The sequence below is a fragment of the Stenotrophomonas sp. AN71 genome (assembly GCF_050435725.1).
Taxonomy (GTDB): Bacteria; Pseudomonadota; Gammaproteobacteria; order Xanthomonadales; family Xanthomonadaceae; genus Stenotrophomonas.
This window is the reverse complement of sequence record NZ_JBNDKU010000010.1, coordinates 1-57,547: the sequence shown is the minus strand read 5'-3', so window position 1 is coordinate 57,547 and position 57,547 is coordinate 1. Positions and strand designations below refer to the sequence as shown.

Sequence of the window (57,547 nt, the reverse complement as noted above, 5' to 3'; positions counted from 1 at the left end):
GGCGGCTGGCCACGTGCCGCTCGGTACTGTGCGCGACACCGGCCTATCTGCAGGCGCGCGGCACCCCGACCGCGCCGGAACACCTGGCTGCGCACAACTGCCTGACCCATCATTACGTCGGCAAGAGCCTATGGCAGCTGCACCGCGACGGCCGTTCGCTGTCGGTGGCGGTGGGCGGCAACATCAGCGCCAATGAAGCTTCGCTGCTGCTGGAAGCGGTGCGCGCCGACGCCGGCATCGCCATGTTGCCGACCTACCAGGTGGCGCCGTTGCTGCGCAGTGGCGAGCTGATCGAGCTGCTGCCCGAGTTCAGTCTGGACGAACTCGGCATTCATGCCGTGTATGCATCGCGCCGCCAGCAGCCCGCTATCATGCGCCGATTCCTGGATTTCCTGGCCGAGTGTTTCGCCAGCCCGGCCTTCCAGGATCTGGATTGGCGCCCATCGGGCAAGGAGAACACATGAACCATGGACGGGCCTTGATCGACCACAACCGTGCTGCCTGGGACCGCCAGGCCAGCGAAGTGCGCGAATGGTCGCGCCCGGTTGAAGCTTCCACTGTCGCTGCCGCCCGCGAAGGGCGCTGGCAGGTGCATCTGACCCCGCGCGCGCTGCCGCTGGACTGGCTGGGGGATGTGCGCGGCCGCCGCATCCTGTGCCTGGCCTCGGGCGGCGGGCAGCAGGGACCGGTGCTGGCGGCGGCCGGTGCCGAAGTGACCGTGTTCGATCTGTCCGATGGGCAGCTGGAACAGGACCGCAGCGTGGCCGCGCGCGATGGCCTGCAGCTGCGCACGGTGCAGGGCGACATGCGCGACCTGCACGTGTTCGCCAACGACAGCTTCGACGTGGTGTTCCATCCGATCTCCAACCTGTACGTGCCCGACGTGCGCCCGGTGTGGACCGAATGCCGTCGCGTGCTGGCGCGCGATGGCATGCTGATGGCCAGCTTCTACAACCCGGTGTTGTTCGTCGGCGCGCGCGATCCGCAGCTGGACGCGCAGGGCCTGATCCGGCCGCAGTACGCCATTCCCTATTCGGACCTGGAAGACCTGCCGCCGGCCGAGCGCGAGGCGAAGCTGGCCCGCGGCGATGCGATGACCTTCGGCCACAGCCTGACCGAACTGATCGGCGGTCAGCTCGATGCCGGCTTCGTCATCGATCGCTTCATGGAAGACTGGCAGCCGCAGCCGCGCTTCCTGATCGATCGTTATCTGCCGACCTTCCTGGCCACCCGCGCGCGCCGGATCGGCTGAGCCGGAGCGACAGGAGGATCTACGGAAAAAGGGGCGGCGTACAATGGACGGCCCCATGTCGTACAGGTGCCGTCCCTTGCCGTATCCCTATCCGCTGGTCGTGTTCGACCTCGATGGCACGCTGGTCGACAGCGCCGCCGATATTGCCGAAGCGCTGAACCGCACGCTGCAGGACATCGGCATGGCGCGCGTGCCCGAAGCCACCGTGCTCGGCTGGATCGGTGACGGCGTGCGCCGGTTGGTGGAGCAGGCCGTGCATGCCGCTGGTCGTGAGGTCGACCTGGCCGAGGTGATGCCGGTATTCATGGTGCACTACCGTGAGTGCCTGCTGCGCAGCCCGCGCCTGTTCGATGGCGTGGCCGAGGCGCTGACGCAGCTGCGCGCGCGCGACGTGCCACTGGCGATCTGCACCAACAAGCCCGAAGCGCTAGTGCCGCCACTGCTGCAGCACCTGGGCATCGGTGATGCATTTGCGCTGGTACTGGGCGGCGATTCGTTGCCGCAGCGCAAGCCCAGCGGCGCGCCACTGCGGCACATCGCCGCGCACTTCGGGCTGCCGGTGGACGCCTGCCTGATGGTGGGCGATTCGCTGACCGACTACCGGGCCGCGGAAGACGCCGGCATGCCGATCGCGCTGGTGCGCTACGGCTATCCGCGCGGCCTGGATCTGGCCACCGCACATGCGGTGGCGGTGATCGACGATCTGCGTGAACTGCCAGGGTTGGCTGCCGGCATTCCGGTGTAGAGCCGAGCCCACGCTCGGCTCTACAGTAGATCGACGCCATGCGTCGATGGCATCAGGCGACGCCGGGCATGGCCCGGCGCCACCGTTTACACATTAACCGATCATTTTGGCTGGTAACGCACGCTCAGCTGGTATTCGCGGCCGGGCTGGTTGAACCACGCCACGGTCTCGTAGCGGCGGTCGAACACGTTGGCCGCGCGCGCCAGCAATGACCACGACGGCGTCAGCGCGTACTCGGCGCGCAGGTCGAGCGTGCCGTAACCACCGACCTGCACCCTGTTCGCGGCGTCGTCATAGCGCTTGCCCGCACCCTGTACGGTCAGGCCGGCGCGGAAGTCGCCGAAGCGGCGATCGATGTCCAGCCGCGCGGTCTGCTGTGCACGACGCGGCAGCCAGTTGTCGAACTGGCTGCTGCCGCGGGTGCGGTTGCGCGGGTCGGTGTAGCTCAGCTGTGCATTGATGTCGAAACCGGCCAACAGCAGGCCACCGGTCAGCTCGGCACCGCGGATGCGTGCCTTTTCCACCTGCTGCATCTTCATCGTGAGCGCATCGTAGGTGATCAGGTCATCGATGCGGGTTTCGTACACGTCCAGGCCCCAGTGCCAACCCTGGCCCTGCTGCGAAACGCCGAGGTTGGCGCTCTTGGACTTCTCCGGCTTCAACGTCGGCACGCCGCTCCAGGGGTCGTACAGATCGCTGAAGGTCGGCGCCTTGAACGCGGTGCCGTAGCTGGCATTGACGCGCAGGCCGTGGTCCAGTTCCATCGCCCAGCCAACGCTGCCGGTGGCATGGTTGCCGAACTGCTGGTTGTCGTCGTTGCGCGCACTGGCCTGCAGCTGGTGGCGGCCGAAGCGGCCCTGGTACTGCACGAACACACCGGTGTTGCGGCGGCTGTCGACCAGATACCCGGCACTGCTGCCATCCAGGTTGTCCTCGCTCCAGTCCACGCCGGTGCTCAGCAGCTGGCCCTCGGCCAGGCCGATGTCGCCCTGCAGCGAGGCGCTGTTGCGATGGGTCTGCGCGCTGCCGCGTGCACCGGAATCGCCGAAGTTGTCCGATTCATTGTCGCTGCGGCCGACATTGGCGGTGAAGGCCAGGTGCTCGGACGGGGTGTAGCGCACCTTGCCGGCCAGCACCTGCTGGCGGGTTTCCGAATAGTTGTAGTAGCCGTCGTAATGGTTCTTGCCGTCGGCGCGCAACGCGCTGCCTTCCACGTTCCACTGATCGTTGAAGGTGTAGCCGCCACGCAGGCTCTTGGACAGGTTGCGGTAACCGTCGCGGTCGTGTTCGTCGGCAAAGCAGCCGGTGAACAGCGTGGCCGAGCCACGGCAGGCGTCGATGCCATCGGAATGCTGGTAGGCGATGTCGGCACCGAACCAGCCGCGTTCGGTACCGCCGCCGATGCCACCGCTGGCCTCGCGCAGGCCGTTGCTGCCGCCACCGAGCTGGAAGTGCGGAGCGAAATCGCCCTGGTTGCGACGGGTGAAGATCTGGATCACGCCACCGATGGCGTCGGCGCCGTACAGGCTCGACTGCGGGCCACGCACGATTTCCACGCGTTCGATCTGCGCCAGCGGCAGGTCCTGGTACATGGCCAGGCCGAGGTCGGCACTGTTGATGCGCACGCCATCGACCAGCACCACGGTATGGCCTGAATTGGTGCCGCGCAGGAACAGCGAGCTCTGCTTGCCGAGCCCGCCGGCATTGGTCAGGTTGATGCCGGCGCGGCCGCGCAGCAGTTCCTGCAGCGAGGTGGCCTGGCTGGATTCGATCTGCGCACGGTCGATCACCTGGGCTGGCGCGATGCTGTCCTGCAGGGCGATCGGGGTGCGGGTGGCGGTGACCAGGATCTGGTCGAGCGCGGTGGTGTCATCGGCGGCCTGGGCCAGCGCGGGCAGGGCGGCCAGCACGGCCAGGGACAGCATTCGGGACTGCAGCTTCATGGGGACTCCAGGTGCCACGCACGCCCGCGTGGCGAAGGGGAGGAGCCGCGAAAGCAGGCATGCGCCGATGCCGCAGCCTGTGCCACGGTCATCCAGCGCCATGCCCACCGCATCGCGACCTGAGGCTTCCGGGCCGGTCTCCGGGCTTGCCGCCGGGTGGCGCGAGGCCACCGCCCAGGCGCCTTCCCGTGCGCGCGGCACAGTGGCGTATTGCCTGGAACTGACGTGCTTACCGTTGCGGGGGCAGCGCCGGCATGGCGTGCAATCACGCGTCACCGGCTTCCCGTTTCAACCTGCCAGCCATCGCCACAGGTCACCTGGAAGTGCGCGCAGTCTAAGTCATTGCCTGCCGCGGGCGTTAGAGTGGTGGCCTCTTCACGTTCGTGCGAGTAGCTATGGTTGCGAAGGATCGTCTGCAGTTTCTCGATGCCCTGCGTGGCCTGGCGGCAGTGTACGTGGTGCTGTACCACGTACAGTCGATGCCGGCACCGGCACTGCCGGTAGCGGTGGCCTGGCTGCCGGCCGTGCACATGGGGGCCACCGGCGTTGCGCTGTTCTTCGTAATCAGTGCGTTTTCCCTGTGTTACACCATGCCTCGACATCAGGCCAGCGGCCGGCCGCTGCTGAGCTTCTACCTGCATCGATTCCTTCGCATCGCGCCGCTCTTCTATGTGCTGTTGATGTTCTCCCTGTTCCGCGATGGTCGCGGCGACCATGCCGGCCATTCCTGGGGGGAGATCGCGGCCAACCTGTCCTTCACTTTCAACCTGTTCCCGGGATGGGAAGCAGGCATCGTGTGGGCCAGTTGGGCGGTGGGCGTGGAGATGCTGTTCTACGCCATCTTTCCCGCGCTCTACGTGCTGGTCGGCAAGGCGCGCAGCGCCTGGGCCCTGTTGATCGGGTTGCTGGCGCTGGTGGCGCTGGCCTGGACGGGCGTGCTGGGCCAGCGCCTCCAGGCCTCGCTGGATGACTACGGTTGGCTGCGCCATGCCCCCGTCTTCGCGATGGGGCTGGTGGGCTTCCATGCTTTTGCTGCACTCGCCCGGTTGCCGGCACCGCGCTCGCGGCACTGGGCACAGGGGTTGAACCTGGCGGGTGTGCTGTTGTTGCTGCTGGCCGCGTCCTCAACCACATGGGGTGCCGCCGGCCCTTGGCAGTGGCAGTTGTCGGGGCTGGGCTACCTGAGCCTGCTGCTGGGCTTCTCGCAGTGCCCGCCGCGTTGGCTCGTGAACCGGTTTTCCGCCTGGCTGGGCACGGTGAGTTATTCGCTTTATCTCGGGCATCCGATCGTCATCGCGATGCTCGGTCCGGTGTTCGCGCGGGTGCTTGCCGTCCAGGGCGGCAGTGTCGGCTACCTGTTGTGCGCGGCGATGACGCTGCTGGTGGTACTACCGCTGGCTGCACTCGGCCATCGTTTCGTCGAAGTACCGATGATCCGTCTGGGCAAACGGCTGATGTCGCCCGCCATACCGGTGCGCAGCGCCGTTGCAGGTGGGCAGCCAGAAGGCGGCGCACGCTAGAATGATGCGCCCCGTCGCGGGGCATCAGTTCTGGAAGTGTTGCCCATGATTCTGTTCCAACCGCTACCGATCCCCGCCGCTGGCCTATCCGAGGCGCCGCCGCGCTGGCAGGTACAGACCGGCCGGCAGCGATGATCCTCGACCTGGTCCGCCATGCCGGCAACGGTCGCGATGAGTTCCTCGATGGCCGCAGCGATCCGCCGCAGCTGGCTCGCTTGCCGCAGGAGCTGATCGATGCCTACGCCACGCAGCCCTGGGAGCGGGTGATCAGCTCGCCGCGGCTGCGCTCGCTGCACACGGCGATGGCGCTGGCCACGCCGCGCGGGCTGGATGTGGAAGCGGACGAGGAATGGGAAGAGCTGGACTTCGGCGATTGGGACGGGCAGTCACTGTTCGACCTGCCCGAGGATGCGTTGGCTGCCTTCCACGCAGATCCGCACGCGTGCCCTCCGCCGAACGGCGAAAGCTGGGGCCACTTTGAACGGCGCATCGCGCGCGCGCTCGATCGGCTGCTGGACGACGATGACCCGGTGCCGACGCTGGTGGTCAGCCACGGTGGCGCGCTGCGCATGGTGTTGTCGCAGGTGTGCGGCCTGCCGATGTCGTTGTGTTGGGCATTGCGCATCGACCACGGCACCCGGTTGCGGGTATGGCTGGAACGCGGTGAGGTCGGCCTGGTGGGCGAACTGCTGGAACTGCAGCAGCCCTGATCTCGCTCGCCGGGCCATGCCCGGCGCGCCTGCGGCCACTCAATCCTCGTCGGTGCTTTCGGCCACGCTGTCTTCAGCGTGGTCGTCGGCGTCGAAGCGCTGTTCGTGCACCGGGCCCGAGGCCGGACCGGCCGCCTTCAGCGGATGCGCGGCGATGCGCGCCTCGTAGTCCTGCACCAGGGCTTCCCGCTGCGCTTCACCGAGCTCCTGCCAGTGGCAGTCGAGCAGGGCGCCTTCCAGCGAGTACAACAGGTTCAGGCTGGGCTTGAAGCCGGCACGCTTGACCTTGACGAAGGCGCCGACCGCGCCAAGCGCGAGCAGGTCCTCGCGGCTGCGCAGGCCGACCTGACGCAGCCATGCTGCACTTTTCGGGCCGATGTTGCGCAGCTTCGGCGCGCTCATCCCAGGGCCTCGACGAACACGCGGGCGATCGCTTCCAGGCCGGCCTGGTCGTCGGCATCGAAGCGGCCGACCTTCGGGCTGTCGATGTCGAACACGCCGATCAGCGCGTCGCCGTGCAGCAGCGGCACCACCAGCTCCGAACGCGACGCCGAATCGCAGGCGATGTGGCCGGGGAAGGCATCGACGTCTTCCACGCGTTGGGTCACGCGCTGGCTGGCGGCGGCACCGCAGACGCCCTTGTCCAGCGGGATGCGCACGCAGGCCGGCAGGCCCTGGAACGGACCGACCACCAGTTCCTGGCCGTCATACAGGTAGAAGCCCACCCAGTTCAGGTCGGGCAGAGCGTGGTAGACCAGTGCGGAGAGGTTGGCCGCGTTGGCGATGCGGTCGGACTCGCCGTAGACCAGGCCCCGGGCCTGTTCCAGCAGCTGGGCGTATTGTTCCGGCTTGCTGCCGGTGAGCGAGGCATTGGCGAACATGCCCGCAGTCTAGCAAGCGCGCCGGGCCGGCGATAATGCACGCACTGTTGCCCCGTTGGAGTCCTTCGATGCCGTTGCCCGCCACGCTGCCACCCGCCCTGTTTGTCACCGGCACCGATACCGAGATCGGCAAGACGGCGGCCAGTACCGCGCTGCTGCATGCGCTGCGCCGGCGCGGCCTGCGCGCGGTGGGCATGAAGCCGGTGGCCAGTGGCAGCGAAGACCGTGGGCAGGGGCTGCGCAACGAGGATGCGCTGGCGCTGCAGGCGGCCAGCTGGCCGGTACCGGACTACGCAGACCTGAACCCGTATGCGCTGCGGCAACCGCTGGCGCCGGAGCTGGCCGCTGCCGAGGATGGCGTGCAGGTGGAATTGGCGCCGATCGTGGCTGCGTTCGCGCGCCTGCGCGCGCAGGCCGACATCGTGGTGGTGGAAGGCGTCGGCGGTTGGCTGGCACCGGTCTCGGCAACGCTGGACCAGCTTGATCTGGTGCGCGCACTGCAGCTGCCGGTACTGCTGGTGGTGGGCATGCGGCTGGGCTGCGTGAATCACGCGCGGCTGACGGCGCAGTCGCTGAAGGCCAGTGGTGTGGATTGCCTGGGCTGGATCGGCAACCACATCGATCCGGTGATGCAACGCCAGGACGATAACGTTGCCACGCTGCGGCAGCGCCTGCCGATGCCGTGCTGGGGCCGGTTGCCGCATCTGCCGGGTGCGGATGGCGAAGCGCTGAGCGCGCATCTGCTTGGCGATCTGGGGTAGTGCCGGCTGCTGGCCGGCAACCTCGATGTATTCACCTGCGTGCAGTTGCCGGCCAGCGGCCGGCACTACCGTGTTGCAGCTGCCAGCTCGCACGCGAGCGCGCCCAACCGCTCCACCGCGCCGATGAAGCGCGCATCCAGCGTCTGGCAGCATGAAAGCCGCAGGCAGTGCCGGTAGCGCGCGCCACGCGAATACACCTGGCCGGGCATGAACACGATGTCCTCTTCCAGGGCGCGCTCGAACAGCACGCGGGTATCCACGCCGGGCAGCTCCAGCCATAGCAGAAAGCCACCCTGTGGCTCGGTGGCGCGGGTGCCGGCCGGGAAGTGTTCAGCCACCAACTGGCGCAGCCGTCCCACCTGTTCGCGGTACAGGCGGCGCATGCGATGCAGGTGATGCTCGTAGCTGCCAGCTTCCAGGTACGCCGCAACCGCATCGCCGAGCAGCTGGGGCTCGCCGCCGGTGGACTGGAACTTCAGCAGTGCGATGCGCTCGGCGAAGCGGCCGCCGTCGAGCCAGCCGATGCGGTAGTCCGGCGCCAGCGTCTTCGAGAAACCACCGACCACCATCACCCAGCCGTCGCGATCGAAGGCCTTCAACAGCGGTGCCGGCGGTTCGCAGAACTGCAGTTCTGCATACACCGCATCTTCGATCAGTGGCAGCTGGCGTGCGTTGACCAGTTCGGCCAGGCGCTGTTTGGCCTCCATCGGCATGGTGCACCCCAATGGGTTGTGCACGGTCGGCATCACCACCAGTGCCGCCAGCGGTGTGTTATCCAGCAGCGCATCCAGTGCGTCGACGTCCAGGCCCTGCTGCGGATGGGTAGGCAGTTCGATCGCCTGCAGGCCGAGGTTGGCCAGCAGCGGGTATAGATTGAAGTAGGACGGCGCCTCGATGCCCACTGCATCGCCGGGCTGGGTGACGGCGCGCAGCGCCAGCTGCAGCGCTTCCATCGCACCGTGGGTCAGCAGCAGGCGTCCGCTGTGGGTGTGCAGGCCCATGCGCGGGCCGCGGCGCACGATCTGCGCCAGCAGCCGGGGCGAGCCGTTCGGGCGTGCGTAGGTTTCCACGGTCTGCTGGCCGTGGCGTAGTACCTGCGCGGTGTGCTTGGCCAGCTGTGCGCCAGGGTAGAACTGGCGGCCACGCGGGCCAGCGAAGGCCAGGTCGATCACGCCCGGCCGGCGCTGCGCCTCCAGTACGCGGGCCATCAGCACCTGCTGCAGCGGTGCAGTGGGCGCCGAGGGAACATCGCGCAGCGAACGCTCCGGCACCGACAGCCGTGGCGCCACCTCGAAGCCCGCCTTGGGCCGTGGAATCACCAGGCCAGCGTCTTCCAGCTGTCGATAGGCGGCGATCACCGTGTTCAGGCTGAGCCGTCGCTGCAACGCCATCTGCCGCAGCGACGGCAGGCGGCTGCCTGCAGGCAGTCGGCCGCCGTGAATGGCTTCGGCCAGTTCATCGGACAGTCGCTGGTAGCGGGGAGGGATCATCGCGCCGTGGTCATCTGTATCCATCGAATATCCCGCCATCTGGAGCTGTACCCATGATGATGACGAGCCTAGCATGTCGTTGTCGGCCGGGCCTGATCGGGGCGCGGCCGATACTTTCCAAGCGCACGGCTGGATGGCCGTGCGTCTTTTTTTGTGTAGAGCCGGCCGCTGGCCGGCAATCCCTTTGTCGGGACGGCGGAGTAGTCGGCCAGCGGCCGGCTCTACCGCATCGGCACCAGTACCGCATCGCGCCGGTACAACGCCGGGAACTGCTTGCCCAACGCCGCCAGTTTCGGTGCGTCGTAGTAGCGGATATAGGCCGCCTGCGGATAGTTCGTCATGTAGTTCTGGTGGTAGCTCTCGGCCGGGTAGAAACGCTGGCCGCTGACCAGCTGGGTGACGATCGGTGCACGGTAGCTGCCGGCCTGGCCAAGCTGGGCGATGTAGGCACGGCTGGCGGCCTGCTGACGGGCGTCGTCGCTGAAGATGGCCGAACGGTACTGGCTGCCGTGGTCCGGCCCCTGGCGGTTGAGCTGGGTCGGGTCGTGGGCCACCGAGAAGAACACCTGCATCAATTGCCCGTAGCTGACCTGGCGCGGGTCATAGTCGATCTTCACCGCTTCGGCATGGCCGGTCTGGCCGCTGCTGACCCGCTCGTAGTGCGCATTGGCAGCGCTGCCGCCGATATAGCCGGACACTGCATTGCTCACGCCTTTGACATGCTGGAACACACCCTGCACGCCCCAGAAACAACCGCCGGCAAACACCACGCTGGCGCGGGTGGCGTCATCGCCGAATGCGGCGTCGCCGCTGGGGGCCGGCAGCGCCGGTGCCGGCGCGCCGGCTTCGACCGGTGCCGCCAGCGCGCCGTGGTCGACCAGCAGCACGCCGGCGATCAGTGCGGTGGCAACCAGGCCGGCCACGCCGGCGGCGATGCCCTGTTCAAAGGAGAGTTTCATCGTGTCCTCCCGGATCAACCGAAGGTGAAGGCGTAGGCCTGTACGCCCGCGTCGAGGAACTCGATCTCGAAGCGATGCGGGCCGACCGTGCCGCGCTGGCGCACCAGCTGGTACAGGCGGTGTTCGTCGACCACGCCGCTGCCATCGGCACCGACATCGCTGCCGGCGTCGGCGGCCGGCAGCGGCTTGCCGTCCAGCCAGACACGGAAGCGCACGGGTTTGCCGTCCCGGGTGGGCGCCAGCACCAGATGCAGGTCGCGGGCATGGAACTGGAACGCAATGCGACCACCCGCCTGTTGCAGCTGCGCGGCCTCGTCGGTAACGGTCCAGCGCCCGGACAGGCCCCACTGGTTCAACGTCAGCGTGGCCGGCAGTGTGTAGTCGAACGCAGTGTCGCTGCGCTGTCCGCCAGGCGAGGCGAACTGCTCGGCGCGTGCGTGGCCCAGGTAGGTTTCCGGCGAGCGCAGGTTGCCCATGTCGGCCTGCGCGGCGACCCCCTTCAGGTCGGCAGCGGCGGGATCGGCCGGCGGGGGCAGATTCGTCTGGCCCGCCTCGGTCAGCAGGCGACGGATCACCTGTTCCGAGCGTGCGTAGTTGCCCTCGCCGAACTGGTGGCCGCGGATGTTGCCCTGCGCATCGACGAAGTACTGCGCCGGCCAGTAGCGGTTGTTGAACGCGCGCCAGATCGTGTACTGGTTGTCCAGCGCCACCGGGTACTCGACTTTCAACTGCTGCACGGCCTTCATCACGTTGCGCGGGTCGCGCTCGAAGGCGAACTCCGGCGTGTGCACGCCGATCACCACCAGGCCGTGATCGCGGTAGCGGCGCTCCCACTCGTGCACGAACGGCATCGCACGCAGGCAGTTGATGCAGGAGTACGTCCAGAAGTCGACCAGCACCACCTTGCCGCGCAGCTGCTGGGCGGTCAGCGGCGGGCTGTTGAGCCAGCCGGTGGCGCCGTCCAGCGCGGGCAGCGTGCCTTCCACCGGCAACGGTGCACCGGCGTCGGCGTCGGCTGCGGCCATCATCATCATCGGCGGCGCCGCGGGCTGCGCGCCCGGCACCGCATCGAGCAGGCCCTGTTCGATGCGCGCGGTGCTGAGCGTGGACAGGCGGGTCAGCAGGCCGGTATCCCAGCCCAGGCCGATCGCCAGCACCGCCAGCAACGCGGCCACACCCAGGACCTTGCGCAGCACATCACCGAGGCCGAGCCGTGCCTGCAGCGCGCGGAACACGCGGCCGCCGACCCACACCGCCAACGCCAGCGCGGTGATCGCACCCAGCGCATAGGCCAGCAGCAGGGTGCTGGTGCCGACGCTGGCGCCATGCAGGGCCGCACCGGTCAGCACCAGGCCGAGGATCGGCCCGGCACAGGGTGCCCACAGCAGGCCGGTGGCAATACCGATCAGCAGCGAGGTCCAGGCGCCGCCGCGTCCGGCGGCGTCGGCGGCATCGGCCCGTGCACTCAGCCGTGCGCCCATGCGCTGGAACGGCGCCAGAAGATGGTCGGCCAACCGCGGCCACAGCAAGGCGACCGCGAACAGCGCCATCAGCAGCAGCGCGATCCAGCGTCCGATCTGGTTGGCCTGTGCCACCCATTGGCTGCCCACCGCAGCCAGGCTGGCGACCACGGTGAAAGTGAGCGCCATGCCCAGCAGCAGCGGCAGCGTGCTGCGCAGGAAGGGACGGTCGGCGCGCGCGAACACGAACGGCAGCACCGGCAGGATGCAGGGGCTGAGCAGGGTCAGCGCGCCTCCCAGATAGGCAAGCAGCAACAGCACCATCGTCAGGCTCCGGAAGTGGGGGAAGAAGCGGCCGGCACGCGCCAGCCGTCGGCGGTGCCATCAGCGCCACCAGGAATGAACACCAGCGCTGCACCGTTCATGCAGTAGCGCAGTCCGGTCGGACGCGGGCCGTCGTTGAACACGTGGCCGAGATGGCCGCCGCAGCGGCGGCAGTGCACCTCTACCCGCAGCATGCCGAAGGTGACGTCACGGTCCTCGCCGAGGGCGTTGTGCAGCGGGGCCCAGAAGCTGGGCCAGCCGGTGCCGCTCTCGAACTTGGTGGACGAGGAGAACAGTGGCAGCGCGCAGCCGGCGCAGGCGAAGGTGCCCTGCCGGTGTTCCTTGTTGAGCGGGCTGCTGTAGGGGCGCTCGGTGGCCTGCTGGCGCAGCACCGCGTACTGCGCCGGGCTCAGCCGCTGGCGCCACTCGGCGTCGCTGTGCATGACCTCGAAGGACCGCGCGGGGCGTGTCTCAGCGGCGGCCGGTGCGGCGCGGCTGCAGGCCCCGAGGCCGAGCAGGCCGGCGGCGGTGGCAACACCACCCAGGCCCAGCAGATGGCGGCGGGTGAGGGGCATGGCGGACTCCGGGAAGGGGCGACGGGGCCATGCTGCGCCCGTGCCGGTCAACGAATCCTCACGCAGGATTCAATTTTCCGTGAGGTATCGGCGGCCGTCCCGCGCCACAATGCGGGCAGCCTCCCCACTGGCCCGAGCTGCCGATGTCCGCCAAACGCGTGCTGATCGTTGAAGACGATGCCCACATCGCCGACCTGCTGCGCATGCACCTGGGCGATGAGGGCTATGACGTTGCCCATGCGGCCAGCGGCGATGCCGGCCTGCGCCTGCTGGAGCAGGACGGACCGTGGGATGCGCTGGTGCTGGACGTGATGCTGCCGGGCGTTGATGGCCTGCAGGTGTGCCAGCGTGCACGCGCGATGGCACGTTACGTGCCGATCATCATCATCAGCGCACGCGGCAGCGAGACACAGCGCATCGTCGGCCTGGAACTGGGAGCAGACGATTACCTGGCCAAGCCATTCTCGATGCCCGAACTGGTGGCGCGGGTCCGTGCGTTGCTGCGCCGGGCCGAGGCGATGGCGCAGAACGCGCGCATCGATGCCGGTGCGATCGAACTGGGTGGACTGCACCTGGACCCGGTCGCACGCACCGCCTCGGTCGATGGCAGCACGCTGGAGCTGACCCCACGTGAATTCGACCTGCTGCTGTTCTTCGCCCGCCACCCGGACCAGGTGTTCGCGCGCATGGAACTGCTCAACCAGGTCTGGGGCTACCAGCACGATGGCTACGAGCACACCGTCAACACCCACATCAATCGCCTGCGCAGCAAGATCGAGCCCGATCCGGCCAACCCGCGCCGGCTGCTGACGGTATGGGGACGCGGTTACAAACTGGTCGATCCGGCCGGGGCGGCGGCATGATCAAGCCCAACCTGTGGCAGAAACTGGCGGCGGTGATCGCCGCGCTGATGCTGATGTGCTGCATGGCGCTGCTGGCGCTGCAGATGCGTGCCAATACCCGCCATGAGCAGGAAGTGGTACAGCGGCTGTCGCTGGGCCTGGCCGAGCACATTGCCCAGCGCAGCGAGCTGATGGACACCAGCGGCATGCGCGACGCCGCGGTGCGCGCGCTGTTCGGCCAGTTGATGGCGGTCAATCCCAGCGTCGAGGTCTACCTGCTCGATGACCAGGGCCGCATCCTTGGCCACGATGCGCCCAGCGGGCACCTGGTGCGCAATCGAGTGGACGTGGCACCGTTGCGCCGGCTGCTGGCCGGTGCACCGCTGCCGATCCTGGGTGATGATCCACGCAGCCAGGATGGCCGCAAGGTGTTCAGTGCCGCGCCGCTGGTCGTGCAGGGCCGCCAGGCCGGCTATGTGTACGTGGTGCTGGTGGGCGAGCATCGGCAGATGCTGTCCGACGATCTCGCCGCCGGCAGCCAGTGGAACACCACGCTGTGGTCGGTGGTGCTGGTCGGTGGCCTCGGCCTGCTGGCGGGGCTGGTGGCGTTCTACTGGGTCACCCGCCCGCTGCGGCGGCTGACCCGGCGCATCCAGGCCTTCGACATCGATGCGCCGACGCCCCTGCCACCGCCGGAGCCGCTACGCCCCGGTGAGCGTGACGAGCTGGTGATCCTCGCGCATGCGCACGCGCAGATGGCGCAACGGTTGGGCGAGCAATGGCAGCAGCTGCGCCAGCAGGACCTGCAGCGGCGCGAACTGGTGGCCAACATCTCGCACGACCTGCGCACGCCGCTGTCATCGCTGCATGGCTATCTGGAAACGCTGGCGTTGAAGGATGCCACGCTGTCGCCGGACGAGCGCCGTCGCTATCTTGGCATCGCGCTGGCGCAAAGCGCCAAGGTGGGTCGGCTGGCGCGCGCGCTGTTCGAGCTGGCGCGGCTGGAGCATGGCGAAGTGCGGCTGGAGTGGGAGGTGTTCGCGCTGCCCGAGTTGCTGCAGGACGTGCTGCAGAAGTTCGAGCTGGCGGCGCAGGCCCGTGGCCAGCGCCTGCATGCGGAGTTTCCACCGGGCCTGCCGCTGGTGCGTGCCGATCTCGGTCTGGTCGAACGGGTGCTGACCAACCTGCTCGACAACGCACTGCGCCACGCGCCCGATGCTGGCCAGATCGAGGTGTGCCTGCGCGCGACGCCCGACAGCGTGGAAGTGAGTGTGGCCGACGATGGCCCCGGGGTAGCGCCGGCCCTGCGCGCGCAGTTGTTCCAGGCACCGGCCGCGCTGGGCGCGAGGCGCGGCGAGAACGGCGGGCTGGGCCTGTTGATCGTGCAGCGCATCGTGCAGCTGCATGGCCGTCGGATCGAACTGCGCGACAGCGCGCAGGGTGCGCTGTTCGTGTTTGCCTTGCCGCGGGCCGAACCTGCGGCGGTCTAACAGGTCGCTTCGGCTTCCGCGGCTGTGCCGGTCTCCAGTGGCAGATGCAGACGGATGCAGGCGCCGCCCAGTTCCGAATCGGTCACCTCGACGTGGCCGCCATGCTTGTCGGCCACCACCTGCACCAGCGCCAGGCCGAGGCCGAAGCCGGGGCTGCCCGGGTCCAGCCGCACGTACGGTTGCAGCACCTGACCACGCAGTTCCGGCGCGATACCGGGGCCGTCGTCCTCAACCTGCACGCACAGCCAGCCGTCGTTGACCGTGCTGGCGATGCGGATCTGCCGCCGCGCGTAACGCAGGGCATTGCCGAGCAGGTTGCGCAGTGCCAGCTCCAGCATGTGCCGGTTGACGTTGACCAGGCCAACGGGCGACAACACCTGCTGCACCGGCATCGGCAACGGTGCGAACTGGGCCACCACGCCACGTACCAGTGCCGCCAGCTGCAGGCGCTGGCGGGTCAGCTGGTGGCAGCGGCCCAGAGCGGCGTATTCGACACCAGCGTCGGTCAGGTGCTGCAGGCGGTCGACGTCGGTGCGCAGTCCCCCCAGGGCATCGCGCTGGATCTCGTCCAGCGCGGTGTCTTCCAGATCGGCCAGGCCGAAACGCATCCGTGCCAGCGGCGTGCGCACTTCATGCGCCACCGCCTGGGCCAGCACACGCTGGCTTTCCAGCAACTGCTGCAGCTGCTCGGCCATGTGGTTGAAGGCATTGGCCAGCGGCCGCACCAGTGCGGTGCCGGCACGCGGCGCGCGCGTGTCCAGCTGGCCGTCGCGCATCTGTCGCGCGGCCTGGGCCAGCTGCGAGACGTCGCGCCAGAGGCGATAGACCATCACGTACATCGGCAGGGCCACCGCCACCATCAGGATCAGCAGCAGGATCGCCACCCCGGAGACTTCGCTGTCCTGCCAGCCCTCATCGGGCAGCGCTTCGTCCAGCGGCCCCAGCATCACCGCATAGTCGCTGTCGCCGATCCGCTGCAGGCTTCGCATGTGCTCCAGGTCGATCTGTACCCGGCCGTTGTTGAACGGCGGACGCTGGCTGGCCGGCAGTTCCTTCACCGCTTCGGCCAGCGGCATCATGCGCAGCGCATAGGCGAAGTCGGCATCGAGCTCGCGTGCCAGTGCCGGCCACTGCTCGCGCGGGGTCTCGGCGAAGCGGTGTTGCAGCAGCGCATGGGTGCCGCGCATCTCGGCCTGCAGGCCGGCTTCGGTGCGGTCTTCCAGCAGGGCGTCCCAGGCCCACAGGCCAAGTACGATCAGCAGCAGGTGGGCGACCAGGAAGCCGATGCCATAGCGCAGGAAGTGGAAGGCGTGGCCGCGCATCGCCGAGGGCGTGCGCTTCATCCCCATGCCGAGCGGCTGAACAGGTAGCCGCGGCCGCGGACGGTCTTGATCCGTTCCGGTTGTTCCGGGTTGTCGCCCAGCTTGCGGCGCAGGCGCGAGATGCGCGCATCGATCGAGCGGTCCAGGCCGTCGAAGGCGATCCCGCGCAGGCCGCGCAACAGCGCGTCGCGGTCAAGGATCTGCCCGGCGTTGCTGGCCAGCAGGAACAGCAGGTCGAATTCAGCGGTGGTCAGCTCCAGCAGGCCGCCCTGCAGGTGCACGTTGCGGGTGGAGGGGTCGATGTTCAGCTCGCCGAAGCGCAGGCTGCCGTCGCGCGGTTCAACCCGGCGGTGGCGGCGCAGGTGGGCGCGCAGGCGGGCCAGCAGGACCCGCGGCTCGATCGGTTTGCCGATGTAATCGTCGGCGCCCAGTTCCAGTCCCAGCACCTGGTCGATGTTGTCGGTGCGGGCGGTCAGCACGCAGATGATGCCGTCATAGAGGGGCCGGATCTGCCGACACACTTCGAAACCATCCTGGTCCGGCAGGCCGACATCGAGCAGCACCAGTGCCGGTTTCTCGGCCAGGATCCGGGCCACCGCGCGCTCGCCGCTGCGCTCGTGGGCCACCTGGTAGCCATGCCGCTGCAGATAGTCGCTGACCATCGTCCCCAGGCGGGCATCGTCTTCGACCAGTACGATATCCAGCATTTTCAAGGCCTCCGTGGGCGCAAACGTACCGCCACGGCACGAGCGCGGCGATGCTATCCCAGCCGTCGGGCCGCCCGGGTCCCGGGGGCGGGCGCCATTCAGCCGGGGTTGCTGGCGCAAGGGCCGGGTCTCAGTCCCGGCAACCACTTGCCGCCCAGCATAGCTGGTCGCCGTTACAAAACGTTACCTTTGTGACACGACTGGTGACGATCGCTGACAGCAAAGCGACTGACGCCGCGCGGCCCGGGGCCGAGCATGGAGTCTCCTCCGCTCCGCGTGCCGTCCTCATGTCGCCCGCTGCCCTCTGTCTGCCGAACCCGTCCTGCCGCTGCCCCTGCGGAGGTCTCCGATGAGCGGCGTGGTCGGGGCGTGGCTGCCACCTGCCGAGGATGAACAGCTGTTGCAGCAGCTGGCGCCGATGCTGCGCGCCCTGCAGCAGCGCGGTCGTGGCCGCATTGGTTACTGGACCGACGCTGAGGCTGGCATCGCGCTGGGCCACTGCCGGGCGCCGACCGATACCCCGTTGCAGCCCCTGAGTTCGGACTGCGGCCGTTACGTGTTGTGCCTGGATGGCCGGTTGTACAACCGCGCCGATCTGCAGGCGCAGCTGCGTGACCTGCCGCGCAGCTGCAGCGATGCGCGACTGCTGTTGCAGGCGATTGTCGAATGGGGCGTGCAGCGGGCGCTGTCACGCATCGAAGGCGCTTTCGGGTTCAGCGTGTGGGACCGTGAATCACGCGCGCTGTGGCTGGCCCGCGACCCGGTCGGCGAGCGGCCGCTGTACTACGGCTGGCACAAGGGCCAGTTCCTGTTCGCCTCCGAACTGAAGGCGCTGCACGCGTTCGCCGGCTTCTCGCCGAGCATCGACCAGGATGCACTGAGCCTGCTGCTGCGCCATGACTACGTGCCGGCGCCGCACACCATCTACCGCGGCATCCACAAGCTGGTGGCCGGCGCGATGCTGCGCATCGATCTGAACGATCAGGCCGGAGGCGGTTCCAGCCAGGCCGCGCAAGGGGGCGTGCGCTACTGGTGCGCGCGCGATGCGATGCACAGCGCGCTGCAGGAACCGCTGCAACCGGCACCCAGCCTGGAGCAGGCCACCGATCAGCTGGAAGCTCTGCTGCAGAAGGCCATTGCCAGCCGCATGCACTCGCCGTTGGCATGCGGCGCGTTCCTGTCCGGCGGCACCGACTCGTCGCTGGTGACGGCGATGATGCAGGCGCAGTCGACGCTGCCGATCGAGGCATGGACGGTAGGCTTCGACGATCCCGGCCATGACGAGAGCGACTGGGCCTCGCAGGTCGCGCGCCATCTGGGCGTGCAGCACCATCTGCACCGCATGGACGCACGCCAGGGCCTGGATCTGCTGCAGCGCCTGCCGCAGGTCTGGTGCGAACCGTTCGCCGATGCCTCGCAGCTGCCGACCCTGCTGGCCAGCGAGCTGCTGGGCGCGCGCAAGCCGGTCGCGTTGACCGGTGACGGTGGCGATGAACTGTTCTTCGGTCATCCCAGCTATGGCCGAGCGCTGCGCAACGCGCGCCTGTGCGGCGGTCTGCCGGACTGGGTGCGTGATCTGGCCCGGCGCAGTGGCAACCGCATGAACGTCGAGCGTGGCCGTTTGGGTGGCTGGCGTGCATTGGTGGCCGAGGTCGCCGCCAATGATGTGGAGGGTCACTACCTGCAGCGTGTCACTCGCTGGCGGCAGCCGGCGCAGGTGGTGCTGGGTGCGCGTGAACCGGTAACGATCTTCCAGCAGCAGGACGCCGCTTTGCCGGCCGAGGCGCGCATCCAGCTGCTGGATTTCCGCATGGACCTGGCCGAGGGCATTCTCGCCAAGGTTGATCGGGCCGGCATGGCCGCTGGAGTGGAAACCCGTGCGCCGTTGCTGGACATGGATGTGGTGCGCCTGGCCTGGCGTCTGCCGCAGCACCTGAAGTACCACGATGGCGAGCACAAGCTGATTCTGAAGCACCTGCTGGCGCGCTACCTGCCCGAGCCGCTGGTGTATCGCCCCAAGCGCGGCTTTGGGCCGCCGATGGCGCGCTGGCTGGCCGGCCCGCTGCGCGATTGGGCCGAGGCGCTGCTCGATCCGCAGCTGCTGCGCAACCAGGGCTGCTTCGATGCGGCACGTGTGCGCGGCATCTGGGAGGCGTTCCTGCGCGGTGAGCGCAAGTGGCACACGCATCTGTGGAATGTGCTGATGTTCCAGGCGTGGCACCAGCACTGGCATGGCAATCGCGGGCGCTGAGCCGTCTCAGCATGGCGCGCGGCGGATACATCCTGCGCGGCGCAGGGCGGAGGCCCTTGCGTACGAATGTCCTCCGGCGCCGGCCGTTGGCCGTCACCTCCTCCTTTACTTCGTACGCAAGGGCCTCCGCCCTGCGTTCGAAATCTATCGGCGCCTCATTGAAGGCAGATTGCTCGCCGCCTTACCCACCGCAAGCCGAGCCTCGTCGGGGCGGGCAGGGGTTTGGGCAAAGTAAAGGAGGAGGGGACGGCCAACGGCCGGCGCCGGGGGACATTTGCCCAAACCCCTGCCTGCCCAGGCGGGGCCCTTCAGCTCGCAGAGAACTCGAGCGAAGACGCACTTCGAAATCCAGACGGCAGGCAAAAAAAGACCCGGCAGAGGGAGGGATCTGCCGGGTCCGGATTGCATGGGGGGAGGGACCCATGCAATGAGCGTTGCGTCGCGTCAGTGACTGTTCGCGTCCGCCATTGATTCGTTGCAACCCTGCACCAGTTCGGACCAGGCCTTGCTGGCCTGCAGGCCGAGCCCGACCATGTCCTGCTGGGCCTGGCCCAGCCGCTGCAGGTTGTCCTGCCACAGCTGTGCGCCCTTGGAGAGTGCACCCGCCGCGTCTTCGCTGCGGGCCAGCTCACCCAGCCAGCCGCCGGTGGCGGTCAGGTTGCGCTCCATCGCCTTCAGCTGCACGCCGAACATGCTTTCCGCGTTCTCCAACGCCAACCGGTTCGCACGCGTTGCCGCGGCGGCGAGCTGGCGGGTGGCATCACTGAAGCGATCGCTGAAGGCGGCGGCCATGGTCGTCAGGGAGTGGCTTGATGCATTGCAGCATACGCCCTTGATGTGGCAATGCAACAAAAAAAACAAAGGCGCCCAGGGCGCCTTCGAAAAACCTTCCAGATCAAGGGGTTGATCAGGTGCTCGGGCCGCGGTAACGGCAACCGGAGGTGCAGGTTTCGTGCACGGTGATTTCGCTCAGCGCCGGCAGGCTGGGCTTGAGCTCGTTCCAGATCCATACGGCCAGGTTCTCGCTGGTCGGGTTTTCCAGCCCGGGAATGTCATTGAGGTAGTGGTGATCCAGGCGCTCGTAGATCGGCTGGAAGGCCGCCTTCACGTCGCCGAAATCCATGATCCAACCGGTCTGCGCGCCGGGCTCGCCCTCGACCTTCAGTTCCACCCGGAACGAGTGGCCGTGCAGGCGCGCGCACTTGTGCCCCGGCGGCACATTGGGGAGGCGGTGCGCCGCCTCGAGCATGAAGACTTTGAAGATTTCCATGGCGCGATTGTACGCCGCAGGCGACCGGCGAGCCTGAGCGGATGTTGGGCATTCGTGAAGAAATTCTTTCCATCCGGATGAAGAGATGTTAGTTTCTCTTATATCCGTATGAAGAGATGTTATTGGCCGCGCCTCGGCCAGGCATGGACTACTGCGGAACTTACGTCGTCCTTCCACTACCTCCCCCACATCGTCATGCCCCAGCACACCCTGCTCGTGGCGGCCCTGGCCGTCGCTCTGGCCGCGCCTTTGTCTGCCGCCGCCGAAACCTCCGCCGACGCCAGTGGCGAAGCCAGTACGCTGGCCGCCGTGCGCGTCACCGGTTCCAACATCAAGCGCGCCGATACCGAGGCCTCCAACCCGGTGCAGGTGATCGGCCGCCAGCAGCTGGAACAGACCGGCAAGGCCACCGTGGCCGACGTGCTGCGCTCGATCTCGGCCAACACCGGCAACGCCAACAACGAAACCACCAACAACGGCTGGGCCTCCGGCTCGGCCAGCATCGGCCTGCGTGGGCTCTCGCCGAAGAACACGCTGGTGCTGCTCAACGGCCGCCGCCTGGCCAACTACGGCTTCCCGGCCGGCGGTCTGTCCGACACCTTCGTCGACCTCAACGCGCTGCCGCTGGTCGCGGTGGAGCGCATCGAAGTACTCAAGGACGGTGCCTCGGCGGTGTACGGCTCCGACGCGGTGGCCGGCGTGGTCAACATCATCACCCGGCAGAATTACCAGGGCGCCGAGATCGGCGGCAGCTTCGGCGGTGCCGACCAGGGCGGCCTGCACGAGCAGAACCTGAAGTTCGTCGGTGGCCTGGGCGACCTCGACACCGATGGCTACAACATCCTCTTCAGCCTGCAGGGCTACAACCGCGAGCGCCTGGACCAGGACCAGCGCGACCTGACCAAGAGCGGCATCTACACCGACACGCCAGGCGGCCGCTGGAACGGCTGGTCGGCCAAGGGCGCACGTTACCTGGTCAATGGTGTGTCGGTGCCGATGCTCGATGCCAACGGCAACTGCCCGGCCGGTACCACCCGCGTCGCCAGCGCGCCGATCGACGGCCTGGCCGGTGACACCTGCGGCTTCAACCAGGCGCCATTCACCACGCTGATTCCCTCGACCAAGCGCTACCAGGCCTACGCCAACGGTACCTTCCGCCTGAACGACAACGTCGAAGCCTTCGGCGAAGTGCTGTACAGCCAGATCAAGAGTGCCGCGTGGTTCGGCAGCAGCCCGGTCTTCACCCTGGAAAGCGGCCGCTTCGCACTGAACGCCAACAGCGGCCTGGCCGAGCCGGTGTCGTCGCTGCTGCCGGCCAACAATCCGTACAACCCGTACGGCCGTGCGATCCCGATCGAATACACCTTCTTCGACCTCGGCGGCACCATCAAGACCAACCGCTCCACCGCCTATCGCGGCGTGTTCGGCCTGCGTGGCACCACCGCGAACTGGGACTGGGAAGTGGCCGCGTTCGGCGCGCGCAGCAGTGAGCGTGAGACCGTGTCCGGCGGCTTCGCCAACCGTTGGGCGCTGGCCGATGCGCTGGCCACGGGCAGCTACAACCTGTTCAATCCCGCCGCTACGCCGCAGTCGGTGCGTGACTCGATCAACATCGCCACCCTGCGCCCGGCCGAATCCAAGCTGCAGGGCATCGACGCGAAGATCTCCGGCAGCCTGGGCCACACCTGGGCCGGCGAGATCGGTTTCGCCGCCGGAGCCGAGTGGCGCCGCGAGAAGCTCGATTCCAACAATCCGTGGCAGATCGATGCCGGCCTGCAGGTGCGCCCGGCCATCGCCGAGGTGCACGGCCAGCGCCAGGTCAGCGCGGCCTACGCTGAAGTGAACGTGCCGCTGGCCTCGACCCTTGAGCTTTCCGCTGCTGCGCGCGCCGACCATTACGATGATTTCGGCGATGCGTTCTCGCCGAAGATCGGCCTGCGCTGGCAGCCGCTGGAGTTCCTGCTGGTGCGCGCCTCGGCGTCGAAGGGCTTCCGCGCGCCGTCGCTGTCGGAGAACTCCAACAGCACCAGCATCGCCTACGGCAGCGTGGTCGACCCGCGTGATCCGGACGTGCCGGGCTCGCGCCAGAACCCGACGTTCTTCACCGTTGGCAACAACCAGTTGAAGCCCGAGCGCACCAAGAGCGTGAACTTCGGCGTGGTGCTGTCGCCGTGGGCGAACACCAACCTGAGCGTGGACTACTACCGCATCCAGCTGGACAACCTGGTCGGCACCAACAACACCCAGACCCTGGTCAACGACAACGTGGCCGGTGCTGTGCAGCGCGACGAGCGCGGCAAGCTGCAGGCGGTGTACAACCGCTACCAGAACCTGAGCGAGCTGAAGACCTCGGGTATCGACGTCGAACTGCGCCAGCGCATCCCGACCGCCGTACTGGGCGACTTCACGGTGTCCTCGGCCTACACCCACGTGCGCGATTACCGTCGCCCGACCGTGGTTGGCGGCCCGCTGGTGGACTACGCCGGCAGCAACCTCGGCGCGACCCTGCCCAAGGACAAGGCCACCACCACGCTGGACTGGAAGTACGGTGACTTCAACGCAGCCGTCACCTGGTACTACACCAGCGGTTACCGCCAGGAAGCCAGCACCGCGGCCAAGGCCGTGCAGCAGCGCGTCGGCAGCTACAGCCAGTACGACCTGTACCTGGCCTACACCGGCGTCGACAGGCTGACCGTGTACGCCAAGGTGCAGAACCTGGCCGACAAGACGCCGCCGTACGACGCCTCGTTCCCGGGCATCCGCGCGCCGTACGACTTCAGCCAGTACGACCTGCGCGGCCGCTACTTCACGCTCGGCTTCGATTACCGCTTCTGATCCATCCGCTGCGGCCGGTCCCCTGACGGGACCGGCCGCGCGATTGTCTGCCGTTGTGTTCCAGGGGAGTCATCGTGTCCTTGCATCGCCGTGTCGTTCTTCCGTTGCTGATCGCTGCCGTCACCACACTGTCCTGCCTGCAGTCGGTGCAGGCGCAAAGTGCGTACTTCTTCCCGCAGGCCACCGACGCAGCGGCGTTCGATGCGGCGGTGCCCACGCCGGAGCAGTTCCTCGGCTATCCGCTCGGCAGCCGTTACACCCGGCATGATCAGCTGGTGGCCTACTTCCAGCAGCTGACCCGGCACTCGGACAAGATCAGCGTGCGCGAGATCGGTCGCAGCTACGAGGGACGACCGCTGCTGGTCGCCACCGTCACCTCAGCCGGCAACCATGCGCGGCTGGAACAGATCCGCCAGCAGCACGCGACCCTGGTCGATCCGGCGCAGCCACGCGGCGCGGCCGGCGACAGCCCGGTGGTGGTGTGGCTGGGCTACAGCGTGCATGGCAACGAAACCTCCAGTGCCGAAGCAGCAATGCTGACCGCGTACTACCTGGTGGCCAATCGCAGCGCCGAGACCCAGCAATGGCTGCAGCAGGCGGTGGTGTTGTTCGATCCGGCACAGAATCCAGATGGCCGTGATCGCGCCGCCAACTGGCACAACGCCTGGGCGTCCGACCCGGCCTCGGCCGACCCGGCCGACAAGGAACATGTCGAGCCATTCCCGCAGGGCCGCACCAACCACTACTTCACCGATCTCAACCGCGACTGGCTGGCCCTGACCCAGCAGGACTCACGGCCGAAGGTGGAGGTCTTCCATCAGTGGTACCCGAACGTGCAGATCGATTTCCATGAAATGGGCAAGGACAGTACCTACTACTTCGAGCCTTCGCCGAAGAGCATGCACAGCCCGTTGATTCCGGCGGCATCGTATGAGTTCAACAAGACCCTGGCCAGGTACCACGCGCAGGCGCTGGATGCACTGGGTTCGCTGTACTACACCGGCGAAAATTTCGACAACTTCTCGCCGGTGTACGGCTCCACCTATCCGGATTTCCATGGTGCCGTCGGCGTTACCGTCGAACAGGCCAGTTCGCGCGGCCGCGTGCAGGAGTCGGTGAACGGATTGCTGACCTTCCCGTTCACCATCCGCAACCAGGTCGCCACAGGGCTGGGTACGGTGCGCGGCGCGGTGGCCGAGCGCAGCGGCCTGTTCGATCTGCAGAAGCAGTTCTTCCAGAGCGCGCTGAAGCAGGCCGCACAGCAGCCGGTGAAGAGCTTCGTGTTCGGGGATGCGCATGACCCGGCATTGACCCGCCGGCTGCTTGAACTGTTGCTGCTGCACCGCATCGAGGTGCGCGCGCTGGATCGCGCGGTCAACGTTGATGGCCAGCGCTTCGACGCGGGCAGTGCCTACGTGGTGCCGGTGCAGCAGGCACAGTTCCGCCTGGTGCATTCGATCTTCGCCGAAACCCCGCCGATCAAGGGCGATGTGTTCTATGGCAGCACCAGCTATGCGATTGCGCCCGCCTACGGCGTGGCCTTCGCGGGCAGCCGCAGCCGCATCGACGGCGGCGCGCGCGTGACCACGCTGCCGGCGGAGCAGGGCGCAGTGCTGGGCGGCCAGGCCGGATTCGCGTACGCGATCGACTGGCGCGACTACAACGCCGGGCGCGCGCTGGCCTCCCTGCAGGGCAAGGGCCTGAGCACACGTGCAGCCTTCCAGCCGTTCACCACCGCCACCGCGCAGGGTGAGGTCACCTTCGCCACTGGTAGTCTGGTGATTCCGGTTGCCGGGCAACCGCTGCAGGGCACCGCGTTGCTTGAAGCAGTGACATCTGCGGCGCAAGAGGCGGGTGTGCGGGCGTACGCCTTGTCCAGCGGCCGCAGCCGCGAAGGCATCGACCTCGGCAGCGATGGCATCAAGGCGCTGCGCAAACCTGCGGTCGCGCTGGTGATGGGCGAAGGCGTGGCCGCCACCGAGATTGGCTCCGCCTGGTTCCTGCTCGACCAGCACCTGCAGCTGCCGGCCAGCAAGCTGGATCCGCAGCAGCTGGGCAAGGTGCCGTTGGACCGCTACACCACCATCGTGCTGTCCGGAGGCACCTATACCGGCGTCGATGCCACGGCGGTGGCTGCACTGAAGCGCTGGGTTCAGGCTGGAGGCTCGCTGGTGACCTACGGCAGCGCTTCGAAATGGGCGATCGAACAGAAGCTGGCCGACGGCGAGACGCTTGGCAAGGACGAAGAGACCGACGAGGAGCGCCGCCGCGCGTTCGGTGACCAGCGTGACATCGCCGCGATCGAGCGGGTCAGCGGCAACATCCTCAGCGCCGACGTCGACACCAGCCACCCGCTGGCGTTCGGTGTGCCGCGCAGGCAGCTGGCAATCAACAAGGAGAACACGGTGACGCTGCAGGCCAGCAGGAATCCGTTCTCGACGGTGGTGCGTATCGACGCGCCGCCGCGAGTCAACGGTTATCTGTCCGAGCGCAACCGGGCGAAGGTGGCGGGCAGTGCGTGGTTGCTGGTATCAGCGCAGGGGCAGGGCAACGTGGTGTTGTTTGCCGATGATCCGGCGCACCGCAAGTACTGGCACGGCACGGATCGATTGCTGATCAACGCGATCTTCTTCGGGAATCTGGTGAATCCGAGCAAGGCGCGGGGCTGAGGCGTTTGGCGCCGAGTTGTTGCTGAGCTTGGGAGGCAGGGGGCCTCAGCCAGGACACGCCGTAAACCTGTGGTGGTCAATGTTTTTGGACACTCCCAAGATGAGTTCAGGCGGCCCCCGCTCCTCAACGCCCCCGCATAACCTACCGCAGGCTCTGGAACCATCCAGGTAGCCAGCCACAAAAAAGGACGGCGCGTGAGCGCCGTCCCTCGATAAGCCCCCCGCGCAGCGGGAGGCGCCAGCCATGTCAGCTTGGATCAGCCGGCGCGACCGCCGCCATTGCCACCCTGGCCGCGGCCACGACCGCCACCATTGCCGCCGCCGCCACGACGCTGGCCCTGGCCAGCACCGGCGCCCGCGCGCTGCTGGCCGTTGCCACCACCCTCACGACGGCCGCCACCGGCCTTCTTCGGGCCTGCGTGTGCATGGCGCGGTGCATCGCCGTGCGGACGACGCGCATGGTTCTTGCGCGGCGCGCGCTCACCGGTATCGTGCTCGGCCTTGCCCGGTGCACTGTTGCCCCAGCGGATCGGCACCTGCAGCTCGAAGCCCGGCACATCGCGGATGTCCATGTCGCGGCCCAGCAGGCGCACGATCGCACGCAGCAGCTTCACTTCATCCTGCGCCACCAGCGAAATCGCCTGGCCGGTGGCACCGTTGCGGCCGGTACGGCCGATGCGGTGCACGTAGTCCTCGGCCACCATCGGCAGGTCGAAGTTGATCACCTTCGGCAGCTCGTTGATGTCGATACCGCGCGCCGCGATGTCGGTGGCCACCAGCACGGTCACGCGGCCGGCCTTGAAGTCGCCCAGCGCACGCAGGCGCTGGCCCTGGCTCTTGTTGCCGTGGATCGCCGCGGTCTTGATGCCCGACTTTTCCAGGAACGTGGCGAGCTTGTCGCTGCCGTGCTTGGTACGGGCGAACACCAGGGTCTGCTCGCGGCTGTCCTGTGCCAGCAGGTGCAGCAGCAGGTCGCGCTTGCGCCCGGCATCGACCGGATGCACGCGGTGGGTGATGGTTTCGGCCACGGTGTTCTTCGGCGTTACCTGGATCTGTTCCGGGTTACGCATGAACTCCAGCGCCAGCTGGCGGATGTTGTCCTCGAAGGTGGCCGAGAACAGCAGGGTCTGGCGGTTCTGCTTCGGCAGCTTGGCCAGAATGCGCTTGATCGACGGCAGGAAGCCCATGTCCAGCATGCGGTCGGCTTCGTCCAGGATCAGCACTTCGATGCCGGACAGGTCGACGCTGCGGCGCTCCAGGTGGTCGATCAGGCGGCCCGGGCAGGCCACCAGCAGGTCCACGCCACGGCGCAGGATGTCCAGCTGGTTGCCCATGCCGACGCCGCCGTAAATGCAGGCGCTCGGAATGCGCAGGTACTTGCTGTAACCGCGCAGGCTGTCATGCACCTGGGTAGCCAGCTCGCGGGTCGGGGCCAGGATCAGCGCGCGCGGCTTGCGCGGGCCAGTGCGCACTTCCTGCGAGGCGGTGCCCAGGTGCTGCAGCAGCGGCAGGCCGAAAGCGGCAGTCTTGCCGGTACCGGTCTGGGCGCCAGCCAGCAGGTCACGACCGGCCAGCGCCAGCGGGATCGCCTGCTGCTGGATCGGGGTCGGGTTTTCGTAGCCCTGCTCGGCGAGCGCGCGCAGCAGGAAGGGCGCCAGGCCCAGCGATTCAAAAGACATTGAGTTTGCTCCAAGTACAAGAAACGCCTGTCCGAACGGACAGACGGGGGCAGATCAGATTGATCGGCTGACTCGGAGCGTTCCCGTGAACCGCGCTGCGAGAATTGGGTGCAGCCGGCACGAAGCGCAGGCTGGAATGCGTGACGAACGGCGTCGGAGTGGGGGCGGGCGATGGGGCGGACCCCGGTCGCCGGCGATCCCGGAGGGAAACGGACGGCCGCTGCAGACCCGCATAGTCTAAACGATGTTTGAGACTTCACGCAAAAAGGCCTGTTCAGGTAGGGGGGGGTCTGCAGGGCTTGCAGCCCTGCACCCGCCGCGGCCAGAGCCACGTCAACGTCAAAAGCTGGCTTCCTGAGGGTTGGCGGGGTGGGTCCGGTTGAGGGGGATGCCGTAAACCCATCCATGGGGGCTTGGTCGCGGCATCCATGCCGCTCACACCCCCTCAACCGGACCCACCCCGCCTTCGACAGTCTTTCGCTATCTGTCGAATCTCATTCGATTTATTTCGATATCTGACGGGTTTCGACGATGAATGATGTGGATGTTCGATCCATCATCGGGAAACTGTCGGGGGTGGGGCGGTGTGGGTGGGCAGGACCGTTGGCGCCATGGATGGCGCCATCGAGCCCCCAGGGGGGAGGGCGCTTTGCTTGCGAAGCACGGCTTCGCAAGCGCCCGAACGCACAGCCGCCAGCGGCTGGGCCGGACCGCCGAGCGGGGTTTACGGCGTGTCCTGCCACCCACACCGCCCCGCCCAACCAGCAGAACGCCAGAGCCGCTTTTGACGTTGCCATTGCCGTTGCATTGAGCAGGTGCAGGGCTGCAAGCCCTGCCGACCCCCCCACTACGGTAGGGTGGGCCGATGCCGCGCTGCAGCTTGGCGTCGCCGCATATTTGATTACACTTGAAACTTGTTTGCCCACGACTCCGGACACCCACCCATGAAGCTTGGTTCTTTGAAGGAAGGCGGCCGCGACGGCACCCTGATCGTCGTCTCGCGTGACCTGCGCCACGGCGTGCGCGCCACCGGCATTGCCGCCACCCTGCAGCAGGCCCTGGAGGACTGGAGCCACATCGCGCCGCGCCTGAACGCCCTGTACGAATCGCTCAACGCCGGCGACGCCGATGGCGTGTTCGACCTCGATCCGCAGGCACTGGCCGCGCCGATGCCGCGCGCCTATGAATTCGTCGACGGCAGCGCCTACCTGCCGCACGTCGAGCGCGTGCGCCGCGCCCGCGGCGCCGAGGTGCCGGAGAGCTTCTACACCGATCCGCTGATGTACCAGGCCACCAGCGCCGGTTTCTACGGCCCGCGCGACGCGGTCAAGGTGGTCAGTGAGGACTACGGCATCGACCTGGAAGCGGAGATCGTGGTGATCACCGACGACGTGCCGATGGCCGCCAGCCCGGAACAGGCCGCCGGCCACATCCAGCTGGTCGGTCTGGTCAACGATGTTTCGCTGCGCAACCTGATCCCGGGTGAGCTGGCCAAGGGGTTCGGCTTCCTGCAGTCCAAGCCGCGTTCGGCGCTGTCGCCGGTGTTCGTCACCCCCGACGAACTGGGCGCCGCCTGGCAGGACAGCAAGGTGCACCTGCCGCTGCTGACCCACATTAACGGCCAGTGGTTCGGCGCGCCGGAAGCGGGCGTGGACATGCAGTTCAACTTCGCCCAGCTGGTCGCGCATGCGGCCAAGACCCGTCCGCTGAGCGCCGGCACCATCGTTGGCTCCGGCACCATCGCCAACGAGGACACCAGCAAGGGCGCCTCATGCTTCGCCGAGCAGCGCGTTGTGGAAACCCTGCGCGACGGCAAGCCCAGCACGCCGTTCATGTCCTTCGGTGACGTGGTCCGTATCGAGATGCTCGATGCCGCCGGCAACAGCATCTTCGGTGCGATCGAACAGCGCATCGAACAGGCGACCAAGCCCTGAGCATGGAGGCGGCGATGGAGATTCCGGTTGACGACGGCCTCGTGCTGTACACCTACTGGCGATCCAGCGCCGCCTACCGCGTGCGCATCGGCCTGGAGCTGAAGGGCCTGGCCTGGGAAGCGCGACCGGTACACCTGGTGCGCGAAGGCGGCGAGCAGCATGCCGATGCCTATGCCGCGCTCAACCCGCAGCAGCTGGTGCCGACGCTGCTGCACGAGGGGCATGCGCTCACCCAGTCGCTGGCGATCCTCGAATACCTCGACGAGCGCTTCCTGCAGGTGCCGCTGCTGCCGGCCGACGCCGCCGGCCGTGCACGGGTGCGCGCACTGGCCCAGCTGGTGGCCTGCGACATCCATCCGATCAACAACCTGCGGGTGATGCAGTACCTCGAACGCAGCCTGCAGGTGCCGGCCGACGCGCGCACGCAGTGGACCCTGCACTGGATCGCCGACGGCTTCGCCGCGATGGAAGCGATGCTGGCCACCAGCCGCGACACCGGCACCTTCTGCCACGGCGACCGCCCCGGACTGGCCGACCTCTGCCTGATGCCGCAGTTGTACAACGCACACCGCTTCGGCCTGGACCTGGCGCCGTACCCGACCCTGCGCCGCATCGAAGCCGCCTGCCAAGCGCTGGACGCCTTCGACCGCGCACGTCCCGAAAACCAGCCCGACGCCGCCTGAATGCAAAAAGGGGACGGAGGGGATTAAGTCGTATGTGCACTTACGACTTAATCCCCTCCGTCCCCTTTTCCGGGTGCTCAGAACCCGTGGGTGATGCTGGGGGCGCCGGCCGAGAAATCGGCGTACGGGTCGTGCTCGCCGCTGCTGCCTTCGGACAGGCGGAACTTCAACGCCAGGCCATCGCGTGAGTCGGCCGCGCGCAGCGCTTCCTCCTGCTCGATGATGCCAGCCTTGGCCAGGCGGAACAGGCACTGGTCGAAGCTCTCCATGCCTTCCTCCAGCGAGCCTTCCATCGCTGCCTTGATCTCGTGCACCTGGCCACGACGCAGCAGGTCACGGATCATTGGCGTGTTGATCAGCACTTCGGTAGCCGGCAGGCGACGGCCTTCCTTGTTCTTCACCAGGCGCTGGCTGATCACCGCGCGCAGGTTCAGCGCCAGGTTCATCAGCACGTTCTTGTGCGCACTTTCCGGGAAGAAGTTGAGGATGCGCTCGATGGTCTGGTCGGCGTTGTTGGAGTGCAGGGTGGCCAGGCACAGGTGGCCGGTCTCGGCGAAGGCGATCGCCGCCTCCATCGTCTCGGCGTCCAGGATCTCGCCGATCAGGATCACATCCGGCGCCTCACGCATCGCGTTCTTCAACGCGTTGTGGAAAGCATGGGTGTCCAGGCCGACCTCGCGCTGGTTGACGATCGACATCTTGTGCTTGTGCAGGTACTCGATCGGGTCCTCGATGGTGAGGATGTGACCGGTGGTGGTGCTGTTGCGGTGGTCGATCATCGACGCCAGCGAGGTGGACTTGCCGGAACCGGTGGACCCCACCACCAGCACCAGCCCACGCGGGGTCATGATGACGTCCTTCAGCACCTGCGGCAGGTTCAGCTCTTCGATGCTCGGAATGCGGCTGCGGATGGCACGGATGACCATGCCGACCTCGCCCCGCTGCTTGAACACGTTGACGCGGAAGCGCCCGGCATCGGGCAGCGCGATGGCCATGTTGAGCTCCAGCTCGCGCTCGAACTGCGGCACCTGGCCTTCGTCCATCAGCGAGTAGGCGATCTTCTTGACCATTCCCGGCGGCAGGCCGGTGTTGCCCAGCGGGTAAAGCTTGCCCTCGATCTTGATGTAGACCGGCGCTCCGGTGGTCAGAAACATGTCCGAAGCGTTCTTTTCGGTCATCAGCTTCAGGAAGTAGCCGATATCCATTACGAATTTTCCCCAACGAAACGGCCGACGCCCGTTGCCAGCACGGTGTCGGCTTGACGACAATGGCCGTGAACCGACAACCGGTACGGCCTCCCCAATGAAACGACTTAGCTTCGCACGAATGCGCCATGGCCTGTATGTGATGGCGTTTGCATTCGCACTGTCTGCCCCCGCCTGGGCGCAGGACGCCGCACTGGAACTGGCGCAGGCCCGGCAGGCGGTCGACAAGGCCACCCAGGCCGATGCCGACCAGTACGCCCCGGACCTGATCGGCCTGGCCCGGCAGGGGCTGGAGCAGGCCCAACGTGCCGCCGGCGACCGCCGCGAGCGCAAGAACGCCCCGGCCATGGCCCTGCGTGCCGCCGTCGATGCCGACCTGGCCCGGGTCCGCAGCGAAGAAGCCACTGCCACCGCGCAGCTGCAGCTGCGCCGCAACGAGGTCAACCAGCTGCAGCGCCAGCTGTCGACCGGGGAGGACCGCCGGTGAAGCCGATGACCGCTGCAACCCTGGCCGCGCTGCTGGCGCTGCCGACCCTGTCCATGGCTGCCGACAACCCGATGGTGGCGCAGCTGAGCCAGCGCCTGATGGCGATCCAGGCCAACCCCGACACCGCTGAGCTGGGCGCCTTCGAGCGCATGCAGGCGCAGCAGGCCATCGCCACCCTGGACAAGGCCAAACGCCGCGACCAGGAACTGGCCACCTATCTGGCCGAGCGCCGGGTCGAGATTGCCGAGACCGCCGTGCGCACGGCCCTGGCCGCGCGCGAAGTCGACCGCCTCGAGCGCACCCGCAGTGACCTGTTGATCGAGGCCAGCCGCCGCGACGCCGCCCGCGCCCGGCAGGAGGCCGAGCAGCTGCGCATGCAGGCGCAGATGCAGGCCGAGGAGGCCGAACGCCTTCGCCAGGCGGCCGAGGCCGAGACCCTGGCCCGCCAGGATGCCGAGAATGCCCTGACCAGTGTGGCTGGCAAGCAGCAGCAGCGCCTGAGTGCCGCCCAGCAGAATGCGGCCAAGCTGGCCCGTGAGGAAGCCGAGCTGGTGTCGGGGCAGAAGCTGCCGGGTTCGAAGTTCGATGGCCGCGGCGAGGTCTTCACCTTCAATGGTGACGCGTTCGCCGCTGGTGCCTCCAGCCTGTCCGGCGGTGCCCGCAACCAGGCCAAGGCGCTGGCCGAGTACCTGAACATCGGCAAGAAGGGGCGCCTGCGCATCGAGGCCTATGACACCGCCAACGGCGTCGGCCAGAAGCGCGCCGAAGCGCTGCGCGATGCCCTGGTCGCGGCCGGTGTCGCCAGCAACCGGATCCAGGTCAGCGGAAAGAAGGCCGCCTCCACCCGGGCGCGCTCGGCCGAGGTCATCATCGCCCCATAACTTCTTGATATTGTTTGTTTTTCGTTGCGATGAGTATTCAGCCTGAACCCCGCCCCGGCGGGGTTCGGTCTTTTTGACGCAGGGGTCTTGTACCCCGCCTTGAGCAGGCGTAGGGTCAATCGTCCGGGACGCAATGCCGCGGACCGGACGATGGGAGGGCCGGGCCGATGCAAGCAGGGCGCGAACCGCAGCAGATCGACGTGCGCAGGCCAGTGCCGCAGGTCGTCGCAGGCGTCCAGGTGGCCATCGACCGGCACTCCTCCATGAACAACGCCCCGTGCCTTGCGGCCGGGGCGTTCGTGTATCTGTCGAAGGAGGTCCATCATGTTTGAAGATCAGCCCCAGAGCGAGATCGACGCCCGTCGCGCGCGCGATCCGGAGTTCCGGGCACTCCATGACCAGCACCGGAAGTTGAACAAGAAGTGCATGGACGCGGAGCTGGGTGTACTCCCGATCGATGATGTCACCCTGGGTCGAATGAAGCGCGAGAAGCTGCTGGCCAAGCAACGCCTTCTGCGAATGTACGAAACACCGCTCGCAACGTCGTCCCCCACGCATTGACGCACCCTGTCGTGCCCGGAATGGCATGACCCGGCCACCGATGGCCCCACCAGGCTCACCTGGCCTGGCAACGCGGCGCCGCTGAACGCAGGCGTCGCGCCAAGGCACCACAGGCGGTGGTGCCTTGGCCTGCTGGCACAACTCATCGATGCGGGCGGTACCGGTCTCCTCGTCGATCCGGGGCCGCCCGCATCCCTTTTCGGGGAACGGTGGGGATGCGGCCGCACCGACCTGACATTCCGCGTCATCCGTCGGATAATCATCGGTCCGGCCCTGTGTGGCGCGAACCGAAAGCCTTCCGAATGCCCATCCATTCTTCCGTCCTCGAACTCATCGGCCAGACCCCGATCGTCAAGGCCCAGCGCCTGGATACCGGTGTCTGCGAGCTCTACCTGAAGCTCGAGAGCGCCAATCCGGGCGGATCGATCAAGGATCGCATCGGCCTGTCGATGATCGAGGCGGCGGAGAAGCGCGGTGACCTGAAGCCGGGCGCGACCCTGGTCGAGGGCACGGCCGGCAACACCGGCCTGGGCCTGGCGCTGGTTGCGCAGCAGAAGGGCTACAAGCTGATTCTCGTGGTTCCCGACAAGATGAGCCGGGAAAAGATCTTCAATCTGAAGGCGATGGGGGCCGAAGTGCGCCTGACCCGTTCGGATGTCGCCAAGGGCCACCCGGAGTACTACCAGGACCTGGCCAAGACCATCGCCGAGCAGACCCCGGGCGCCTACTTCATCAACCAGTTCGGCAACCCGGACAACCCGGCCGCGCATGAGTTCGGTACCGGCCCGGAGATCCTCGAGCAGATGGGCGGCGACCTCGACGCCATCGTGTTCGGCTGCGGCAGCTCCGGCACCATGACCGGCCTGTCGCGCGCGTTCGCCACGCTGTCGCCGAAGACCGAGCTGGTACTGGCCGATCCGGTCGGCTCGATCCTGGCCGAATACATCAATGACGGCGTGCTCAACGACAAGTCGGGCAGCTGGCTGGTGGAAGGCATCGGCGAGGACTTCCTGCCGTCGATCTCCGACTTCAGCCGTGTCACCAAGGCCTACGCCATCAGCGACGCCGAGAGCTTCCACACCGCGCGGGAACTGCTGGGCAAGGAAGGCATCCTGGGTGGTTCGTCCACCGGCACCCTGCTGGCCGCCGGCCTGAAGTACTGCCGTGAGCAGGCCACGCCGAAGAAGGTGCTGGTGCTGGTGCCGGATACCGGCAACAAGTACCTGTCGAAGATGTACAACGACTACTGGATGCTGGACAACGGTTTCCTGCAGCGTCCGCAGCACGGTGATCTGCGCGACCTGATCCTGCGCCCGTATGGCCAGCGCGACACCGTGGTGATCGGCCCGAACGACCTGCTGACCACCGCCTACCAGCGCATGAAGCTGTACGACGTGTCGCAGCTGCCGGTGATGGACGGTGACCAGCTGGTCGGCATCGTCGATGAAAGTGACGTGCTGCTGCATGTCTATGGCGATGAAGCGCGCTTCCGCGACACCGTCGCCACCGCGATGGTCAGCAAGCTGGACCGGCTGGACGTGAAGTCGCCGATCGAGGCCCTGCTGCCGGTGTTCGACCGTGGCCAAGTGGCGATCGTGATGGACGGTGACGCCTTCCTCGGCCTGATCACCCGCATCGACCTGCTGAACTATCTGCGCCGTCGCGTGCAGTAAGCCGTAGATCGCAGACGATAGCTACTGAATCCCCGTTTATCTGCGTCAAAGGTCGTTAAGGCCGCGCTGATAGACTCCCGATCCTTTGACGGCGACCTATAGTCGGCGCCCACCAGGAAAGATCATGTCCAACGCTACTTCCCAGGATCGCGCCCTGGCTTTGGCCACGCTGGCCATCCACGGCGGCCAGTCGCCCGATCCCAGCACCGGCGCGGTGATGCCGCCGATCTACGCCACCTCGACCTATGCCCAGTCCAGCCCGGGCGAGCACCAGGGCTTCGAGTATTCGCGTACGCATAACCCGACCCGCTTCGCCTACGAGCGGTGCGTGGCGTCGCTGGAAGGCGGCACCCGCGGCTTCGCTTTCGCCTCGGGCATGGCGGCCAGCTCGACTGTGATCGAGCTGCTGGACGCCGGCAGCCACGTGGTGGCGATGGATGACATCTACGGCGGCAGCTTCCGCCTGTTCGAGCGCGTGCGTCGCCGCACCGCCGGGCTGGATTTCAGCTTCGTCGACCTGACCGATCTGGCGGCCCTTGAAGCAGCCATCACGTCGAAAACGAAGATGGTCTGGATCGAGACCCCGACCAACCCGATGCTGAAGATCGTGGATATCGCCGCGGTCGCCGCCATCGCCAAGCGCCATGGCCTGATCGTGGTGGTCGACAACACCTTCGCTTCGCCGATGCTGCAGCGTCCGCTGGAACTGGGTGCGGACCTGGTCCTGCATTCGGCCACCAAGTACCTCAATGGCCATTCGGACATGGTCGGTGGCATGGTCGTGGTCGGCGACAACGCCGAACTGGCCGAGCAGATGGCCTTCCTGCAGAACTCGGTGGGTGGAGTGCAGGGCCCGTTCGACAGCTTCCTGGCCCTGCGTGGCCTGAAGACCCTGCCGCTGCGCATGAAGGCACACTGCGCCAACGCGCTGGCCCTGGCCCAGTGGCTGGAAAAGCACCCGGCGGTGGAGAAGGTGATCTACCCGGGCCTGCCGTCGCACCCGCAGCATGCGCTGGCCGGCCAGCAGATGGCCGGTTACGGCGGTATCGTCTCGATCGTGCTCAAGGGCGGCTTCGAGGCGGCCAAACGCTTCTGCGAGAAGACCGAGCTGTTCACCCTGGCCGAGTCGCTGGGCGGCGTGGAGAGCCTGGTCAATCACCCGGCGGTGATGACCCATGCGTCTATTCCGGTGGCACGCCGCGAGCAGCTGGGGATCAGCGATGCGCTGGTGCGGCTGAGCGTTGGGGTGGAAGACCTAGGGGACCTACAGCTGGATCTGGAAGGAGCATTGGCTTGAACACCGAAACTATCTTGAAGGCGGAAGCCGATCGGCGTCCGGTCCGGATCAGCAGCCACGATACTCAGATGAAGGCTCTCCCGGCGTTCATTCGTGACATTGCTGAAGGCATGGGAGCTTGGCGTGCTTGGACGGCGCTGGCACTGCTTGACATCAAGCACAAGTATCGTCGATCGGTCTTGGGTCCTTTCTGGATTACCATCAGCATGTTTGTGCTGATCCTTGGTATTGGTCTGCTCTACAGCCAGTTGTTCCGGATGAACCTTCGGGACTATCTGCCCTACATCGCTCTTGGCGATATTGTGTGGATCTACATCTCGACCACAGTGCAGGAGGGATGTACCACCTTCACTGCTTCGGAGAATCTGATCCGCTCGATGCGGCTGCCAATGACGCTTCATGTGATGCGGCTGGTGACACGAACCTTCATCGTGTTCCTGCATGGTGCAGTCGCCTATCTGCCGTTCGTTGTATTTCTCAAGATCGAGCCGGAACTGGTCTGGCTGCTCGCCTTGCCGGGCGTAGCCCTGATTGTGCTGGCGACCATTCCCATTACGGCGATATTCGGCATGCTGTCTGCTCGTTTCCGTGACCTGCAACCCGCCATCGCGAACTTCATGCAACTCGGCTTCTTCATGACACCGATCATCTGGAAGGCAGACATGCTCGGGCCGCATCGCTGGGTGGCGGATATCAATCCGATCTACCATTTCATCCAGATCGTACGCATGCCGATGATGGGGCAGGTTCCGGAAGCGCACTCGTACTATTTCGTACTCGCCTTTATCGCCGCGGCGTTTGTGATCGCGCTTCCCTTCCTGGCGGCAAATCGCCACAAGATCTCGCTGTGGGTGTAACACCATGACCTTCATTGAAGTGGTCGACTGCAGCGTCCAGCTGCCGATCTATGGCACCAACAATCGCTCCATGAAGGGAGCCATCATGTCCGCCGTTACCGGCGGGCGAGTGGCTCCCACCAGTCGCAACGTGACCGTGGTGGATTCTCTCCAGAACGTCACCTTCAACCTGCGTGAGGGTGACAAGCTGGGTCTCGTCGGCCATAACGGGGCAGGCAAGACAACGTTGCTGAAAACGCTTGCGGGTGTTTATGAGCCAACTTCTGGCTACATCCGCAGCCAGGGGCGCGTTGCCAATCTGCTGGACGTGACGATGGGCATGGATTTCGAAGCAACCGGCGTCGAGAACATCCGGTTGAAGGGTCTGCTGCATGGGCTTTCCCGTGCTGAGATCCAAAGCAAGATTCCGCAGATCTGCGAATTCTCGGGCCTTGGCCCCTATGTGAACATGCCGGTGCGCGTGTACTCCAGTGGCATGATGGTACGTCTGGCGTTCTCGATTGCCACCAGCTTCGATGCAGAGATTCTGCTGATGGACGAGTGGCTGGGTGTCGGCGATGCAGACTTCAACGCCCGTGCTCAGCAACGCCTCGCCGAAATCGTACAGAAGGCTAGCATTCTGGTCCTGGCCAGCCACAATCAGAACATCATCGCCGCCAATTGCAATCGCATCATGCATCTTGAGCATGGGCGCATCACCAGCGATCAGCCGATAGAGGCCCATGCCTGAATGAATACGCGTAACCGGGACTACTGGATCAACAGGAGCGGTGATCTCTATGCCGACCAGCAGAAGGTCCGGCGTGAGGCGGGCAACAGCAATTACGCCAGGCAGGAAGAATGGCTCGTTGGATTCCTCGCTGAGCGTTCCGAGCAACTGGGGCGGCCGGTCCGGGTACTGGATTTCGGGGTGGGCTTCGGACGTCTTGCGCGGCTGCTGCCGCAGCACGCCTTCGTTGACTACTTCGGTTTCGACATCTCCCCTGCGATGGTGGAACCGCTGCTGCGTGAACCGCCGGCTGAACTGGCCGCAGACATCGGGCGCCGCATTCGCGTCGGATCTTCACTGGTCGAGGCCATGCAGGGGGAGCAGTTTGATGTGATCTTCACCGTCTCGGTGTTGATCCACAACAACCGCGAACAGGCGGCAGACGTATTTGCACAGATGCGTGCGTTGCTCGCGCCCGAAGGGCGGCTGTGCTTCATCGAGAACCGACCGGTGTCGATCAGCCTGCTGGCCAACCTGTGGCATGCAGGTTGCTGGAGCCATGATCTTGCCGGCACCTTGGCGCCGGACATGAACGTGGACGTCGAAGACGGAATCCTTTCGGACCATGCCATCTACATTCTGCATGAACCTGCCGCCGGGATCCCGCGTCAGCTTCGTGTGCCGGGCGCCCACGGGTTTGAACCGATCACCGCCGGTGACTACCTGCTTCGGACGCTGGAGGCTACCACGGCTGTTGCGCGTGGCATGGAAGTGGAAAGTGCCACGCTTGGCGAGGACATCGCGCAGATGCGTGATGCGGTGGAACTCTATCGTCAGGCCGAAGAGCATGCGCGAAGGAATCTGGATATCGCGCGACAGCATCTTGGCGATGAAGTGGGCCTGCTGGGTGGCGCCGCCCATCTTACCGCAGCCATCGATGCGCTCCCGGTATTGGCCGCGCGTATCGGCGTGCTGGGTGGCGAGACTTCTGTGCAGCACGCCCAGTCCTCGGAGCGGATCGAAGCGCTGCATGCGCATGAAGCGACGCTTGTCGAGTCGCTGACGCAGCGGGAGCGAGAGCTTGAGCAGGTGCAGGCCAGGTTGGAAGCTGTCCAAAGCGCCAACCAACATCTGCAATGGCAGCAGGGCCTTCGCGAACAGGTCCGCCAGGTCCTGAGCAGCCGGACGGACGAGGGCGCCATGCCGTACCTCGACGCGCCGGTGGGTGGCAATGCATCGGTCGGTCAGCCGGCACCCTCGGTCTACGAATTCAACGCCCGCCGTGACGTGCGCTTCGCACAGACTGTGGTCGGGCATGAGCGGGTCTGCCACATCATGCATCAGGAGTGGTTCGGTATCCGCGCGGCCTGTGGCTCGCTGCCGGGGCACAAGCTTGCGGTGACCAGTACCTCAGCGCCCGGTGCCGGTGATGTTGAGGACGTGGCCCGTCTGCTTGCCGCCAACAAGGTGAATCGGCTGGTTATTCATGGATTCTCCGATGGCATGTTGCAATGGGTGAAAGGCCTCGCTGCGGCCGGATTCGACCGGATCTACATGGTCTGGCATGGCGCGCCCTCGATGTGGATCCATGCTGAAGAACGGCGCCTGTTCGCGTTGGCCTTCAAGGCGGTCCGCACTGGCCTGATCCGCAGGGTCAGTGTCATGCGCGCAGGTTCCCATGCGGCGCTTGCAGATGTAGCGGGCTGGCAGAAGCAGGTCTACAACATGCCGCCAGCCTATACCGGCAAGCGCATTCCGCGGCGGCCGACCGGAGCCACCGTATTCATTCCGTCCTGGAACCTGATCCACAAGAACATCTTCACGAACGCCGCGGCTGCGGCTGCGACCGGGGAAGTGGCAAACATCTGGCTGATGGCGGATGATTTCGCGTTGCCGTACCGGGTGGACAAGAATGTTAAGCGTCTTCCAAAACTCAGCCAATTGCAGATGATCGAGGCGATGTCGCAAGCCGATGCAGTGATGAATGCCTCCATCGTCGATTGCCATCCGATGGTGGAGTTGGAGGCACTTGCTGCAGGTACTCCCGCGCTGCGGGGACGCCTGGGGATGGATGCACTGGAAGACCATCCCTATGTCGAGATTACCCAGGTGGCCGATCCACTCAGCGTTGCCGATGTGCGCCAGACGCTGCGTCGGATGTTGGCGGCTCCCGCAGTAGAGATGGATGACATGATGTCGTCCTACTCGCGCCAGATGGTGGCGTTGTCCTTCGAGCGATACTCAGAATTTATGGAAATCTAAAAATGGGCTTGAGGGTTTTTGTTACCCGCGAACTTTTCCCCTTTACCGCCGGTGGCATTGGACGCGTGATCGCGAACATGCTGATGACCGCGCCGGAAGAAGATCGCGCGGAGATGGCAGTACTTTACGTCGGCGACAACGTCGAGGCGGATGCGTTCGCGGTCGCCCACCCGGGCGTGACCTTCCTCGGGTGGCCGCATTCGCGCTTTCAACAAATAGACGGGCGTGGGGAGATTTTCCCGCCAATGCCGGCGTTCACCCACAGCATGCTGCACTGGGAATCGGTGCATGTGCTGCAGGGGCTGCTCGAGCTGGAACGTCTGAACGGCCCGCTTGAGTATGTCGAGTTCGTGGACTGGGGGGCACCTGCGTTCGCCGCAACCCAGGAAAAGCTGCTTGGCAGCGCATTGACGACGGCCACGCTGGCCGTGCGCCTGCACACCACAGACAGCATCCTGGCCGATTTTGAGCCGCGCGTGCAGAGTGTGCACGGGTTGAATCTCTTTGACCTGGAACGAAAGGCACTGGCCGATTGCGACCTCATCGTCGGTCAGATCGCGCCGGTTGCCGAGGCGTTCCGCGTGTTCTACGGTTTCAGCGAGGAGGAGTGGACTCCTCGCCTGCGCCTGCATGCTCCGCCGGTGCTGCTGGATACGATGCAGCCGGTCACGCAGACCACCGTGATCGATGATACGACGCCGCTGTTGTTCACTTCGAAGCTGCAGGACATCAAGCGCCCGGATACTTTCATCCGTGGCTGCATCCAGTTCCTGCGGGAGAGGCAACGCTATCAGGGCAACATTGTTTTCCTGGCGCATTCTTTTGATGTGAGCTATCAGGAGTATGTCATCTCGCTGGTGCCGGAGGACCTGCGCAGCCGGGTGGTGTTTGCCCGTGGCGTAACCGGTGCGGCGCGCGAGAAGAGCATTTCTGGCGCGGTATGCGTGTTCCCGTCGCCATGGGAGTCTTTCTGCCTTGCTGCGTACGAGGCGTCGCTGTCAGGCGCAGCCTGCGTGCTCAACGCGCAGAATCCGGCTTTCGGGCCGCGCAGTCCGTGGCAGGATGGATACAACTGCAGCACGTTCGATGGCAGCGCCGAGGACTTGGCACGCGCGCTTTGCGGCCTGTTTGAAAGCACCGCCGGCCGACTGTCGCCGGTCGAGGTGCCGAAGGACCCACTTCCCTGGAAGGGGCTTGAGCCGGTGGTGGTGCCTGCTGCGGTTCCCCTTGACAGGCAATTGACCGTAGTCGTTGTCAACCGCGATAGCGCGGGCCGCGTGTTGAATACGCTGGACAGCATCCTTGCGTCCAATCTGACGCTTGACAAGCTGGTCGTGATTGACGATGCCTCGCGCGACCCACGCGATATCGCTGCGCTGGACCAGCTGGGCAGCAATGATCCACGTTTGTTCGTGCACCGGCTTGCCGTGCCCGTTGGTGACGCCGTAGCGCGCAACATGGGCCTTGCATTGGTTGAGACGCCGTTTGCTGGATTCGTGCGTGGTGGTGACCAGTTGCTGCCGGGCTTCCTCAATGGCGCGGTGAGCGCGTTGGCGTCGCAACCGGATTTTGACGTGGTCGTGGGGCAGGTGGGCGTGACCGTGGATCCGGATGATGTGATCGCCGGCAATGTCGCCCCGGATGGATTCCGTATCTTCTATGGCGAAGGGCGCCTCGCAGGGCTCTACGAGAACCGCCTGGCGCCGGAAAGCTACGTGATCCGGACCGAGGCTGCCAGGCGCTTTGCATTCGATCCCGTCATCCCTGCACTTGAAGTATGGGAAATGATGCTGCGCGCCTGCCAGTCGGGTGCACGTTTCATGGTGGCTTCCGCCGTGAACGTGCTTGCACGGCATCAGGGGCAGCCCGATGAACGGCACTTGGAGCAGATCCAGATCGCGATGCGCCGACGCCTGCAGCGCAAGCGGGTGCGTGTCGGCTCGCTGGAGGTGCCTGCGTACTTCATCTTCGGCGCGCACGTATCACCGAGCGGATTCATGGGGGATGCCTCCAACGCGGAAATGGCCTATCGCCTGCAGGCACTGATGGAAAGCGAGTCCGTGCGCTACACTCTGGCACTTGCCAGACTTCTGCAGAAGCGGGCGCCATGGGTCCTGCGCCTGGGCAAATGGTCGGTGCAGCGACTGGCGCCGATCTACCGCCGATTGCGGTGAGCGTTCCGGGACAGCATTGATGCATGTGATCGTCATCCAGCTGGCGTGTTGGCGTGTTGGCGGAGAGCGGGCTGCACTGGCGCGTGCCCGCCTGCGCGCGATACCCACGGCTTCGGTGCTGATCGTTGGCGAGGGAGCGCCGCCCGCCGACCTGCTCGAGAAGTGTTCAGAGAGACGCACGCTGCGCGTGGATCAGCCTTTGCATGCGATGCAGGGCCGACGGCTGCCTGATGTCCGCCGCAGTGGTGACGCGGAGCAGCTCGGTTGGTCATTGTCGGTGATGGCGGCGCTGCGGGCGCTGCAGCAGGACGTGCACCTGGACTGTGTGGAGATTCCATCGTATGGTGCGCTGGCCTACGCACTTCTCCAGGAACGAGCTCTATCAGAGGTGTTTGACTCTACGCGCGTGATGTTGCGGTTTGACGGCATCCAGGCCATCGAAGTCCTGAGACAGGGACGCAATGTCGAGATGGCTGCGCTGATGTTGATGGACATGGAGCGGATGTGCCTGGAGCAATGCGACCAGGTTCTGGTCGACAGTCTGGAGATCGCGGAGTCCTTGCAGTGCTTCCTTCCGGGCAGCCAGAGGCCGCTTCGCCTGCAGGCGGCGCTGCCGGAGCCGGCCGGGCTCGTGTCGGAGCGCCATGCAGTGGGTTCAGCACTGGCTTGCGTCGCAACCGAGGCGCCTGCTCTGAGGCAGTGCCTGCGGGCGATTTCCGGTTACCTGCAGCAGAACAGCGATGGTCTACTGCAGGTCTCGGTCGTCTGCCAGCCTGCGCTTCTATCCGAGGTGCTGCATGTGGTACCTGCTGCCCTGCGCCATCGTTTCCAGGAAGCGCCTGCAGATTGCCTGCGCGCCTCGCCCATGCGTGTGGTCATGCCTGATCGCTGGTCTGCAGGCTCCGCTCTGGCGCGAGAGCTGCTTGCCCATGGCCATAGCCTGATTGTGGATGTCGCCAATCCGGCGCTGGTCGCCGCACAGGGGTGGGAACAGGGGCAGACCCATCTTGGCTACACGGATGCTCGTGGACTGTTCGAAGCGCTGCGGGGTTCGCAGCAGTGGGTGCCCACGCGCCACCTGCGGATGGGGCCCTCCCCGCCACTACCCAAGCTTGACGTTGGTACGCCGAGCCCCGCCAAGGTCTCCGTGGTGGTGCCCTGCTACAACATGGGGCGCTGGTTGCCGCAGACCTTGCGCAACATACAGCAGTTTTTATGGAGCGATCTGGAGGTCATCGTTGTCGACGATGGATCGACCGATCCCGGCACGGTGCAGCTCATCGAAGAGCTGGAAGCAAGCCCCACCGGAGGCCTGCGCGTGGTCCGCCTAGCATTCAACCAGGGATTGTCTGCTGCCAGGAATGCCGGCGTTGCCGCAGCGCAGGGTGAGTTCACCCTGTGCCTGGACGCTGATGACCTGGTGTCGCCAGAGTTTGTTTCGATTGCTGTACGAGCACTGCAGCGGCAGCCTGCGCACGATTTCGTTGTTCCCCGCTGCGCCTACTTCTTCGGCGACGAAGCCGCGCTTGACGTGAACGAGTTGCGGCTTGGCCAGGGCTTGCCAATGGTTGGTGCAGCATTTGATTCCGGTACGTTGGGCAATCGTTTCTCAACGGCGACCAGTCTGGCGCGAACGTCGGTACTGCGTGCACTCGGCTATGACGAAAGCCTGCGTTCCTATGAAGACTGGCAGCTTTACCGTCGCGCGCTGCAGCAGGGCAGTCGTTTCGTTGTCACCAATGACATTCATTTCTTCTACCGGCAGCGACCGGATTCAATGATCCACGATCCGGCTATGCGCGCTCGCCATAGCCTGCTTTATGCAGAGATGGTGGGCGGAGCGACGTTGATTGGGCAGGGGCCGGTGGTGTCGCCGAACCTGCTGGGGGCGCTGGCTGCGCCCCCGCGGATCGATGGGAGCTCATCGGGGCTGTTGCTGGGAGGCGTTGTCGAAGCGCTCGACGAGATGCAGGCATTGCGCCGTAGTCGCATCGTCGGATTGGGATACAGATTGTCGGCCCTGTTGCGGCGGCTGCGCCGCTGAGTTGCGTGGCAATACGTTCGCATCTCAGTGGCTCACCCGGCAGAAGCTACTGCGATCTGCTCATCAGAATCTGCTGCCATCTCCAGGTATCCCGACACATCTTGGCCAGATCCAACTTCGCGCTCCAGCTCAGCTGGCATTCTGCAAGTGATGGATCAGCCCAGCATTCGCCGATATCACCTGATCTCCGGCCAACGATCTCGTAGGGTACCGGTCGCCCCGATGCTTCGCTGAAAGCCCTGATGACATCGAGTACCGAGTAGGGTATTCCGGTTCCCAGATTCAGTGCGTTCAGATCGGAAAGATTCGGTAGTGCCTCCAGTGTTCGAATATGTGCTGTAGCCAGATCGCATACGTGGATGTAGTCCCGGACGCCGGTTCCATCAGCCGTCGCATAATCCGCTCCGAATACCGAAACATGCGAGCGAAGCCCAGCCGCAACCTGGGCGATATACGGCATCAGATTGTTTGGAGTGCCACTGGGTTCTTCCCCCAGTAGCCCGGATTCATGTGCGCCTACCGGATTGAAGTAACGGAGATTGATCGCCTGCAGCAACGGGTCTGCCAATTTTGCATCGTTGATGATCTGCTCGACGAAGAGCTTCGTGCGACCGTACGGGCTCGTCGCTGAGGTAGGGGCGCTTTCATTTATCGGGCAATGGGAAGAGTTGCCATAGACCGTTGCCGATGAGCTGAAGACGAGCTTGTGGCACGCATTGCGCTGCATGCATTGGAGCAGGTTGATCGTCCCAGCAACATTGACATCGTAGTAAGCCAGGGGAACAACTGCACTTTCTCCCACGGCCTTGAGAGCCGCGAAGTGCATGACGGCCTCGGGCCGCTGCTGAAGGAAGGCGCGGTCAAGGATCGCGCGGTCCCTGATGTCGCCGGTGATGATGTTCACTACGCGGCCGGTGAGCATGTTGAGTCGCTCGCCCACGTCCGGTCGGGCATTGCTGAAGTCATCGACGACGGTAACTTCGTGCCCCCCAAGCAGAAGCTGGGCACAAACGTGGCTCCCTAGGTAGCCTGCTCCACCGGTGACCAAAACGCGCATTCTCTGATCCTGCAATCGGCAAGCTTCATTGTCGCATACAAGGCCTGCCAGGCTCACGTGAGTCTGCTGAGACGTTGACTAGCCCCTGTTCCCGGATCAAAATCCGCAGTTAGCTTGAATTTATCTACCTTGGGCGACCCCGTGAATAGAACCCTACGCTTGCAACGAGTTAGAGCGCTGATGGCGACGCCCACAGCTCCATTGCTCAGATTGGCCCTGCTGGGCGTCGGCCTGGTGCTGGTGCTCCTGCCTGGCGTGCTTCTGATGCAGGAGCTGCTGCACGTCGGCATGCAGGAAGACGCGATGATCGGACTGCGTCACCTGCGCAACATGCTCGAGGGCAGGGGATTCGTATACAACCGCGGCGAATCGGCACTCGGCGCGACAAATCCGCTTTTCTGGATCTTCTCGTTCCTTGCCATCAAGCCATTCTACTTGGCAAGTCCGTCCATTGACGTGTTGGTGGCGCACTACTATTTCTGCGGTTTTGCGCTGCTGGCAGCGGCCATCGCCTTTGCAATGGCCGCGCCCTCGCCGACTCGCACTGTGTCGGTTGCTGCCATGGCGCTCCTGAGCGTCCTGTTCTTCTGGCCCCTGCGCTTCCTCTATCTGGGGCTTGAAGGGCCGTTCATGCTCTTATGTGTTGGCGTTCTTGGCCTGCTGGCTGTCCGATCTGTGGGCACGCGGGACGGTCTGCTCGCAACACTGGTTGGCTTCCTGTCATGGAACCGGCCGGAAATTGCACTCATTCTGATTCCTGCAGTCCTTTTCTATGCACTGTTGATGTCGGATAAGTCGAGCCGTATCCGGGTCTCCGTCGGCTACCTGGCAGGCGCAGTGGCATTCCCGCTGATGCTGAAGCTGGTATCCGGCGCGTACATCGTGGGCACAGTGCAGGCGAAGGCATATTTCGGCAATCCCAGTCCACCGTTCGATCTTGATTTCTTCGTGCAGCGGATCATCTATCTCGACTCGTTCATCGGTCTTGGTGGCGGGGTGACGGTGCTTCTGCTGGTGGGCATTTTTGCTTCTGCAATCATCGGCATCCTCGATTTTCTGCAGAGCGATCGCAAGCAGATGCCGTGGGTTCGAGGCGTTTACCCCGCGTTCGTCGCGGGATACTCGTGTTTCGTCCTGTTCATTCCTTCTCTGTGGGAATGGTATGTAACTTTCTGGCTTTCCTTCGCGCTGGTCCAGTATGGCGTTCTCATCAGTCGAGGAATCAATTGCTGCTTCTCAGTACTGCGTGGCAATGTAGGCACAGCCGTGCTGGGCGTCACAGTCGTGCTGTTGTCTACGAGCTGGTTGATGGGGCACCGACTCGCGACCCAGCGCACGGAGATCGTCGGTTGGATTACCCAGGACGCGGGTTTCCGTGGCCGCTTGTCCAAGGAACTGAACGAGCGTTGGCATGCTCACTCGGTCTGGATGGAGGCTGCTGGCTGGCAGGGTTATTTCAACAATGCGCGCATCTTCGATGAAGTCGGGCTGGTGGATGATGAAACACAACCGCTGGCACAGAAGTATGGCTGCGCGTATTTCGTTTCTGCGCTCAAGGAGTTGCGGCCACAATTCGTCATCAAAAGGCAGTTCGAGATGGATCGGAACGTGATGCTGACGCCTCCGCGCAGTTGCCCGAACGCGCCTCTCTTCTCGAATGATGCGGATCGGCTCTGGTTTGATTCCAACTATGAGGCCGTGGAGCACTACGGAACGCCTGCTCCCGGCTACTTTGGAGAGTATTCATTCCTCGTCCTCTACCGTAGCCGCAACAAGTAGCGGATACCTGCCCCCGGTTGGCGTCCGATGACTGCAGGGCAGCGGAGGCACAGCTTCCGCTGCGCCTCCAGGGACGACGATCCGACACTAGTTGATCGCTGTACCCAGCTCGTCTGTCTGCGCAGGGATCGATGCCCTTGCCACTGCCTCCGCTGGGATGGTCCCTTCAAGCATGACGGGACAAGTCGCGGGGGGGGGGGGGGCAGATGCAAGATGAATGATTGCGCAGGACAACGGCAGGCTGGGTGCTCCAGCTATTCTCCTGCCTATTGCGCTGCATGGGTGGGATATTCCTCCCATGCAGCGGGCAGCACTGCCGGCAACGTGTCAGCCAGCGTCCGGCGCTCTCAGCCGCGGCGGCGCCCTGGCACCGCCGACTTCTTGAAGACAAAGTGCGAATCAAGCCTGTACTTCACCGCGTAGCCGATGCTCAGGCCAATGACTCCTCCAACATACCTCATGGCGTCTCCTTCGAACATGAAGTGGAAGGCAGCTTCGGTCCCCCAGAAAATCAGCGTCGTCGCCAGTCCCATAACTACATAAAGGGTGAATGTCTTCGCTTCTTGGGAGGCGCTCTCTGAGCTATGGCCGAAGATGAAGTGCTTGTCGAGGAAGTATTTGCACAACAGGCCCGTTGCGGTTCCAAGCACGACAGACGCCGGCACCGAATATGGTCCCTGATACAGAAGGACAGCCAAGGCTTGGGTGCCGATGTTGACCAGAATGGAGGCGGCCGCAAAGCTCGAGTAGGTAAAGATCAACCGTGATCTGCTCAAAGCTTGATCCTGCGGAAAATGAACTCTGGGATATTCTTGATGATCAACATTACGGTCCACCAGAAGCCAGGCAGGTAAGCCACGGATTTGCGCTTTCCAAGTGCCTTGAGAATACCGTTGGCCACCTGTTCCGGTGTCGCCCAGAGTGCGCCCTTCTTGAACGCGGCTGTCATTGGTGTATCCACGAATCCAGGCTTGATGACCAATACATTGACCCCGCTCGCGTGCAGGCGCTGGCCAAGCCCGCTCAGATAGGTAGTAACGGCGGCTTTTGCACTGCCGTACAGGTAGTTGCTGGCGCGACCGCGATCGCCCGCCACCGAGGAGATCACGGCCAGAGTAGCGCCACGCTGTAGGCGCTGTGCAAGTGCAGCAGCAAGAGCGATCGACGAGGTGGCATTTGTGGCGAACTCGTGTAGTGTCAGGTCCACAGAGGCATCGCAGGCGGCCTGGTCCGGCAGAGTGCCGTGGGCGATCAGAACGGTATCGATTTCCCCCAGCGCTGCCCATGCGTTGTCCAGCAGTCCGCCGTGTGCGGCCACATCGTTCACGTCCAGAACCCCGGTCTCCACACGCTGGGCGCCGCGCACGCGCAAGTCGGCGGCAATGGCATCAAGCTTCCCGGCGCTGCGGCCGACCAGATAGAGCGCCGCGGCACGTCCGGCGTATTGGCGTGCTACCGCCTCGGCGATGGCCGATGTCGCGCCGATGATCAGGATCTTCTGCATGGTTACTCCATCACCCGACGCCAGAAGCCGGATGAGAATCGAGGGTCGATGAAATGGGAGAATTGTTCCCAGGCCGGATAGGCCTGGCGGAACAGGGCCCCGGACATGCGTGCGTCCTTGGCCGGATACACCGCGCCACCTGCGTCGCTGACGATGCGATCGAGGCGCTCCAACATCGTTAGCAGGCCCGGGCCGTCATTGGGGAAATCGAGGGCCAGGGTTGTGCCTGGACGCGGGAAGGAAAGCATCCCCGGCGACTGGATGTCGCCAAACTCCTTGAGAACAGCTAGGAACGAGCCGCGACCGCTGCGAGCGATTTCGGCCAGCAAGGCTGCTGTCGCATCGCGAGCGTGCGCAGGCGGCAACACGCACTGGTGCTGCAGGAAGCCTCGCGGTCCGTACATGCGGTTCCAGTGGTTGATGCCGTCCAATGGATAAAAATAGCTCTGGTAATGCGATACATGGCGTGCCCGATGCGCGGGCTGGCGCCAGTAGTACAGCGTGTTGAATGGACGCAGGGTAAGGCCGTTGACCAACGAGACCGGGGGGACCAACGGCATGCTGCGTCGTGGGGCTGAACTGGGCGTGGCCGCTTGAGCGTCGCCGGGTGCGTGGTCGCCGCGAAGGAAATGGCCACGGCCGAGGTTGCACCCTTTGGCAAGGCAATCGATCCAGGCCACCGTGTACTCATAGCCTGCAGCAGAATCCCGAGAAAGCTCGAAGAATTCATCAAGACTACCGAATCGGATCGACTCGGTTTCGATCCATGGGCCGGGTACCCGGCGAAGCTGCAGTTCGGCCCAGGTAATGAATCCGGTCAGGCCCAATCCCCCTGCGGTGGCCGCGAATAGTCCACTACGGTCAGCTGGCGTGAGTTGCTGGCGCGAACCATCGCTGCGTAGCAGCTCCAGGCGCAGCACATGATGGCAGAAGGTCCCGGCGCGGTGGTGGTTCTTGCCGTGCACGTCATTGCCAATGGCGCCGCCAACGGTTGCGTAGCGTGTACCCGGGGTCACGGGCAGGAACCAGCCACGTGGCAGTGCGATATCCAGTATGGAGGCCAAGGTTACGCCGGATTCGCAGCGCACGATGCCGGTAGCGGGATCAAAATCGATGAATCGGTCCAGTCCGCGGCTGGTCAGCAGCGTGGCATCCGGGTTCAGGCAACTGTCGCCATAACTGCGGCCATTGCCGTGAGGCAGCACCGAGCCCCCATCGACAGGCAATGGCAGCGGAACGTCGCGGTCGAAAACTGGCACTATCCGCTGATTGACTCGCGGATAGCGCCCCCAGGATTGGCCGGCCGGTGCACTCATATTGCGATCAGGACGATGAGCAGGCACAAGCCGATCACGATTTGACTACTACGGTCTGTCGCAGCGAATACGATGGGATCGTCATGCATGTCGCCACGGTGAGAGACGATCCACATGCGGCTGATCCAATACAACAGGATCGGACAAAGGAGCCATAGCAGTTTCGGGCTGGTGTACAGCTCCAGGCTTTCGGGGCTGTTGATGTACAGCGCGAATACCAACACGCCAATATAACCCGCGGCGGCTCCCAATGATTGCACCAGCGGCAGGTCGGCCACAGAGTAGCCACGGCCGATGGCCACTTCCTTGCCACTGGCCAGCGCCGAAGCCAGTTCCGTATAGCGCTTGAGCATTGCCAGGCTGAGGAACACGAACATCGAGAAAGCCAACAGCCAGAACGAGAGTTCAGAGCTGATCGCCACTGCGCCGCCGATGATACGCACGGTGTACAGCGCCGCCAGCATCACGACGTCAATCATCACAATGCGCTTGAGCTTGAGGGAGTAGCTCAGTGTCATTGCGTAATAGCACAGCAACACGCCGGCGAAGGCTGGGCTGCAGGCCAGGGCGAGTGCGAATCCGGCCAGCGTGATCAGCGGGGCTGCCAGCAGCCCGTGCAGCAATGGCAGCGTCCCGGCGGCAAATGGCCGCCGGCGCTTGCGCGGATGCATACGGTCGGGAGTCAAGTCCAGCAGGTCGTTGAGCAGGTAGACGCCTGACGCGCACAGGCCGAATGCCAGAAAGGCCACTCCGGCATCGACGACCGAGCCGATGTCGAAGAAGCGGTGGGCAGTCAGCAAGGGCACCAGCACCAGTAGGTTCTTCAGCCACTGATAGACGCGAAGGGCCTTGATCCAGGTAAGCAGGCCTCCGTTCTGAGACGGCAGGTGGGCCAGGACTTCCGTCCGCGTGCTTGCCGCGCGGACCAGCCCGTTGCCATTGTTGACAACAATGGCTCCTCCGGCGTGTGCCCAGACCTTCAGGTCGACCTGGCCGTTGCCCATATAGTCGAAGCCGCGTTCACCGAAGCGCTCCGCCAATGCCTGCCCTTTGTTGGTACCGGACAGGTTGGTGTACCCATCGCTGGCCATGACCTCTTCGAACAGGTCCAGATGGTCGGCAATGGGTTGGACCAACAGCCGGTCCGACGCCGTACACAGTACGCGCGGCCGTTGCGTGGTGGTGCGTAGAATTTCCAGGACCCGCTCGTCATAAGGCAAAGTTGCTGCGGGCAATTGCACGCGCGAGGCCAGTTGGCGCTTCACATACGCCTTGCCTTTCAACAGCCAGAAGGGAACCAGGAAGACATACAGTGGATTGTGCGCCAACAGTGCCAACAAGGACTCGTAGAGGATGTCGGAACGCAGTAGGGTTCCATCAAGATCCACGCAAAGCGGTCGATTGGAAGCCGTCACAGAGGAAAGCCCCGGTTCATAGCCGCATTGTTCTGTCGCATTTTCATGCCTTTCATGGTTACCGGTGACGAGGCGAATGATAGATGATGGCAACCTCGGTAATCGCTATCGAGATTCAGGCGCGAGGCTCGCGGTACGCCAGCTGCCGCTCATGTGCTTTACGGGGGCGTTCAGCCCAGTCGTCGGGCTCATCCGTCCGAACGATAGGCAATTATCCGTGATCCTGCGCCAGGAGGAGCGGGAGGGGCCGCCGGTCGGCTGTGCAGGAACGGAGTGTCTGATCCAGACAGCTGCCCCGACAACCCGGTTACGCACCGGGTTGCCATTGGATGGGTCTGGTCCCCCGGCAGTTGATAGCGTACTTGCCGGGAGTGAGGCTTACAGCGCCGCTTCCAGCTCCGGCAGGATCGCAAACAGATCCCCCACCAGACCGATATCGGCGATCTCGAAGATCGGCGCATCGCCGTCCTTGTTGATCGCCACGATCGTGCCGGCATCCTTGATGCCGGTCAGATGCTGGATGGCACCACTGATGCCGACGGCCACGTACAGTTCCGGCGCGATGATCTTGCCGGTCTGGCCGACCTGCAGGTCGCTGGGCACGTAGCCGGCATCAACGGCGGCACGCGAGGCACCGACGGCGGCGCCGAGCTTGTCGGCCAGCTGGAAGATGACCTTGAAGTTCTCTTCCGAACCGACACCACGGCCGCCGGAAACCACGCGCTTGGCGGCCTGCAGGTCCGGACGGTCGCTGGCACCGGCGGCGAGGCCGACGAAGCGGGTGTGGGTTGGCAGAGCAGCATCGACGCTGGCCGCTTCGATGGCGGCGCTGCCACCCTGGGCGGCTTCCGGCCACGACGCGGCACGGACGGTGGCGATCACGATCTGGTCGGCCGGTGCTTCCACGGTGATGATTGCGTTGCCGGCGTAGATCGGGCGCTTGAAGGTATGGCTGCCTACAACGCTCATCAGGTCGGAGACCTGGTTGACACCGAGCAGGGCGGCCACGCACGGCATCAGGTCCTTGCCGAAGGTAGTCGACGGGCCGAACACGTGGCTGTAACCCTTGGCCAGCTGCGCGATCTGCGGCGCCAGCACCTGGGCAATGGCCTGCGCGTTGGCCGCGTTGGCCACGGTCAGGACCTTGGCGACGCCGGCGATTTTCGTGGCTTCAGTGGCCACGGCGGCCGGATCGGCGGCCAGCACCAGCACGTCGATGCTGGCATCGCTGATGGCGGCAGCGGCGCTGACGGTCTTGGCGGTGGCGGCGTTGAGCTTGCCGTCGTGGTGCTCGGCGATGACGAGAATCCTGCTCATTACAGCAACCCCTTCTGCTTGAGTGCGGCAACCAGTTCGGCCGCGTCCTTGACCATCACACCCTTGCTGCGCTTGGACGGCGCGGCGTACTGGGTGGTCTTGAAGGTGTCGGCGGCTTCAACGCCGAGGTCGGCCAGCTGCAGGCTCTCCAGCGGCTTGGCCTTGGCCTTCATGATGTCCGGCAGCTTGATGAAGCGCGGCTCGTTCAGGCGCAGGTCGGTGGTGACCACGGCCGGCAGGTCCACTTCCAGCGTTTCCAGGCCGGCGTCGACTTCACGGGTCACCGTGGCCTTGCCATTGGCGATCTCGAGCTTGCTGGCGAAGGTCGCCTGCGGGCGGCCCCACAGCGTGGCCAGCATCTGGCCGGTCTGGTTGGCGTCGTCGTCGATGGCCTGCTTGCCCAGGATCACCAGGTCCGGCTGTTCCTTTTCGATCAGCTTGAGCAGGGTGCGGGCGGCGGTCAGCGGCTGGATGGCCTGGTCGGTGACCACGTGAATCGCGCGGTTGGCACCCATGGCCAGGCCGTTGCGCAGATGCGCCTGGGCGTCGGCCGGGGCGATGGTGGCGACCACGACTTCGCTGGCGATGCCCTTGTCGCGCAGGCGCAGGGCTTCTTCCAGGGCGATTTCATCGAAGGGGTTGGGGGACAGCTTGACGCCGTCGGTGACCACGCCGGAACCGTCCGGCTTGACCTGAATGCGGACGTTGTAGTCCACCACGCGCTTGTACGCGACGAGGATTTTCATCTGGTACGGGGTCCTTCAATAACGGGGAGAACGTCCGGTCCTCGCACAGCAACCGGTTCGGGGGTGGGATCCCGATTCTAGCTGGCTTGGGGTGACCATGCGAATGCGTATGGTTTTGCTGCGACGCAGCGGCACGCGGGTTCCACTGGCGCCGTTCGCTGCCTGCAAGCAGTCGTGAAGGCGCCCCCGATGTATGCTTTCCCGCTACCCAGGCGCGTCAGTGCCCGGGTGAAATCTGAACAGGAGATCAGTTAGTGCCCACATGGCTTGTCACCGGCGGCGCCGGATTCATTGGCGGTAACTTCGTTCTCGAGGCCGTGGCCCGTGGCATCAAGGTCATCAACCTTGATGCGCTGACCTACGCCGGCAACCTGAAGACCCTGTCCAACCTGGAAGGCAACTCCAACCACGTGTTCGTGGAAGGCGACATCGGCGACCGTGAACTGGTGGCCGGCCTGCTGGCCGAACACCAGCCGGATGCCGTGCTGAATTTTGCGGCCGAGAGCCACGTGGACCGCTCCATCGACGGCCCGGGCGCCTTTATCCAGACCAATGTGGTGGGCACCCTGGGCCTGCTGGAAGCCGTGCGCGACTACTGGAAGGCGCTGCCGGCCGGTCAGGGCGCGGCCTTCCGCTTCCTGCACGTATCCACCGACGAGGTGTACGGCACCCTGGGCGAAACCGGAAAGTTCAGCGAAACCACCCCGTACGCCCCGAATTCGCCGTACTCGGCGTCCAAGGCGGCCTCGGACCACCTGGTGCGTGCGTTCCACCACACCTACGGGCTGCCGGTACTGACCACCAATTGCTCGAACAATTACGGCCCGTACCACTTCCCGGAGAAGCTCATTCCGCTGGTGATCGCCAAGGCGCTGGCCGGTGAGCCGCTGCCGGTGTACGGCGATGGCAAGCAGGTGCGTGACTGGCTGTTCGTGTCCGACCACTGCGAAGCGATCCGCACCGTGCTGGCCAAGGGCCAGGTCGGCGAGACCTACAACGTCGGTGGCAATTCGGAAAAGCAGAACATCGAGGTGGTGCAGGCGATCTGTGCGTTGCTGGACCAGCGTCGTCCGCGTGAGGATGGCCAGCCGCGCAGCAGCCAGATCACCTATGTGACCGACCGCCCCGGCCATGACCGTCGCTACGCCATCGATGCCTCCAAGCTGAAGAATGACCTGGGCTGGGAACCGGCCTATACCTTCGAGCAGGGCATCACCTTCACCGTCGACTGGTACCTGGACAACCAGGCGTGGGTCAACGGCGTGCTCGACGGCAGTTACCGCCTGCAGCGCATCGGCACCGCGGCCTGAACCAAGGACACGACATGACGCAACGCAAGGGCATCATTCTCGCCGGTGGCTCCGGCACCCGCCTGTACCCGATCACCAAGGGCGTCAGCAAGCAGCTGCTGCCGGTGTATGACAAGCCGATGATCTACTACCCGCTCAGCGTGCTGATGCTGGCGGGCATCCGCGAGGTGCTGATCATCAATACCCCGCACGAGCAGTCGTTGTTCCAGCAGTTGCTGGGCGACGGTTCGCAGTGGGGCATGGACATCCAGTACGCGGTGCAGCCGAGTCCGGATGGCCTGGCCCAGGCTTACCTGATCGGACGCGACTTCGTCGCCGGCAAGCCGAGCTGCTTGGTGCTGGGTGACAACATCTTTCACGGCCACGGCCTGCGCGAAGTGCTCAAGGGCGCCGACGAACGCGTGGACGGCTCGACCGTGTTCGGCTACTGGGTCAATGATCCGGAACGTTATGGCGTGGCCGAGTTCGACCAGAGCGGCAAGGTGATCGACCTAGTGGAGAAACCGGAAAAGCCGCGCTCCAATTATGCGGTGACCGGCCTGTACTTCTATGACGGCAAGGCCAGCGATTATGCGGCCGAACTGAAACCGTCGCCGCGTGGCGAACTGGAGATCACCGATCTCAACAAGCGCTACCTGGCCGAAGGCAACCTGCACCTGGAGGCCCTTGGCCGTGGCTATGCGTGGCTGGATACGGGTACCCACCAATCGCTGCTGGAAGCGTCCAACTTCATCGAGACCATCCAGACCCGTCAGGGCCTGCAGGTCTGCTGTCCCGAGGAAATCGCGTTCGGCAAGGGCTGGATCAACGCTGGACAGTTGGAAGCTCTGGCCGCACCGTTGATCAAGAACAGCTACGGTGAATACCTGCATAAACTCGCCGTGCGTGGAGTCGTTCCATGAAAGTGATTGAAACCAGGTTGACCGGCTGCGTGGTGATCGAGCCGGCGGTGTTCGGCGATGCCCGCGGCTATTTCTTCGAAACCTGGAATGCCGAGCGCTTCGTCGCGCTGGGCCTGCCGGACCGTTTCGTACAGAGCAACGTCTCGACCTCTGCGCAGGGCGTGCTGCGTGGCCTGCACTACCAGTGGCCGCGTCCGCAGGGCAAGCTGGTCAGTGTGCTCGAAGGCGAGGTCTACGACGTGGCCGTGGATATCCGTCGCGGTTCGCCGACCTTCGGCCAGTGGGAAGCGGTGGTGCTGAGCGCGGAAAACAAGAGGCAGTTCTGGATTCCGGAAGGCTTCGCGCACGGCTTTGCCGTGCTGTCCGAGCGCGCGGTGTTCAGCTATCTGTGCACCGAGGTCTACCTCAAGGACTTTGATGCCGGCGTGCGTTGGAACGATGCCGACATCGCCATTGACTGGCCGATCAGCGCACCGACCTTGTCGGCCAAGGACGAGAACGCCCCGTTCCTGAAAGACATTGCTGAAGACCGCCTGCCGGTCTACGTGCCATGACCGTGCTGGTGTTCGGTGGCAGCGGCCAGGTCGGCCAGGAGCTGCTGCGCGTGCTGGTGCCGCTGGGGTCGGTGGTCGCGACCACCCGCAGCGGCCAGTTGCCCGACGGTAGTGCCTGCGAAGTGGCCGATTTCGGCCAGCCCGACAGCCTGCCGGCATTGCTGGACCGCGTGCAGCCGTCGCTGGTGGTCAATGCGGCCGCTTACACCGCCGTTGACCGCGCAGAACAGGACGTTGATGCCGCCTTCGCTGCCAACGCGCAGGCGCCGGGCGTGATCGCGCGCTGGTGTGCGGCGCACGGCGTGCCGTTCGTGCATTACTCCACCGACTATGTGTTCGATGGCCAGGGCAGCGCGCCCTACCGCGAGGACGAGCCGACCGCACCACTGGGCGTGTATGGCACCAGCAAGCGCGATGGTGAGGACGCGGTGCGTGCGGCCGGTGGCCGCCATCTGATCTTCCGGACGGCGTGGGTGTACGCCTCGCACGGCGCGAACTTCCTGCGCACCATGCTGCGGGTGGGCGCCGAGCGCGATGCGTTGCGGGTAGTGGCCGACCAGATCGGTACCCCGACGCCGGCCGCGCTGATCGCCGATGTCACCTTGCAGGCGTTGCAGCATCCGGGCCAGCTGTCCGGGACCTGGCACCTGACCGCCAGCGGCCAGACCAGCTGGCATGGGTTCGCCGAGGCGATCTTCGCCGAAGCGTTGGCCACCGGCGTAGTGGCCAAGGCGCCGACGGTCGAGCCGATTCCCAGTTCCGAGTATCCGACCCCGGCCAAGCGCCCGGCCTGGTCGGTGCTGGACAACCGCAAGCTGCAGCAGGACTTGGGCACTCCTCTCCCGGATTGGCATGAAGGACTGGCCATTGTGATGAATGAAATCAAACGCATGCCGGATGAAACCGCTGGGGACGGGGCCTCCAGGACGAACTAGACTGGTTTCCCGCCGGCAGTGCAGACACCTTTCCGGACACTTTCATTAAGCGGACAGGAGGGGGAGGCTGGGCACGCAGGCTAGAATGCGCCGATCGTCTTGAAGGAAACGCGTGACATGTGTGGAATCGTGGGTGCAATCGCCGATCGCGACGTGGTACCGGTGCTGATCGAGGGCCTGAAGCGGCTTGAGTACCGTGGTTACGATTCCTCGGGTATCGCGGTGATCGACCACGCCGAACGGCCCGAGGTGCGCCGCGT

48 protein-coding genes and 1 riboswitch (1 of these 49 cut by a window edge) are annotated in these 57,547 nt (G+C 65.2%); of the genes, 28 read left to right on the top strand and 20 right to left on the bottom strand.

The genetic code is table 11. The features are described 5' to 3' along the window. From ABH900_RS15540 to gph, 3 genes are all read left to right on the top strand, one after another. Positions 1 to 464: the final stretch of a LysR family transcriptional regulator gene (locus tag ABH900_RS15540; protein ID WP_429624024.1), read on the top strand. It extends 466 nt beyond the left edge of the window; the window shows 464 of its 930 coding nt (coding positions 467-930); its start codon lies off the left edge, out of view; its stop codon occupies positions 462 to 464. Next, complete coding sequence (locus tag ABH900_RS15535; RefSeq protein ID WP_429624022.1) at positions 461 to 1,252, top strand: class I SAM-dependent methyltransferase; 792 nt, start codon at positions 461 to 463, stop codon at positions 1,250 to 1,252. The genes ABH900_RS15540 and ABH900_RS15535 overlap by 4 nt, the downstream gene beginning before the upstream one ends. A gap of 76 nt (positions 1,253 to 1,328) precedes the next feature. Continuing rightward, positions 1,329 to 1,997: a phosphoglycolate phosphatase gene (gene gph, locus ABH900_RS15530; RefSeq protein WP_429624134.1), complete on the top strand. Its 669-nt coding sequence runs from the start codon at positions 1,329 to 1,331 to the stop codon at positions 1,995 to 1,997. A 101-nt stretch (positions 1,998 to 2,098) separates the two neighbouring features. Here the strand turns inward: gph and btuB are convergent, their stop codons facing one another. After that, positions 2,099 to 3,940 carry a TonB-dependent vitamin B12 receptor gene (gene btuB / locus ABH900_RS15525; protein WP_429624021.1) on the bottom strand — a complete coding sequence of 614 codons (1,842 nt, stop codon included), beginning with the start codon at positions 3,938 to 3,940 and terminating at the stop codon, positions 2,099 to 2,101. A gap of 114 nt (positions 3,941 to 4,054) precedes the next feature. Continuing rightward, a riboswitch (cobalamin riboswitch) is annotated at positions 4,055 to 4,276 on the bottom strand. Between the two features lie 59 nt (positions 4,277 to 4,335). Between btuB and ABH900_RS15520 the strand changes: the two genes are divergently transcribed. Beyond that, on the top strand, positions 4,336 to 5,460 hold the full coding sequence (locus ABH900_RS15520) for an acyltransferase family protein (protein WP_429624020.1): 1,125 nt from the start codon (positions 4,336 to 4,338) through the stop codon (positions 5,458 to 5,460). A gap of 131 nt (positions 5,461 to 5,591) precedes the next feature. Then, positions 5,592 to 6,170 (top strand): histidine phosphatase family protein, encoded by a 579-nt coding sequence (locus tag ABH900_RS15515; RefSeq protein ID WP_429624018.1) that lies wholly within the window; start codon positions 5,592 to 5,594, stop codon positions 6,168 to 6,170. A gap of 39 nt (positions 6,171 to 6,209) precedes the next feature. On the opposite strand, the gene ABH900_RS15510 is transcribed toward ABH900_RS15515, so the two are convergent. Together ABH900_RS15510 and ABH900_RS15505 are read right to left on the bottom strand one after the other, a co-directional pair. Beyond that, the gene (locus ABH900_RS15510) at positions 6,210 to 6,572 is read right to left on the bottom strand and encodes a TfoX/Sxy family protein (RefSeq protein WP_429624017.1); all 363 of its coding nucleotides are present in this window, start codon (positions 6,570 to 6,572) and stop codon (positions 6,210 to 6,212) included. Further along, on the bottom strand, positions 6,569 to 7,051 hold the full coding sequence (locus tag ABH900_RS15505; protein WP_429624015.1) for a GAF domain-containing protein: 483 nt from the start codon (positions 7,049 to 7,051) through the stop codon (positions 6,569 to 6,571). Before ABH900_RS15505 ends, ABH900_RS15510 begins: the two co-directional genes overlap by 4 nt. A 68-nt stretch (positions 7,052 to 7,119) precedes the next feature. On the opposite strand from ABH900_RS15505, the gene bioD reads away from it, so the two are divergent. Then, complete coding sequence (gene bioD, locus ABH900_RS15500) at positions 7,120 to 7,812, top strand: dethiobiotin synthase (RefSeq protein WP_429624014.1); 693 nt, start codon at positions 7,120 to 7,122, stop codon at positions 7,810 to 7,812. A 65-nt stretch (positions 7,813 to 7,877) separates the two neighbouring features. On the opposite strand, the gene ABH900_RS15495 is transcribed toward bioD, so the two are convergent. From ABH900_RS15495 to msrB, 4 genes are all read right to left on the bottom strand, one after another. Continuing rightward, on the bottom strand, positions 7,878 to 9,326 hold the full coding sequence (locus ABH900_RS15495) for a PLP-dependent aminotransferase family protein (RefSeq protein ID WP_429624012.1): 1,449 nt from the start codon (positions 9,324 to 9,326) through the stop codon (positions 7,878 to 7,880). Between the two features lie 197 nt (positions 9,327 to 9,523). After that, the gene (gene msrA, locus ABH900_RS15490) at positions 9,524 to 10,261 is read right to left on the bottom strand and encodes a peptide-methionine (S)-S-oxide reductase MsrA (protein ID WP_429624011.1); all 738 of its coding nucleotides are present in this window, start codon (positions 10,259 to 10,261) and stop codon (positions 9,524 to 9,526) included. Between the two features lie 14 nt (positions 10,262 to 10,275). Then, positions 10,276 to 12,045, bottom strand: a complete 1,770-nt coding sequence (locus ABH900_RS15485) for a cytochrome c biogenesis protein DipZ (RefSeq protein ID WP_429624010.1) — start codon at positions 12,043 to 12,045, stop codon at positions 10,276 to 10,278. 2 nt (positions 12,046 to 12,047) lie between these two features. After that, positions 12,048 to 12,620, bottom strand: a complete 573-nt coding sequence (gene msrB, locus ABH900_RS15480) for a peptide-methionine (R)-S-oxide reductase MsrB (RefSeq protein WP_429624009.1) — start codon at positions 12,618 to 12,620, stop codon at positions 12,048 to 12,050. A 143-nt stretch (positions 12,621 to 12,763) separates the two neighbouring features. Here msrB and ABH900_RS15475 point away from each other — a divergent pair, with 143 nt between their 5' ends. Together ABH900_RS15475 and ABH900_RS15470 are read left to right on the top strand one after the other, a co-directional pair. Next, entirely contained in the window at positions 12,764 to 13,483 is a 720-nt protein-coding gene (locus ABH900_RS15475) for a response regulator transcription factor (RefSeq protein WP_429624008.1), read from the top strand. Further along, positions 13,480 to 14,952, top strand: coding sequence for a sensor histidine kinase (locus ABH900_RS15470; RefSeq protein WP_429624007.1), 1,473 nt, complete (start codon positions 13,480 to 13,482; stop codon positions 14,950 to 14,952). Before ABH900_RS15475 ends, ABH900_RS15470 begins: the two co-directional genes overlap by 4 nt. Here the strand turns inward: ABH900_RS15470 and ABH900_RS15465 are convergent. Together ABH900_RS15465 and ABH900_RS15460 are read right to left on the bottom strand one after the other, a co-directional pair. Further along, complete coding sequence (locus tag ABH900_RS15465) at positions 14,949 to 16,295, bottom strand: ATP-binding protein (RefSeq protein ID WP_429624005.1); 1,347 nt, start codon at positions 16,293 to 16,295, stop codon at positions 14,949 to 14,951. The genes ABH900_RS15470 and ABH900_RS15465 overlap by 4 nt on opposite strands. Further along, positions 16,292 to 16,981 carry a winged helix-turn-helix domain-containing protein gene (locus ABH900_RS15460; protein WP_429624004.1) on the bottom strand — a complete coding sequence of 230 codons (690 nt, stop codon included), beginning with the start codon at positions 16,979 to 16,981 and terminating at the stop codon, positions 16,292 to 16,294. Before ABH900_RS15460 ends, ABH900_RS15465 begins: the two co-directional genes overlap by 4 nt. 349 nt (positions 16,982 to 17,330) lie before the next feature. Here ABH900_RS15460 and asnB point away from each other — a divergent pair, with 349 nt between their 5' ends. Continuing rightward, positions 17,331 to 19,232 carry an asparagine synthase (glutamine-hydrolyzing) gene (asnB, locus tag ABH900_RS15455; protein WP_429624002.1) on the top strand — a complete coding sequence of 634 codons (1,902 nt, stop codon included), beginning with the start codon at positions 17,331 to 17,333 and terminating at the stop codon, positions 19,230 to 19,232. A gap of 444 nt (positions 19,233 to 19,676) precedes the next feature. On the opposite strand, the gene ABH900_RS15450 is transcribed toward asnB, so the two are convergent. Continuing rightward, the gene (locus tag ABH900_RS15450) at positions 19,677 to 20,024 is read right to left on the bottom strand and encodes a phasin family protein (RefSeq protein WP_429624000.1); all 348 of its coding nucleotides are present in this window, start codon (positions 20,022 to 20,024) and stop codon (positions 19,677 to 19,679) included. Between the two features lie 115 nt (positions 20,025 to 20,139). Then, positions 20,140 to 20,502, bottom strand: a complete 363-nt coding sequence (queD, locus tag ABH900_RS15445) for a 6-carboxytetrahydropterin synthase QueD (RefSeq protein WP_429623999.1) — start codon at positions 20,500 to 20,502, stop codon at positions 20,140 to 20,142. A gap of 195 nt (positions 20,503 to 20,697) precedes the next feature. Here queD and ABH900_RS15440 point away from each other — a divergent pair, with 195 nt between their 5' ends. Then, positions 20,698 to 23,337: a TonB-dependent receptor gene (locus tag ABH900_RS15440; RefSeq protein WP_429623997.1), complete on the top strand. Its 2,640-nt coding sequence runs from the start codon at positions 20,698 to 20,700 to the stop codon at positions 23,335 to 23,337. Between the two features lie 74 nt (positions 23,338 to 23,411). Then, the gene (locus ABH900_RS15435) at positions 23,412 to 26,006 is read left to right on the top strand and encodes a M14 family metallopeptidase (RefSeq protein ID WP_429623996.1); all 2,595 of its coding nucleotides are present in this window, start codon (positions 23,412 to 23,414) and stop codon (positions 26,004 to 26,006) included. Positions 26,007 to 26,263: 257 nt separating this feature from the next. On the opposite strand, the gene ABH900_RS15430 is transcribed toward ABH900_RS15435, so the two are convergent. Then, positions 26,264 to 27,685: a DEAD/DEAH box helicase gene (locus tag ABH900_RS15430; protein ID WP_429623995.1), complete on the bottom strand. Its 1,422-nt coding sequence runs from the start codon at positions 27,683 to 27,685 to the stop codon at positions 26,264 to 26,266. A 944-nt stretch (positions 27,686 to 28,629) separates the two neighbouring features. Between ABH900_RS15430 and ABH900_RS15425 the strand changes: the two genes are divergently transcribed. Beyond that, on the top strand, positions 28,630 to 29,619 hold the full coding sequence (locus ABH900_RS15425; RefSeq protein ID WP_429623993.1) for a fumarylacetoacetate hydrolase family protein: 990 nt from the start codon (positions 28,630 to 28,632) through the stop codon (positions 29,617 to 29,619). Positions 29,620 to 29,633: 14 nt separating this feature from the next. After that, on the top strand, positions 29,634 to 30,302 hold the full coding sequence (maiA, locus tag ABH900_RS15420) for a maleylacetoacetate isomerase (protein WP_429623992.1): 669 nt from the start codon (positions 29,634 to 29,636) through the stop codon (positions 30,300 to 30,302). 77 nt (positions 30,303 to 30,379) lie between these two features. Here the strand turns inward: maiA and ABH900_RS15415 are convergent, their stop codons facing one another. Then, the gene (locus tag ABH900_RS15415; RefSeq protein ID WP_014645840.1) at positions 30,380 to 31,507 is read right to left on the bottom strand and encodes a PilT/PilU family type 4a pilus ATPase; all 1,128 of its coding nucleotides are present in this window, start codon (positions 31,505 to 31,507) and stop codon (positions 30,380 to 30,382) included. A 121-nt stretch (positions 31,508 to 31,628) separates the two neighbouring features. On the opposite strand from ABH900_RS15415, the gene ABH900_RS15410 reads away from it, so the two are divergent. The 10 genes from ABH900_RS15410 (at position 31,629) to ABH900_RS15365 (ending at position 44,452) form a co-directional block, all read left to right on the top strand. Beyond that, positions 31,629 to 31,994, top strand: a complete 366-nt coding sequence (locus ABH900_RS15410) for a DUF4398 domain-containing protein (RefSeq protein WP_046983203.1) — start codon at positions 31,629 to 31,631, stop codon at positions 31,992 to 31,994. After that, positions 31,991 to 32,875, top strand: a complete 885-nt coding sequence (locus tag ABH900_RS15405) for a hypothetical protein (RefSeq protein WP_429623990.1) — start codon at positions 31,991 to 31,993, stop codon at positions 32,873 to 32,875. Before ABH900_RS15410 ends, ABH900_RS15405 begins: the two co-directional genes overlap by 4 nt. A gap of 324 nt (positions 32,876 to 33,199) precedes the next feature. Further along, positions 33,200 to 33,436: a YdcH family protein gene (locus ABH900_RS15400; protein WP_025878453.1), complete on the top strand. Its 237-nt coding sequence runs from the start codon at positions 33,200 to 33,202 to the stop codon at positions 33,434 to 33,436. Positions 33,437 to 33,738: 302 nt separating this feature from the next. After that, entirely contained in the window at positions 33,739 to 35,109 is a 1,371-nt protein-coding gene (locus tag ABH900_RS15395; protein ID WP_429623989.1) for a pyridoxal-phosphate dependent enzyme, read from the top strand. 124 nt (positions 35,110 to 35,233) lie between these two features. After that, positions 35,234 to 36,406 (top strand): cystathionine gamma-synthase, encoded by a 1,173-nt coding sequence (locus ABH900_RS15390; RefSeq protein WP_429623987.1) that lies wholly within the window; start codon positions 35,234 to 35,236, stop codon positions 36,404 to 36,406. Further along, positions 36,403 to 37,263 (top strand): ABC transporter permease, encoded by an 861-nt coding sequence (locus tag ABH900_RS15385; protein WP_429623986.1) that lies wholly within the window; start codon positions 36,403 to 36,405, stop codon positions 37,261 to 37,263. The genes ABH900_RS15390 and ABH900_RS15385 overlap by 4 nt, the downstream gene beginning before the upstream one ends. Positions 37,264 to 37,267: 4 nt before the next feature. Beyond that, a complete protein-coding gene (locus tag ABH900_RS15380) occupies positions 37,268 to 37,993 on the top strand; it encodes an ABC transporter ATP-binding protein (RefSeq protein WP_429623984.1) in 726 nt (241 codons plus the stop codon). Further along, entirely contained in the window at positions 37,994 to 40,234 is a 2,241-nt protein-coding gene (locus tag ABH900_RS15375) for a methyltransferase (protein WP_429623982.1), read from the top strand. 2 nt (positions 40,235 to 40,236) lie between these two features. After that, positions 40,237 to 42,408: a glycosyltransferase gene (locus ABH900_RS15370; protein ID WP_429623981.1), complete on the top strand. Its 2,172-nt coding sequence runs from the start codon at positions 40,237 to 40,239 to the stop codon at positions 42,406 to 42,408. A 19-nt stretch (positions 42,409 to 42,427) separates the two neighbouring features. Next, entirely contained in the window at positions 42,428 to 44,452 is a 2,025-nt protein-coding gene (locus ABH900_RS15365) for a glycosyltransferase family 2 protein (RefSeq protein WP_429623980.1), read from the top strand. A gap of 46 nt (positions 44,453 to 44,498) precedes the next feature. Here the strand turns inward: ABH900_RS15365 and galE are convergent, their stop codons facing one another. Beyond that, positions 44,499 to 45,509, bottom strand: coding sequence for a UDP-glucose 4-epimerase GalE (galE, locus tag ABH900_RS15360; RefSeq protein ID WP_429623979.1), 1,011 nt, complete (start codon positions 45,507 to 45,509; stop codon positions 44,499 to 44,501). A gap of 180 nt (positions 45,510 to 45,689) precedes the next feature. On the opposite strand from galE, the gene ABH900_RS15355 reads away from it, so the two are divergent. Further along, a complete protein-coding gene (locus ABH900_RS15355) occupies positions 45,690 to 47,288 on the top strand; it encodes a hypothetical protein (protein WP_429623978.1) in 1,599 nt (532 codons plus the stop codon). A gap of 347 nt (positions 47,289 to 47,635) precedes the next feature. On the opposite strand, the gene ABH900_RS15350 is transcribed toward ABH900_RS15355, so the two are convergent. From ABH900_RS15350 to ABH900_RS15325, 6 genes are all read right to left on the bottom strand, one after another. Further along, positions 47,636 to 48,049: a GtrA family protein gene (locus ABH900_RS15350; RefSeq protein WP_429623977.1), complete on the bottom strand. Its 414-nt coding sequence runs from the start codon at positions 48,047 to 48,049 to the stop codon at positions 47,636 to 47,638. A gap of 11 nt (positions 48,050 to 48,060) precedes the next feature. Beyond that, positions 48,061 to 48,792 carry an SDR family oxidoreductase gene (locus ABH900_RS15345; RefSeq protein WP_429623975.1) on the bottom strand — a complete coding sequence of 244 codons (732 nt, stop codon included), beginning with the start codon at positions 48,790 to 48,792 and terminating at the stop codon, positions 48,061 to 48,063. 2 nt (positions 48,793 to 48,794) lie between these two features. Further along, entirely contained in the window at positions 48,795 to 50,108 is a 1,314-nt protein-coding gene (locus ABH900_RS15340) for an FAD-binding oxidoreductase (RefSeq protein WP_429623974.1), read from the bottom strand. Continuing rightward, on the bottom strand, positions 50,105 to 51,496 hold the full coding sequence (locus ABH900_RS15335) for a UbiA family prenyltransferase (protein WP_429623972.1): 1,392 nt from the start codon (positions 51,494 to 51,496) through the stop codon (positions 50,105 to 50,107). The genes ABH900_RS15340 and ABH900_RS15335 overlap by 4 nt, the downstream gene beginning before the upstream one ends. 405 nt (positions 51,497 to 51,901) lie before the next feature. Further along, the gene (locus ABH900_RS15330; RefSeq protein WP_429623971.1) at positions 51,902 to 52,840 is read right to left on the bottom strand and encodes an electron transfer flavoprotein subunit alpha/FixB family protein; all 939 of its coding nucleotides are present in this window, start codon (positions 52,838 to 52,840) and stop codon (positions 51,902 to 51,904) included. Then, entirely contained in the window at positions 52,840 to 53,586 is a 747-nt protein-coding gene (locus tag ABH900_RS15325; protein WP_429623969.1) for an electron transfer flavoprotein subunit beta/FixA family protein, read from the bottom strand. Before ABH900_RS15325 ends, ABH900_RS15330 begins: the two co-directional genes overlap by 1 nt. A 254-nt stretch (positions 53,587 to 53,840) precedes the next feature. On the opposite strand from ABH900_RS15325, the gene rfbB reads away from it, so the two are divergent. The 4 genes from rfbB to rfbD are packed head-to-tail and all read left to right on the top strand — an operon-like array spanning position 53,841 to position 57,287. Next, a complete protein-coding gene (rfbB, locus tag ABH900_RS15320; protein WP_429623968.1) occupies positions 53,841 to 54,896 on the top strand; it encodes a dTDP-glucose 4,6-dehydratase in 1,056 nt (351 codons plus the stop codon). Positions 54,897 to 54,910: 14 nt separating this feature from the next. Further along, the gene (gene rfbA / locus ABH900_RS15315; protein ID WP_429623967.1) at positions 54,911 to 55,798 is read left to right on the top strand and encodes a glucose-1-phosphate thymidylyltransferase RfbA; all 888 of its coding nucleotides are present in this window, start codon (positions 54,911 to 54,913) and stop codon (positions 55,796 to 55,798) included. Then, entirely contained in the window at positions 55,795 to 56,352 is a 558-nt protein-coding gene (gene rfbC, locus ABH900_RS15310) for a dTDP-4-dehydrorhamnose 3,5-epimerase (protein WP_429623965.1), read from the top strand. Before rfbA ends, rfbC begins: the two co-directional genes overlap by 4 nt. Beyond that, complete coding sequence (gene rfbD, locus ABH900_RS15305) at positions 56,349 to 57,287, top strand: dTDP-4-dehydrorhamnose reductase (protein ID WP_429623963.1); 939 nt, start codon at positions 56,349 to 56,351, stop codon at positions 57,285 to 57,287. The genes rfbC and rfbD overlap by 4 nt, the downstream gene beginning before the upstream one ends. Positions 57,288 to 57,547 lie beyond the last annotated feature (260 nt).

Bases quoted from the DNA above. Each gene is read 5' to 3' on its own strand.
- ABH900_RS15465 (WP_429624005.1), bottom strand. From the start codon at position 16,295: ATGAAGCGCACGCCCTCGGCGATGCGCGGCCACGCCTTCCACTTCCTG.
- ABH900_RS15410 (WP_046983203.1), top strand. From the start codon at position 31,629: ATGCGCCATGGCCTGTATGTGATGGCGTTTGCATTCGCACTGTCTGCC.
- ABH900_RS15390 (WP_429623987.1), top strand. From the start codon at position 35,234: ATGTCCAACGCTACTTCCCAGGATCGCGCCCTGGCTTTGGCCACGCTG.
- ABH900_RS15365 (WP_429623980.1), top strand. From the start codon at position 42,428: ATGCATGTGATCGTCATCCAGCTGGCGTGTTGGCGTGTTGGCGGAGAG.
- asnB (WP_429624002.1), top strand. From the start codon at position 17,331: ATGAGCGGCGTGGTCGGGGCGTGGCTGCCACCTGCCGAGGATGAACAG.
- msrA (WP_429624011.1), bottom strand. From the start codon at position 10,261: ATGAAACTCTCCTTTGAACAGGGCATCGCCGCCGGCGTGGCCGGCCTG.
- ABH900_RS15340 (WP_429623974.1), bottom strand. From the start codon at position 50,108: ATGAGTGCACCGGCCGGCCAATCCTGGGGGCGCTATCCGCGAGTCAAT.
- ABH900_RS15355 (WP_429623978.1), top strand. From the start codon at position 45,690: ATGGCGACGCCCACAGCTCCATTGCTCAGATTGGCCCTGCTGGGCGTC.
- ABH900_RS15515 (WP_429624018.1), top strand. From the start codon at position 5,592: ATGATCCTCGACCTGGTCCGCCATGCCGGCAACGGTCGCGATGAGTTC.
- ABH900_RS15495 (WP_429624012.1), bottom strand. From the start codon at position 9,326: ATGGATACAGATGACCACGGCGCGATGATCCCTCCCCGCTACCAGCGA.
- btuB (WP_429624021.1), bottom strand. From the start codon at position 3,940: ATGAAGCTGCAGTCCCGAATGCTGTCCCTGGCCGTGCTGGCCGCCCTG.
- ABH900_RS15345 (WP_429623975.1), bottom strand. From the start codon at position 48,792: ATGCAGAAGATCCTGATCATCGGCGCGACATCGGCCATCGCCGAGGCG.
- ABH900_RS15395 (WP_429623989.1), top strand. From the start codon at position 33,739: ATGCCCATCCATTCTTCCGTCCTCGAACTCATCGGCCAGACCCCGATC.
- queD (WP_429623999.1), bottom strand. From the start codon at position 20,502: ATGGAAATCTTCAAAGTCTTCATGCTCGAGGCGGCGCACCGCCTCCCC.
- ABH900_RS15505 (WP_429624015.1), bottom strand. From the start codon at position 7,051: ATGTTCGCCAATGCCTCGCTCACCGGCAGCAAGCCGGAACAATACGCC.
- ABH900_RS15460 (WP_429624004.1), bottom strand. From the start codon at position 16,981: ATGCTGGATATCGTACTGGTCGAAGACGATGCCCGCCTGGGGACGATG.
- maiA (WP_429623992.1), top strand. From the start codon at position 29,634: ATGGAGATTCCGGTTGACGACGGCCTCGTGCTGTACACCTACTGGCGA.
- ABH900_RS15375 (WP_429623982.1), top strand. From the start codon at position 37,994: ATGAATACGCGTAACCGGGACTACTGGATCAACAGGAGCGGTGATCTC.
- ABH900_RS15400 (WP_025878453.1), top strand. From the start codon at position 33,200: ATGTTTGAAGATCAGCCCCAGAGCGAGATCGACGCCCGTCGCGCGCGC.
- ABH900_RS15440 (WP_429623997.1), top strand. From the start codon at position 20,698: ATGCCCCAGCACACCCTGCTCGTGGCGGCCCTGGCCGTCGCTCTGGCC.
- ABH900_RS15330 (WP_429623971.1), bottom strand. From the start codon at position 52,840: ATGAGCAGGATTCTCGTCATCGCCGAGCACCACGACGGCAAGCTCAAC.
- ABH900_RS15370 (WP_429623981.1), top strand. From the start codon at position 40,237: ATGGGCTTGAGGGTTTTTGTTACCCGCGAACTTTTCCCCTTTACCGCC.
- rfbA (WP_429623967.1), top strand. From the start codon at position 54,911: ATGACGCAACGCAAGGGCATCATTCTCGCCGGTGGCTCCGGCACCCGC.
- bioD (WP_429624014.1), top strand. From the start codon at position 7,120: ATGCCGTTGCCCGCCACGCTGCCACCCGCCCTGTTTGTCACCGGCACC.
- ABH900_RS15425 (WP_429623993.1), top strand. From the start codon at position 28,630: ATGAAGCTTGGTTCTTTGAAGGAAGGCGGCCGCGACGGCACCCTGATC.
- ABH900_RS15325 (WP_429623969.1), bottom strand. From the start codon at position 53,586: ATGAAAATCCTCGTCGCGTACAAGCGCGTGGTGGACTACAACGTCCGC.
- rfbD (WP_429623963.1), top strand. From the start codon at position 56,349: ATGACCGTGCTGGTGTTCGGTGGCAGCGGCCAGGTCGGCCAGGAGCTG.
- ABH900_RS15535 (WP_429624022.1), top strand. From the start codon at position 461: ATGAACCATGGACGGGCCTTGATCGACCACAACCGTGCTGCCTGGGAC.
- ABH900_RS15430 (WP_429623995.1), bottom strand. From the start codon at position 27,685: ATGTCTTTTGAATCGCTGGGCCTGGCGCCCTTCCTGCTGCGCGCGCTC.
- ABH900_RS15415 (WP_014645840.1), bottom strand. From the start codon at position 31,507: ATGGATATCGGCTACTTCCTGAAGCTGATGACCGAAAAGAACGCTTCG.
- rfbC (WP_429623965.1), top strand. From the start codon at position 55,795: ATGAAAGTGATTGAAACCAGGTTGACCGGCTGCGTGGTGATCGAGCCG.
- ABH900_RS15485 (WP_429624010.1), bottom strand. From the start codon at position 12,045: ATGGTGCTGTTGCTGCTTGCCTATCTGGGAGGCGCGCTGACCCTGCTC.
- ABH900_RS15475 (WP_429624008.1), top strand. From the start codon at position 12,764: ATGTCCGCCAAACGCGTGCTGATCGTTGAAGACGATGCCCACATCGCC.
- ABH900_RS15520 (WP_429624020.1), top strand. From the start codon at position 4,336: ATGGTTGCGAAGGATCGTCTGCAGTTTCTCGATGCCCTGCGTGGCCTG.
- ABH900_RS15470 (WP_429624007.1), top strand. From the start codon at position 13,480: ATGATCAAGCCCAACCTGTGGCAGAAACTGGCGGCGGTGATCGCCGCG.
- msrB (WP_429624009.1), bottom strand. From the start codon at position 12,620: ATGCCCCTCACCCGCCGCCATCTGCTGGGCCTGGGTGGTGTTGCCACC.
- galE (WP_429623979.1), bottom strand. From the start codon at position 45,509: ATGCGCGTTTTGGTCACCGGTGGAGCAGGCTACCTAGGGAGCCACGTT.
- ABH900_RS15380 (WP_429623984.1), top strand. From the start codon at position 37,268: ATGACCTTCATTGAAGTGGTCGACTGCAGCGTCCAGCTGCCGATCTAT.
- ABH900_RS15510 (WP_429624017.1), bottom strand. From the start codon at position 6,572: ATGAGCGCGCCGAAGCTGCGCAACATCGGCCCGAAAAGTGCAGCATGG.
- ABH900_RS15450 (WP_429624000.1), bottom strand. From the start codon at position 20,024: ATGGCCGCCGCCTTCAGCGATCGCTTCAGTGATGCCACCCGCCAGCTC.